The organism is Streptomyces cylindrosporus, assembly GCF_022698165.1.
GTDB classification, from domain to species: domain Bacteria; phylum Actinomycetota; class Actinomycetes; order Streptomycetales; family Streptomycetaceae; genus Streptomyces; species Streptomyces cylindrosporus.
Window position 1 is genome coordinate 113,567 of record NZ_JALDAY010000020.1, and the last position, 57,671, is coordinate 171,237.

General features: G+C 71.3%; 47 protein-coding genes and 1 tRNA gene (2 of these 48 running past the window's edge). 31 read left to right on the forward strand and 17 right to left on the reverse strand.

Annotated elements, in window-relative coordinates; genetic code table 11:
* A protein-coding gene (locus MQP27_RS47115) for a Pr6Pr family membrane protein (protein WP_242777508.1) crosses the window boundary here: on the reverse strand, positions 1–61 show its 5' end (the start). Its footprint begins 725 nt before the window's first position; 61 of the gene's 786 nt are visible here — the first part of the coding sequence; the start codon lies at positions 59–61; its stop codon lies off the left edge, out of view.
* 161 nt (positions 62–222) lie between these two features.
* The gene (locus MQP27_RS47120) at positions 223–1,149 is read right to left on the reverse strand and encodes a metallophosphoesterase (RefSeq protein ID WP_242777511.1); all 927 of its coding nucleotides are present in this window, start codon (positions 1,147–1,149) and stop codon (positions 223–225) included.
* A 134-nt stretch (positions 1,150–1,283) separates the two neighbouring features.
* Between MQP27_RS47120 and MQP27_RS47125 the strand changes: the two genes are divergently transcribed.
* On the forward strand, positions 1,284–1,751 hold the full coding sequence (locus tag MQP27_RS47125) for a GatB/YqeY domain-containing protein (protein ID WP_242777513.1): 468 nt from the start codon (positions 1,284–1,286) through the stop codon (positions 1,749–1,751).
* A gap of 105 nt (positions 1,752–1,856) precedes the next feature.
* Here the strand turns inward: MQP27_RS47125 and MQP27_RS47130 are convergent, their stop codons facing one another.
* Positions 1,857–4,118, reverse strand: coding sequence for a transglycosylase domain-containing protein (locus MQP27_RS47130; protein WP_242777515.1), 2,262 nt, complete (start codon positions 4,116–4,118; stop codon positions 1,857–1,859).
* 408 nt (positions 4,119–4,526) lie between these two features.
* On the opposite strand from MQP27_RS47130, the gene wblA reads away from it, so the two are divergent.
* Complete coding sequence (gene wblA / locus MQP27_RS47135; RefSeq protein WP_242777617.1) at positions 4,527–4,865, forward strand: transcriptional regulator WblA; 339 nt, start codon at positions 4,527–4,529, stop codon at positions 4,863–4,865.
* 23 nt (positions 4,866–4,888) lie between these two features.
* On the opposite strand, the gene bagB is transcribed toward wblA, so the two are convergent.
* Positions 4,889–6,226, reverse strand: a complete 1,338-nt coding sequence (gene bagB, locus MQP27_RS47140; RefSeq protein ID WP_242777517.1) for an ATPase BagB — start codon at positions 6,224–6,226, stop codon at positions 4,889–4,891.
* The gene (gene bagA, locus MQP27_RS47145; RefSeq protein ID WP_242777519.1) at positions 6,223–7,200 is read right to left on the reverse strand and encodes an ATPase BagA; all 978 of its coding nucleotides are present in this window, start codon (positions 7,198–7,200) and stop codon (positions 6,223–6,225) included. The genes bagB and bagA overlap by 4 nt, the downstream gene beginning before the upstream one ends.
* A gap of 95 nt (positions 7,201–7,295) precedes the next feature.
* Here bagA and sp36 point away from each other — a divergent pair, with 95 nt between their 5' ends.
* The 4 genes from sp36 to MQP27_RS47165 all read left to right on the forward strand — a co-directional run bounded on the left by sp36 (position 7,296) and on the right by MQP27_RS47165 (position 9,726).
* Complete coding sequence (sp36, locus tag MQP27_RS47150) at positions 7,296–7,454, forward strand: Sp36 family protein (RefSeq protein WP_003967454.1); 159 nt, start codon at positions 7,296–7,298, stop codon at positions 7,452–7,454.
* Positions 7,454–7,921 carry a RidA family protein gene (locus tag MQP27_RS47155; RefSeq protein WP_242777521.1) on the forward strand — a complete coding sequence of 156 codons (468 nt, stop codon included), beginning with the start codon at positions 7,454–7,456 and terminating at the stop codon, positions 7,919–7,921. The genes sp36 and MQP27_RS47155 overlap by 1 nt, the downstream gene beginning before the upstream one ends.
* Positions 7,922–8,017: 96 nt before the next feature.
* Positions 8,018–8,893: an NUDIX hydrolase gene (locus MQP27_RS47160; RefSeq protein WP_242777523.1), complete on the forward strand. Its 876-nt coding sequence runs from the start codon at positions 8,018–8,020 to the stop codon at positions 8,891–8,893.
* A 2-nt stretch (positions 8,894–8,895) separates the two neighbouring features.
* Positions 8,896–9,726, forward strand: coding sequence for an MBL fold metallo-hydrolase (locus MQP27_RS47165; protein ID WP_242777525.1), 831 nt, complete (start codon positions 8,896–8,898; stop codon positions 9,724–9,726).
* A 31-nt stretch (positions 9,727–9,757) separates the two neighbouring features.
* Here the strand turns inward: MQP27_RS47165 and MQP27_RS47170 are convergent, their stop codons facing one another.
* Positions 9,758–10,432 (reverse strand): Crp/Fnr family transcriptional regulator, encoded by a 675-nt coding sequence (locus MQP27_RS47170; protein WP_115906767.1) that lies wholly within the window; start codon positions 10,430–10,432, stop codon positions 9,758–9,760.
* A gap of 366 nt (positions 10,433–10,798) precedes the next feature.
* Between MQP27_RS47170 and nth the strand changes: the two genes are divergently transcribed.
* The 3 genes from nth to MQP27_RS47185 all read left to right on the forward strand — a co-directional run bounded on the left by nth (position 10,799) and on the right by MQP27_RS47185 (position 14,498).
* A complete protein-coding gene (nth, locus tag MQP27_RS47175; RefSeq protein ID WP_242777527.1) occupies positions 10,799–11,767 on the forward strand; it encodes an endonuclease III in 969 nt (322 codons plus the stop codon).
* Positions 11,768–12,589: 822 nt separating this feature from the next.
* Positions 12,590–13,285 (forward strand): NUDIX hydrolase, encoded by a 696-nt coding sequence (locus tag MQP27_RS47180; RefSeq protein WP_242777529.1) that lies wholly within the window; start codon positions 12,590–12,592, stop codon positions 13,283–13,285.
* Between the two features lie 13 nt (positions 13,286–13,298).
* Positions 13,299–14,498: a MarP family serine protease gene (locus tag MQP27_RS47185; RefSeq protein WP_242777531.1), complete on the forward strand. Its 1,200-nt coding sequence runs from the start codon at positions 13,299–13,301 to the stop codon at positions 14,496–14,498.
* Between the two features lie 4 nt (positions 14,499–14,502).
* Here the strand turns inward: MQP27_RS47185 and MQP27_RS47190 are convergent, their stop codons facing one another.
* From MQP27_RS47190 to MQP27_RS47215, 6 genes are all read right to left on the reverse strand, one after another.
* Positions 14,503–14,682, reverse strand: coding sequence for a hypothetical protein (locus MQP27_RS47190; RefSeq protein ID WP_242777533.1), 180 nt, complete (start codon positions 14,680–14,682; stop codon positions 14,503–14,505).
* A gap of 261 nt (positions 14,683–14,943) precedes the next feature.
* Positions 14,944–15,897 carry an alpha/beta fold hydrolase gene (locus MQP27_RS47195; RefSeq protein WP_242777535.1) on the reverse strand — a complete coding sequence of 318 codons (954 nt, stop codon included), beginning with the start codon at positions 15,895–15,897 and terminating at the stop codon, positions 14,944–14,946.
* Entirely contained in the window at positions 15,894–16,388 is a 495-nt protein-coding gene (locus MQP27_RS47200) for a phage holin family protein (RefSeq protein WP_242777537.1), read from the reverse strand. The genes MQP27_RS47195 and MQP27_RS47200 overlap by 4 nt, the downstream gene beginning before the upstream one ends.
* Before the next feature lie 64 nt (positions 16,389–16,452).
* A complete protein-coding gene (nhaA, locus tag MQP27_RS47205) occupies positions 16,453–17,877 on the reverse strand; it encodes a Na+/H+ antiporter NhaA (RefSeq protein WP_242777539.1) in 1,425 nt (474 codons plus the stop codon).
* 158 nt (positions 17,878–18,035) lie between these two features.
* Positions 18,036–19,994, reverse strand: a complete 1,959-nt coding sequence (gene acs, locus MQP27_RS47210; RefSeq protein ID WP_242777541.1) for an acetate--CoA ligase — start codon at positions 19,992–19,994, stop codon at positions 18,036–18,038.
* Positions 19,995–20,227: 233 nt separating this feature from the next.
* Positions 20,228–22,747 (reverse strand): bifunctional SulP family inorganic anion transporter/carbonic anhydrase, encoded by a 2,520-nt coding sequence (locus tag MQP27_RS47215; RefSeq protein WP_242777543.1) that lies wholly within the window; start codon positions 22,745–22,747, stop codon positions 20,228–20,230.
* A 299-nt stretch (positions 22,748–23,046) separates the two neighbouring features.
* Between MQP27_RS47215 and MQP27_RS47220 the strand changes: the two genes are divergently transcribed.
* Positions 23,047–24,318 carry a polysaccharide deacetylase family protein gene (locus MQP27_RS47220; protein ID WP_242777545.1) on the forward strand — a complete coding sequence of 424 codons (1,272 nt, stop codon included), beginning with the start codon at positions 23,047–23,049 and terminating at the stop codon, positions 24,316–24,318.
* Positions 24,319–24,324: 6 nt separating this feature from the next.
* Here the strand turns inward: MQP27_RS47220 and MQP27_RS47225 are convergent, their stop codons facing one another.
* A complete protein-coding gene (locus MQP27_RS47225; RefSeq protein WP_242777547.1) occupies positions 24,325–25,305 on the reverse strand; it encodes an ATP-binding protein in 981 nt (326 codons plus the stop codon).
* A 101-nt stretch (positions 25,306–25,406) separates the two neighbouring features.
* On the opposite strand from MQP27_RS47225, the gene MQP27_RS47230 reads away from it, so the two are divergent.
* Positions 25,407–26,231 (forward strand): Fic family protein, encoded by an 825-nt coding sequence (locus MQP27_RS47230; RefSeq protein ID WP_242777549.1) that lies wholly within the window; start codon positions 25,407–25,409, stop codon positions 26,229–26,231.
* Positions 26,232–26,552: 321 nt separating this feature from the next.
* On the opposite strand, the gene MQP27_RS47235 is transcribed toward MQP27_RS47230, so the two are convergent.
* The gene (locus MQP27_RS47235) at positions 26,553–27,398 is read right to left on the reverse strand and encodes an HAD family hydrolase (RefSeq protein WP_242777551.1); all 846 of its coding nucleotides are present in this window, start codon (positions 27,396–27,398) and stop codon (positions 26,553–26,555) included.
* Between the two features lie 570 nt (positions 27,399–27,968).
* Here MQP27_RS47235 and ssd point away from each other — a divergent pair.
* The 7 genes from ssd to MQP27_RS47270 all read left to right on the forward strand — a co-directional run bounded on the left by ssd (position 27,969) and on the right by MQP27_RS47270 (position 33,457).
* Positions 27,969–29,078, forward strand: a complete 1,110-nt coding sequence (ssd, locus tag MQP27_RS47240; protein WP_278197343.1) for a septum site-determining protein Ssd — start codon at positions 27,969–27,971, stop codon at positions 29,076–29,078.
* Positions 29,075–30,250, forward strand: a complete 1,176-nt coding sequence (locus MQP27_RS47245) for a TadA family conjugal transfer-associated ATPase (protein WP_242777555.1) — start codon at positions 29,075–29,077, stop codon at positions 30,248–30,250. Before ssd ends, MQP27_RS47245 begins: the two co-directional genes overlap by 4 nt.
* Positions 30,243–31,163 (forward strand): type II secretion system F family protein, encoded by a 921-nt coding sequence (locus tag MQP27_RS47250; protein WP_242777557.1) that lies wholly within the window; start codon positions 30,243–30,245, stop codon positions 31,161–31,163. Before MQP27_RS47245 ends, MQP27_RS47250 begins: the two co-directional genes overlap by 8 nt.
* 337 nt (positions 31,164–31,500) lie before the next feature.
* Positions 31,501–32,289, forward strand: coding sequence for a type II secretion system F family protein (locus MQP27_RS47255; protein WP_242777560.1), 789 nt, complete (start codon positions 31,501–31,503; stop codon positions 32,287–32,289).
* A 76-nt stretch (positions 32,290–32,365) separates the two neighbouring features.
* Positions 32,366–32,575: a DUF4244 domain-containing protein gene (locus tag MQP27_RS47260; protein ID WP_242777562.1), complete on the forward strand. Its 210-nt coding sequence runs from the start codon at positions 32,366–32,368 to the stop codon at positions 32,573–32,575.
* A complete protein-coding gene (locus MQP27_RS47265; protein WP_242777564.1) occupies positions 32,562–32,930 on the forward strand; it encodes a TadE family type IV pilus minor pilin in 369 nt (122 codons plus the stop codon). The genes MQP27_RS47260 and MQP27_RS47265 overlap by 14 nt, the downstream gene beginning before the upstream one ends.
* A gap of 53 nt (positions 32,931–32,983) precedes the next feature.
* The gene (locus MQP27_RS47270) at positions 32,984–33,457 is read left to right on the forward strand and encodes an Rv3654c family TadE-like protein (RefSeq protein ID WP_372511468.1); all 474 of its coding nucleotides are present in this window, start codon (positions 32,984–32,986) and stop codon (positions 33,455–33,457) included.
* On the opposite strand, the gene sftH is transcribed toward MQP27_RS47270, so the two are convergent.
* The gene (gene sftH / locus MQP27_RS47275; RefSeq protein ID WP_242777566.1) at positions 33,360–35,870 is read right to left on the reverse strand and encodes a DEAD/DEAH box helicase; all 2,511 of its coding nucleotides are present in this window, start codon (positions 35,868–35,870) and stop codon (positions 33,360–33,362) included. The genes MQP27_RS47270 and sftH overlap by 98 nt on opposite strands.
* Before the next feature lie 161 nt (positions 35,871–36,031).
* Between sftH and bldG the strand changes: the two genes are divergently transcribed.
* The 13 genes from bldG (at position 36,032) to MQP27_RS47340 (ending at position 56,603) form a co-directional block, all read left to right on the forward strand.
* On the forward strand, positions 36,032–36,373 hold the full coding sequence (gene bldG, locus MQP27_RS47280) for an anti-sigma factor antagonist BldG (RefSeq protein ID WP_003975386.1): 342 nt from the start codon (positions 36,032–36,034) through the stop codon (positions 36,371–36,373).
* A gap of 150 nt (positions 36,374–36,523) precedes the next feature.
* The gene (locus tag MQP27_RS47285) at positions 36,524–36,955 is read left to right on the forward strand and encodes an ATP-binding protein (RefSeq protein WP_242777568.1); all 432 of its coding nucleotides are present in this window, start codon (positions 36,524–36,526) and stop codon (positions 36,953–36,955) included.
* A gap of 326 nt (positions 36,956–37,281) precedes the next feature.
* Complete coding sequence (locus tag MQP27_RS47290; RefSeq protein ID WP_242777570.1) at positions 37,282–39,690, forward strand: sodium-translocating pyrophosphatase; 2,409 nt, start codon at positions 37,282–37,284, stop codon at positions 39,688–39,690.
* Between the two features lie 278 nt (positions 39,691–39,968).
* A complete protein-coding gene (locus tag MQP27_RS47295; protein ID WP_242777572.1) occupies positions 39,969–40,559 on the forward strand; it encodes a small secreted protein in 591 nt (196 codons plus the stop codon).
* A 138-nt stretch (positions 40,560–40,697) separates the two neighbouring features.
* Positions 40,698–42,224 (forward strand): DUF7059 domain-containing protein, encoded by a 1,527-nt coding sequence (locus tag MQP27_RS47300; protein WP_242777574.1) that lies wholly within the window; start codon positions 40,698–40,700, stop codon positions 42,222–42,224.
* 205 nt (positions 42,225–42,429) lie between these two features.
* Positions 42,430–45,420 carry a serine/threonine-protein kinase gene (locus tag MQP27_RS47305; protein ID WP_242777576.1) on the forward strand — a complete coding sequence of 997 codons (2,991 nt, stop codon included), beginning with the start codon at positions 42,430–42,432 and terminating at the stop codon, positions 45,418–45,420.
* 148 nt (positions 45,421–45,568) lie between these two features.
* Entirely contained in the window at positions 45,569–45,766 is a 198-nt protein-coding gene (locus tag MQP27_RS47310; protein WP_242777578.1) for a hypothetical protein, read from the forward strand.
* Between the two features lie 243 nt (positions 45,767–46,009).
* The gene (gene topA / locus MQP27_RS47315) at positions 46,010–48,838 is read left to right on the forward strand and encodes a type I DNA topoisomerase (RefSeq protein ID WP_242777580.1); all 2,829 of its coding nucleotides are present in this window, start codon (positions 46,010–46,012) and stop codon (positions 48,836–48,838) included.
* A 159-nt stretch (positions 48,839–48,997) separates the two neighbouring features.
* Entirely contained in the window at positions 48,998–52,309 is a 3,312-nt protein-coding gene (gene tmk, locus MQP27_RS47320) for a dTMP kinase (RefSeq protein WP_242777582.1), read from the forward strand.
* 304 nt (positions 52,310–52,613) lie between these two features.
* Complete coding sequence (locus tag MQP27_RS47325) at positions 52,614–53,819, forward strand: DNA polymerase III subunit delta' (RefSeq protein ID WP_242777583.1); 1,206 nt, start codon at positions 52,614–52,616, stop codon at positions 53,817–53,819.
* An 88-nt stretch (positions 53,820–53,907) separates the two neighbouring features.
* A complete protein-coding gene (locus MQP27_RS47330) occupies positions 53,908–55,491 on the forward strand; it encodes an alpha/beta hydrolase (protein WP_242777585.1) in 1,584 nt (527 codons plus the stop codon).
* Positions 55,492–55,600: 109 nt separating this feature from the next.
* Positions 55,601–55,677 (forward strand) — tRNA-Thr (locus tag MQP27_RS47335).
* A gap of 314 nt (positions 55,678–55,991) precedes the next feature.
* Positions 55,992–56,603 (forward strand): TetR family transcriptional regulator, encoded by a 612-nt coding sequence (locus MQP27_RS47340; protein ID WP_242777587.1) that lies wholly within the window; start codon positions 55,992–55,994, stop codon positions 56,601–56,603.
* Positions 56,604–56,736: 133 nt separating this feature from the next.
* Here MQP27_RS47340 and MQP27_RS47345 read toward each other — a convergent pair whose 3' ends face one another.
* Together MQP27_RS47345 and MQP27_RS47350 are read right to left on the reverse strand one after the other, a co-directional pair.
* Positions 56,737–57,447, reverse strand: a complete 711-nt coding sequence (locus MQP27_RS47345) for a ScbR family autoregulator-binding transcription factor (RefSeq protein ID WP_242777589.1) — start codon at positions 57,445–57,447, stop codon at positions 56,737–56,739.
* Positions 57,448–57,559: 112 nt separating this feature from the next.
* Positions 57,560–57,671: the final stretch of a response regulator transcription factor gene (locus MQP27_RS47350; protein ID WP_242777591.1), read on the reverse strand. Its footprint extends 641 nt past the window's final position; only the last 112 of its 753 coding nucleotides appear in the window; the start codon falls outside the window, past its right edge; its stop codon occupies positions 57,560–57,562.

The window sequence follows — 57,671 nt, forward strand, 5'->3', positions numbered from 1 at the left end:
GCGCAGGCACGCCCGGGACCGCGGGGAGGTCCGGGATGTCCCTGGGTATCGGGGCGGTCATGCCCTCAAGCTAGGCAATCCGGACATAGCTGGCGACGCGAGCGGTCCGTGCGGGTTACGTCACCGCGCCAGGCCCGGTGCCGCCCTCAAACACACCCCCGGTTCCGTCCCCAAACACGCCGCCGGTTCCGTCCCCAAACACGCCCCCGGCGCCGCCCCCACCTACTGCCGCTCCACCAACGTCATCAACGTAACCTCCGGCGGACAGGCAAACCGCACCGGCGTATACCGATTCGCCCCGCACCCCGCCGACACGTGCAGATACGACGTACGACCCTCCGCGTGATGACGGGACAGCCCCTTCACCCGGTCCGTGTCCAGGTCGCAGTTGGTGACCAGGGCGCCGTAGAAGGGGATGCAGATCTGGCCGCCGTGGGTGTGGCCGGCCAGGATCAGGGGGTACGAGTCCGCCGTGAACGCGTCCAGGACACGCAGGTACGGCGCGTGCACCACGCCCATCGAGAAGTCCGCGCCGGCCGAGGGGCCGCCCGCCACCTGCGCGTACCGGTCCCGCTTGATGTGCGGGTCGTCCAGTCCCGTCAGCTCCAGCGACATCCCGTCGATCTTCAGCGTGCCCCGCGTGTTCGTGAGGTTCAGCCAGCCGGCCGCGTCGAAGCCGTCCCGCAGGTCCTCCCACGGGTTGTGGACCACGCCGACGACCGGCGGGTTGCCGTTCAGACCGTGCCGGCCCTGCACCTTCTCCAGCAGATAGCGGGCGGGGTTACGGGGCTTGGGGCCGTAGTAGTCGTTCGAACCGAAGACGTACGCACCCGGGAACTCCATCAGCGGCCCCAGCGCGTCCAGGACCTCCGGCACGCCCTCCGGGTCGGACAGGTTGTCGCCTGTGTTGATCACGAAGTCGGGGCGCAGGCCCGCCAGCGAGCGCAGCCAGCGCTGCTTCTTGCGCTGACCGCCGACCATGTGGATGTCGGAGACCTGAAGGAGGCGCACGGGGCGCATCCCTCTGGGCAGGACGGGCACCGTGACCCGTCGGAGGCGGAAGGAACGGGTCTCGAAACCCGCCGCGTACACCACACCGGCGGCACCGGCCGCCGCGATCCCCAGAGGTACTCCGTATCGAGCGCGCATACGTCCATCGTGTCAGACCCGCAGGACCCGCCGAGTCCAGCATCCGAGCCCAGCATCCGAGCCCAGTACCCAAGCCCACACGGCCCTTTAAATGCGCGGGCGTCGGTCCCGTCGTACCTGCGACAATCAAACCCATGACCACCACGCTCAAGCAGAAGCTGCAGGAAGACCTCAACACGGCGATCAGGGGGCGCGACGAGCTGCGCTCCTCCACGCTCCGGCTGACGCTTGCCGCGATCACCAAGGAGGAGGTCGCCGGCAAGCAGAAGCGTGAGCTCTCCGACGACGAGGTGCTCAAGGTGATCACCAAGGAGGCGAAGAAGCGCCGCGAGGCGGCCGACGCCTTCGCGCAGGGTGGTCGCGCCGAGAGCGCCGAGCGGGAGAAGGCGGAGGGCGAGGTCCTCGCCGAGTACCTGCCCAAGCAGCTCGGCGACGAGGAGCTGGAGCGGATCGTCGCCCAGGCCGTCGAGGAGGCGAAGGCGGCGGGCGCCGAGGGCCCGCGCGCCATGGGCGCCGTCATGAAGATCGTGAACCCGAAGGTCGCCGGCCTGGCCGAGGGCGGCCGGGTGGCCGCGGCGGTCAAGAAGCACCTCGCCGGCTGACCGACCCGGGCTGAGCAAACCGACGGCCCCCTTCCCCTCGTACAAGAGCAGTCTCTACGAGGAGAAGGGGGCCGTCGGCCTGTTCAGCTCACGGCGTCAACCGCGTCAACCGCGCCCCCCACCGTTCCCGTTCCCGTTGCTGTTGCCCTGGAACAGGTTTTCCGGGATGGAGAACGAGGGCGTCGGGAAGGTGCCGCCGTCGGTGCCACCCGTGTCGGTGCCGCCGTCGGTCTGGCCCTGGTCGGTGGTGCCGCCGTTGTCGCCGTTGTTCCCGTCGTCGTTGCCGTTCCCCTTGCCCTTGTTGCCGTCGGGGATGTTGACGAGGTTGAAGCTCTCCACCGGCTTGCCGTCGAGCGCGCCGGTCATCATGTCGCGCCAGATCGGGCCGGGGACCTGGCCGCCGTAGACCTTCTCGTTCCAGACGCCGCCGATGGTGATGTTCTTCATCTGGCGCTCGTGGGCCGGGTCGCCGACCCAGACCGCGCCCGCCATGTTCGGCGTGAAGCCCACGAACCAGGCCGCGTAACGGTTGTCCGTCGTACCGGTCTTACCGGCGCTCGGACGGTCGCTCAGGCCGGCCTCCGTACCCGTACCGTCCTCGACCACGCCCTTCAGCAGCGTCGTCACCGTGTCGGCGGTCTTCTCCGACATCGCGCGCGAGCAGGTCGACTTCGGCACCTCGAAGGACTTCTTCTGGGTGCCGACGGTCTGGGTGATCGACTCGATGGCGATCGGCGTGCAGTACATGCCGCGCGAGGCGAAGGTCGCGTACGCGTTCGCCATCGTCAGCGGGGACATCTCCTGGGTGCCGAGCGCGATGGAGGGCGCCTGCTGGAGCTTCTTGCCGTCGGCCCGCTCGACGCCCATCTTCTGCGCCATCGTCGTCACCGGGCAGATGCCGATGTCGCTGATCAGCTGCACGTAGTACGTGTTGACCGACTTGGCGGTCGCTTCCTTCATCGAGTACGGGCCGTGCTCCGACTCGCTCTCGTTGGTGAGCTTGACGCCCTTCTCGTCCCAGGTCCTGCCGTCACAGGCGGAGACCGGCGCCGGGTAGTCCATCTCGTACGGCGAGGAGTACGTCTGCGTCGCCGGCGTGCCGCCCTCTATGGCGGCCGCGGCCACGATCGGCTTGAACGTCGAACCGGGCTGGTAGCCGGCGCCGCCGCCCATCGACGAGTTGACCGACAGGTTGATCTGCGTCTCGTGCTTGCCGAAGCCGTACGGCCGCGACTGGCCCATCGCCAGGATCTTGCCGGTGCCGGGCTCGACGATGGTGGCGGCGGTGGCGACCGGGTCGCTCTTGTAGACGTGCTCCTTGATGGACGCCTGGACCGACTCCTGCGCCTGCGGGTCGAGGGTCGTACGGATCGTCAGACCGCCCTGGTTCCAGATCTTCGCCCGGGCTTCCTTGGTCTTGCCGAAGACCGGGTCGGTGAGGAAGACCTCGCGCACGTAGTCGCAGAAGAAGCCGGCGCCCTTGACCGCGGTGATGCAGCCGTTCTTCGGCTGGCTCGGGTCCAGACCCAGCGGGGTCTTCTTGGCCGTGTCGGCCTCGGTCTGCGAGATGTCGCCCATGTCGGCCATGCGCTGAAGCACGACGTTACGGCGCTTGGTGGCCTCCGTTGCGTCGTTGACCGGGTCGTACCGGGTGGGCGACTGGACGATGCCCGCGAGCAGCGCCGCCTGCTGGACGTTGAGGTCCTTGGCGTGCTTGGAGAAGTAGCGCTGGGCGGCGGCCTCGACGCCGTACGCCTGCTCGCCGAAGAACGTGATGTTCAGGTAGTTCTCGAGGATCTTCTTCTTGCCGAGCTCTTCCTCGAGCTGGATCGCGTACTTCAGCTCCTTGATCTTGCGGCCGATCGTCTGCTGCGTGGCCTGCGCGACCTTCGTCGGGTCGTCGCCGGCCTCCTCGATGGCCACGTTCTTCACGAGCTGCTGGGTGAGCGTGGAGGCGCCCTGGGCGACCCCGCCGCTCTGCGCGTTCTTGTTGAGGGCGCGCAGGACGCCCTTCAGGTCGATCGCGCCGTGCTGGTAGAAGCGCGAGTCCTCGATCGCGACGATCGCCTTCTGCATGTACGGCGAGATGTCCTTGAGGGGGACCACCGTGCGGTCGCGCGAGTACACCGTGGCGATCTGGCCGCCGTCGGCGTCGAGGATCGTGGTGCGCTGACTCAGCGGCGGGGTCTTGAGGTTGGCCGGGAGCTCGTCGAAGCTCTCCACCGACCCCTTGGCCGCGAGTCCGAGCGCGCCGAAGGCGGGCAGCGCGATGCCGGCCATCACGGCACCGGCGAGCACACTGACACCGAGGAACTTGGCGGCCTGCTGCGTTGGCGACAGACCACCGCCCGAGCGCTTCTTTGGCATGAGGGCAGCCTACGTTCTCATTCGCCGGACACGCGTATATGCCTTGGCCTAAGCTGCTCTCAACTGTCACAGCAGTAGGGCCACGTATCAATACGTCCGGCGACCCCGAATCGTTCCGGAGGTTCCCCAACTTTTTTGTTGGGAGTGTGTCCGAATCCGCCTTGTGTGTCGGGCGGTGTCCGTTGTGACTCCATGGAACTGTCCCGGTTTGCCGGGAAGGTCACGCATGTCACCAGCTCACTCCCCCGGGTGATCTGCCGCTTACGCATAGTCCGTTCGGGCCATTCAAGATTGGGCCCGAAGGGGGTGTTGCGCTGTGCCCGCCTTCCGTAACGTCCTCAACTGGCGGCGGTGAATATGCCGCTGCCGCCGTGGGGGAGCCTCGATTCGGGAGAGGACGGCGCCGGTATGGGCTGGGTAACCGACTGGAGTGCGCAGGCCGCCTGCCGCACTACCGATCCGGATGAACTGTTCGTTCAGGGAGCAGCGCAGAACAGGGCCAAGGCGGTGTGCACCGGATGTCCGGTACGCACCGAATGCCTGGCCGATGCGCTCGACAACCGCGTCGAGTTCGGCGTGTGGGGAGGCATGACGGAGCGGGAGCGCCGCGCACTGCTGCGCAGGCGGCCCACCGTGACCTCCTGGCGCCGGCTCCTCGAGACGGCTCGTGTGGAGTACGAACGCGGTGTGGGCATCCTGCCGCTCGACGACGACCAGGTGTACGAGAACTACGCGGCGGTGAGCTGAGGGCACCCTCTGGGCAGGGTCCCTCAGACACGCGCCTCGGGCAGCTCCGGCCGGTTGGCCGCGAGCCGGTCGCCGATGTCCCTGAGGCCCGCCAGGTCGTGCACATCGCCGGGCAGCGCGGCCACTTCGGCCACCGCCACCTCGGGGTGGAGTGCCGTGAAACGGTCGCGCGTGCGCTGCTCGCGGGAGAGCAGCTGCATACGCTCGGCGTGCAGCCTCAGCAGGCCCGCGGTGAGCCGGTCGACGTCCCGATCCGCCCCGGGGGAGTGGGGCTCGGAGACGGGAGACCCGTCGGCCGCGGGCGCCGCGGCGGGCTCGGATGCGGGAGATTCTGAACTGCCGTACGTGTCGGGAGAGTTACGAAGTCCAGCTTTCCCGCCGTCCTGATCGACAATGCGGGGCTCCACAAGATTTTCCGCGGCGGCGAGCGCACGCTCGGCGGACAGCCGGTCGGCGCCGCTGCCGTGGACGCGGTTGAGCACCAGTCCGGCCAGCGGCATGTCCTCGGCCGCCAGCCGCTCCACGAAGTACGCGGCCTCGCGCAGCGCGTCCCGCTCCGGCGCCGCGACCACGAGGAACGCCGTCCCGGGCGCCTGCAGCAGCTTGTACGTGGCGTCCGCGCGCGTGCGGAAACCGCCGAAGGTCGTGTCCATCGCGGCCACGAACGTCTGGACGTCCTTGAGGAGTTGGCCGCCCAGCAGCTTGCCGAGGGTGCCGGTCATCATCGACATCCCGACGTTCAGGAACTTCATCCCCGCCCGGCCGCCGAGCTTGGCCGGCGCGGTCAGCAGCCGGATCAGCCGGCCGTCCAGGAACGAGCCCAGCCGCTTGGGCGCGTCCAGGAAGTCCAGCGCCGAGCGGGACGGCGGGGTGTCCACGACGATCAGGTCCCACTCGTCCCGGGCCCGCAGCTGGCCCAGCTTCTCCATCGCCATGTACTCCTGCGTGCCCGCGAAGCCCGCCGAGAGCGACTGGTAGAACGGGTTCGACAGGATCGCGGCCGCCCGCTCGCGGTCCGCGTGCGCCTCGACGATCTCGTCGAAGGTGCGCTTCATGTCGAGCATCATCGCGTGCAGTTCGCCGTCGCCGTCCACGCCCTTCACGCGGCGCGGGGTGTTGTCGAGCGAGTCGATGCCCATGGACTGGGCCAGGCGGCGGGCCGGGTCGATGGTCAGCACGACGACCTTCCGGCCGCGCTCCGCGGCGCGCAGGCCCAGGGCAGCGGCCGTGGTGGTCTTGCCGACCCCGCCGGAGCCGCAGCACACCACGATCCGGGTCTGCGGATCGTCGATCAGCGGGTCGACGTCGAGCACGCGCGTGGCGGAGATGCCGTGCTGGGTGGTGGCCGGGTCCGGACTCATGACATCCCCTGCTTCCGCAGCTCCGTGGCCAGCTCGTACAGCCCCGCCAGGTCCATTCCCTCGGCGAGCAGCGGCAGTTCGTGCAACGGCAGGCCCTGCTCGGCGAGGACCGCGCGCTGTTCGTGCTCCAGTGCGTACCGCTCGGCGTACTCGGCGGCCTGGGTCAGCAGGGGGTCCACCAGCTTCTCGGCGTTCCCTCCCCGCCGCGCCCCGCCCAGCCCCGCCGTCGACAGTGCCCTCGCGACAGAAGAACGCGGCACGCTCCGTACGAGTTCCAGATCCGCCGCGTCCAACACCTCGGGGCGCACCATGTTCACCACGATCCGGCCCACCGGGAGCTTCGCCGCGCGCAGTTCGGCGATGCCGTCCGCGGTCTCCTGGACCGGCATCTCCTCCAGGAGCGTGACCAGGTGCACGGCCGTCTCCTTGGACTTCAGCACCCGCATCACGGCCTGCGCCTGATTGTGTATCGGCCCTATCTTCGCGAGGCCCGCCACCTCGTCGTTCACGTTCAGGAAGCGGGTGATGCGGCCCGTCGGGGGCGCGTCCATGATCACGTAGTCGTACGCGAACCGCCCGGCCCTGTCCTTCCTGCGCACCGCCTCGCACGCCTTGCCGGTCAGGAGTACGTCCCTGAGGCCGGGCGCGATGGTGGTGGCGAAGTCGATTGCGCCGAGCTTCTTCAGGGCTCTGCCCGCGCCCCCGAGCTTGTAGAACATCTGGAGGTAGTCCAGAAGGGCCAGTTCGGGGTCGATGGCGAGGGCGTACACCTCCCCGCCCCCTGGAGCGACGGCGATCTTCCGCTCCTCGTAGGGCAGCGCTTCCGTCTCGAAGAGCTGCGCGATGCCCTGCCGGCCCTCGACCTCGACGAGAAGCGTCCGCTTCCCCTCCGTCGCGAGGGCCAACGCGAGGGCGGCGGCGACCGTGGTCTTTCCGGTCCCGCCCTTGCCGCTGACGACCTGGAGCCTGCTCACGTCTTCGAGCCTAACCAGTCCCTGTGCGGATCACGCGAAGGCCTGTGGACAACTCGACAGCGGACGGCCGCCGGGCAGCGGCTAAAGTCGGCCACATGACCAAGTGGGAATACGCAACCGTGCCTCTGCTCGTCCATGCCACGAAGCAGATTCTGGACACCTGGGGCGAGGACGGCTGGGAGCTCGTCCAGGTCGTGCCCGGGCCGAACAACCCGGAGCAGCTGGTGGCCTACCTGAAGCGGGAGAAGGCGTGATGGGCGCCGTCGACGCGCGCCTCGCCGAGCTGGGCCTGACGCTGCCGGAGGTCGTCCCGCCGCTGGCCGCCTACCAGCCGGCCGTGCAGTCGGGCGTCTACGTGTACACGGCCGGCCAGCTCCCCATGGTCGAGGGCAAGCTGCCCGTCACCGGCAAGGTCGGCGCGGAGGTCACGCCGGAGGAGGCCAAGGAACTGGCCCGAACCTGCGCCCTGAACGCCCTGGCCGCGGTCAAGTCGGTCACCGGCGACCTGGACCGCATCGCGCGCGTGGTGAAGGTCGTCGGCTTCGTCGCCTCGGCCTCCGACTTCACCGGCCAGCCCGGCGTGGTCAACGGCGCGAGCGAACTGCTCGGCGAGGTCCTCGGCGACAAGGGCGTGCACGCGCGCAGCGCGGTGGGCGTCGCGGTGCTGCCGCTGGACGCGCCGGTCGAGGTCGAGATCCAGGTCGAGCTCACTGAGGCGTAGGGCCTGTCGCGAAAGGCCCTGGCCGCCGACCCCTGGCCGACGCTCTGACCTCGGGGACCTCTCGAACATTCGCGCACCACGGGATAGCCTCCGCCCATGGCGAATGGGCAGTGGTTTCCGCAGGACTGGCCGGAACGCATCCGTGCGCTCGCCGAGGGCACGCTCACCCCGGTCGTCCCCAAGCGCGCGGCCACCGTCATGCTCCTGAAGGACACCGGCAGCGGCCCCGCCGTCCACATGCTGCGCAGACGCGCCTCCATGGCCTTCGCCGGAGGCGCGTACGCCTATCCGGGCGGCGGCGTCGACCCGCGCGACGACGAGCACCACATCCGCTGGGCGGGCCCCACGCGCGCGTGGTGGGCCGAACGCCTCGGCGTGGACGAGGCCGCCGCCCAGGCGATCGTCTGCGCGGCCGTGCGCGAGACGTACGAGGAGGCGGGCGTCCTGCTCGCCGGGCCCTCCGCCGACTCCGTGGTCGGCGACACCACGGGCGAGGACTGGGAGGCGAACCGCGCGGCGCTGGTCGCCCGTGAGTTCTCCTTCGCCGAGTTCCTGGACCGCCGCGGCCTGGTGCTCCGCTCCGACCTGCTGGGCGCCTGGACCCGCTGGATCACCCCCGAGTTCGAGTCCCGCCGCTACGACACCTTCTTCTTCGTCGCCGCCCTCCCGCACGGCCAGCGCACCCGCAACGCCTCCACGGAGGCCGACCGCACGGTGTGGACCCGGCCCGCGGAGGCCGCCGACGGCTACGACAAGGGCGAGCTGCTGATGATGCCGCCCACCATCGCGACCCTGCGCCAGCTGATCCCGTACGACACGGCCGCCGACGCGCTCGCCGCGGCTCCCGGCCGCGACATGACCGCCGTACTGGCGAAGGCCCGCCTGGAGGACGGCGAGATCGTGCTGACCTGGCCGGGCCACGACGAGTTCACCAAGCACATCCCGACCGACCTCCCGACGGGTGGAGCCTGAGCATGACCGACGCCGCAGCCCTCCCCGGCCAGCCGCGCGGCGGGGTCCTCACCGGCCCCGCCACCCCGCGGGCCGTCAACGTCCTGGCGCCCAACGCCTCGGTGATGACGCTCGACGGCACCAACACCTGGATCCTCGCCGAGCCGGACTCCGAGCTGGCCGTCGTGGTCGACCCCGGTCCGCTGGACGAAGGCCATCTGCGCAACGTCGTCGACACCGCCGAGAAGGCCGGCAAGCGCATCGCCCTGACCCTGCTCACGCACGGCCACCCGGACCACGCGGAGGGCGCCGCGCGCTTCGCCGGGCTGACCGGCACCAAGGTGCGGGCGCTGGACCCGGCGCTGCGGCTGGGCGACGAGGGGCTGGCCGCCGGGGACGTGGTCGAGGCCGGCGGCCTGGAGCTCAGAGTCGTACCGACCCCCGGCCACACCTCGGACTCCCTCTGCTTCCATCTCCCGGCCGACCAGGCCGTCCTCACCGGCGACACCGTGCTGGGCCGCGGCACGACGGTCGTGGCGCACCCCGACGGCCGCTTGGGCGACTACCTGGACTCGCTACGACGCCTGCGCTCGCTCACGGTCGACGACGGCGTCCACACGGTGCTCCCCGGCCACGGCCCGGTCCTGGAGGACGCCCAGGGCGCCGTCGAGTTCTACCTCGCCCACCGCGCCCACCGCCTCGCCCAGGTCGAGACGGCCGTGGAGGACGGCTACCGCACCCCGACCCAGGTCGTCGCCCATGTCTACGCGGACGTGGACCGCTCCCTGTGGCCGGCCGCGGAACTGTCGGTGCGCGCACACCTGGACTACCTGGAGGAGCACGGCCTGATCTAGGCCGCTACATCAGCCTGGGCCCGCAACGGCGTCAGCGCGAGCGCTTGGCCAGCCTTTCGACGTCCAGGAGGATGACCGCCCGTGCCTCCAGGCGGAGCCAGCCACGCTGGGCGAAGTCGGCCAGCGCCTTGTTGACCGTCTCGCGGGACGCGCCGACCAGCTGGGCCAGCTCCTCCTGCGTCAGGTCGTGCACGACGTGGATGCCCTCCTCGGACTGCACACCGAAACGGCGGGACAGGTCCAGCAGGGCGCGCGCCACACGGCCGGGCACGTCGGAGAAGACCAGGTCGGACATCGCGTCGTTGGTCTTGCGCAGGCGGCGCGCGACGGCGCGCAGCAGGGCGCCGGCGACCTCGGGGCGCGCGCTCAGCCAGGGCTGCAGGTCGCCGTGGCCGAGACCGAGCAGCTTGACCTCGGTCAGCGCGGTGGCCGTGGCCGTGCGCGGACCCGGGTCGAACAGCGACAGTTCGCCGATCAGTTCACTGGGGCCGACGACGGCGAGCATGTTCTCGCGGCCGTCGGGGGAGGTGCGGTGCAGCTTGACCTTGCCCTCGGTCACCACATAGAGGCGGTCACCGGGGTCGCCCTCGTGGAAGAGCGAGTCGCCGCGCGCGAGGGTCACCTCACTCATGGAGGCGCGGAGCTCCGCGGCCTGCTCGTCGTCGAGCGCCGCGAAGAGCGGGTTCCGCCGCAGAACGTCGTCCACGAGTTCTCTCCTTGTCGACCTGCTCAGGGGATCTTGCTCCCCCTTGGTACCAGGGGACCGTGCTCCCCATTTTGCCGGACGGTCCAAACAGTGTGATCTGTCACAAGGATGCCGCACAGGTGTCCCGAGGTAAGCGGCAGGGGTCCAATTGGGGGCTGATCTCCGGGGGCCGGGGCGGATGTCAGTGTCGGGCTCTAGGCTGGCCGGGTGTCCAAATCGCCGGTGAGAGCACAGGCCAAGGGGGCTGGGCGGGTGGTTGTACGTCGTGATTCCGCTGTGGGCGAACAAGACTCCGGTGGCGGAAAGAAACCGGCAAAAGCGACAAAGAAGGCTGCGGTCAAGAAGGCCTCCACGGCAGGTGGGGGCGTGAAAAAGTCGGCGGCTGTGAAGAAGGCGGCGCCGGCGAAGAAGACGGCGGCCGTGAAGAAGACAGCTGCCGTGAAGAAGTCCGCCGCCGTCAAGAAGTCCGCAGCCGTCAAGAAGGCGACCGTCGCTCCCAAGAAGGCCGCGGCTGCCGTCGAGGGCGTGCCGGCCGCGAAGACCGTCGCCAAGCCGCCCAAGGGGGAGTCGCAGACGGCTCTCGTCCGCCGTGCCCGCCGTATCAACCGCGAGCTGGCCGAGGTGTATCCGTACGCCCACCCGGAGCTGGACTTCGAGAACCCCTTCCAGCTCGTGGTCGCGACCGTGCTGTCCGCGCAGACCACCGACCTGAGGGTCAACCAGACGACACCGGCCCTCTTCGCGAAGTACCCCACGCCCGAGGATCTGGCCGCGGCCAACCCCGAGGAGGTCGAGGAGATCCTCCGTCCGACCGGCTTCTTCCGGGCGAAGACCAAGTCGGTGATAGGGCTGTCGAAGGCGCTGGTGGAGCAGTTCGGCGGCGAGGTGCCCGGCAGACTGGAGGACCTGGTCAAGCTGCCCGGCGTCGGCCGCAAGACGGCGTTCGTGGTGCTCGGGAACGCGTTCGGGCGACCCGGCATCACCGTGGACACGCACTTCCAGCGGCTGGTGAAGCGCTGGCAGTGGACCGACCAGACCGACCCGGACAAGATCGAGGCGGCGGTGGGAGCGCTCTTCCCCAGGAGCGACTGGACGGACCTCTCGCACCACGTGATCTGGCACGGCCGCCGCATCTGCCACGCCCGCAAGCCCGCGTGCGGCGTCTGCCCCATCGCCCCGCTCTGCCCGGCGTACGGCGAGGGGGAGACGGACCCCGAGAAGGCGAAGAAGCTCCTCAAGTACGAGAAGGGCGGCTTCCCGGGCCAGCGCCTGAAGCCCCCGCAGGCTTATCTGGACGCGGGCGGCAAGGCGGCACCGCCACTGGGGGCCGGGTGACGGGGCTGTCCACGGGGGGCGGCGATGGGGTGTCGGGCTGGGCGGGGGCGGGGGGAGTGCCGGTGCCCGCGCCGGTGCCGGTTCCGGCGTTGGTGTTGGTGTCGGTTCCGGTGACGGTCGGCGGGCTGCGGGCGGCCGGCTGTTCGGCGTCGCCCGGCCGGTCGCGGACGGCGGGTGGGTCGGCGCCGGACCGCCGACTGGCGGCACCTCGGCCGACGGGGTTGCTGTCCGGGGAGCTGCGGTTGAGGGAGCTCGGGTCGGCGGGGCTGCGGTCTGGGGAGCTGCGGTTGAGGGAGCTCGGGTCGGCGGGGCTGCGGTCCGGGGAGCCGCGGTTGAGAGGGCCCAAGTCGACGGAGCTGTGGGTCTCGGAGCGCCCTTCGATGAAATCCCTGCCGGCGGAGCCGCGGGTACCGGCGCTCGGCCTCAGGGAGTCCCTGCCGTCGAAGCTCCGGGTGTTTGGGGCTCAGGTATCGGGGCCTTGCCTGGCGGAGTCCCTGCGGACGGGGCTCCGGGTGTTTGAGCCCCGGGCGTCGGGGCCGCGCCTGACGGAGTCCCTGCCGTCGGAGTCCCGCGTGTTTGAGCCCCAGATGTCGGAGCCTCGCTCGACGGAACCCCCGCCGGCGAAGCCCCTGCTGGCGAAGTCCTTGCCGACGAAGCCCCCGCCGACGGGACCCCGCGCGCCGCAGTCCCAGGTGTCGAGGAGGCAGTCGCCGGGGACCCGGATGCCGGTCAGGGGGGATCTCGGGGTCGATCTCAGGGGTGTGGGCTGGAACGATCAAGGGACTGTTCGGCGTTGTATCGGGCAGGACGACGGGGGTGGGTATGACGCGGGCGAGTGAGACGCAGGGCGGGGCGGTGACGCTCAGCAAGGACGGGCTGCCGGGGTGGCTGGACCCGGTGGTGCGGGCCGTGGAGACCGTGGAGCCACGGCAGCTGAGCCGGTTCCTGCCGCCCGAGGACGGCGCGGGGCGGCAGTCCGCCGTGCTCGTGCTGTTCGGCGAGGGCGAGCGCGGCCCCGAGCTGCTGCTCATGGAGCGGGCCAGCTCGCTGCGCTCGCACGCGGGCCAGCCCTCGTTCCCCGGTGGCGCCCTCGACCCCGAGGACGGCGACCCGAAGGCCGACGGGCCGCTGCGGGCCGCTCTCCGCGAGGCCGAGGAGGAGACCGGGCTCGACCCGTCCGGCGTCCAGCTCTTCGGCGTGCTGCCCAAGCTGTACATCCCGGTCAGCGGCTTCGTGGTGACCTCGGTGCTGGGCTGGTGGCGCGAGCCGAGCCCGGTCGGCGTGGTCGACCCGAACGAGACGGCCAGGGTCTTCACCGTCCCCGTGGCGGATCTCACCAACCCGGACAACCGCGCCGTGACCGTCCACCCCAGCGGCCACCGAGGTCCGGCATTCCTGGTCGAATCGGCCCTGGTCTGGGGCTTCACGGCCGGAATCATCGACCGCCTGCTGCACTACTCGGGCTGGGAGCGCCCCTGGGACCGCGAGAAGCAGGTCCCGCTCGACTGGCGGTCATGACAGGGTGTCCACCGTGAACGTGCTGGACATCCTGTTGCTGGTCGCCGCCGTGTGGTTCGCGATCGTCGGCTACCGCCAGGGCTTCGTCGTCGGCATCCTGTCGGTGATCGGCTTTCTGGGCGGCGGCCTCGTCGCGGTCTACACGCTGCCCGTCATCTGGGACGCGCTGACCGACAACTCCGAAGTGAGCACGACCGCCGCCGTCGTCGCGGTCGTCGTCGTCATCGTCTGCGCCTCCGTCGGCCAGGCCCTGACCACCCACCTCGGCAACAAGCTGCGCCGGTACATCACCTGGTCCCCGGCCCGCGCCCTGGACGCGACCGGCGGCGCCCTCGTCAACGTCGTCGCTATGCTCCTCGTGGCGTGGCTGATCGGCTCCGCCCTCGCCGGCACCACCCTGCCGACCCTCGGCAAGGAGGTCCGCAGCTCCAAGGTGCTGCTCGGTGTCTCCCGCGCGCTGCCCGACCAGGCCGACACCTGGTTCGCGGACTTCTCCTCGGTCCTCGCTCAGAACGGCTTCCCGCAGGTCTTCAGCCCGTTCTCGAACGAGCCGATCACCGACGTCCAGCCCCCCGACCCGGCCCTCGCGAGCAGCCCGGTGGCCACGCGCGCGAAGAGCTCCATCGTCAAGGTCATGGGCACCGCCACCAGCTGCGGCAAGGTCCTGGAGGGCTCCGGCTTCGTCTTCGGCGACCGCCGCGTCATGACCAACGCGCACGTCGTGGGCGGCGTCGACGAACCCACCGTCCAGATAGGCGGCGAGGGCCGCAAGTACGACGCCAAGGTCGTCCTGTACGACTGGCACCGCGACATCGCCGTACTGGACGTGCCCGACCTCAGGGCACCCGCGCTCAAGTTCGCGGCCACGGACGCGAGGAGCGGCGACGGCGCGATCATCGCGGGCTTCCCGGAGAACGGCTCGTACGACGTCCGCGCCGCACGCGTGCGTGGCCGTATCCCGGCCAACGGCCCGGACATCTACCACCGCGGCACCGTCCGCCGCGACGTCTACTCGCTGTACGCGACCGTCCGCCAGGGCAACTCCGGCGGCCCGCTGCTCACCCCGGAGGGCAGGGTGTACGGCGTCGTCTTCGCGAAGTCGCTCGACGACGCCGACACCGGGTACGCGCTCACCGCCGACGAGATCCAGGAGGACATCGTCAAGGGACGTACCGCGAACGAGCAGGTCGACAGCGACAGCTGCGCTCTCTAGGGCGTCAGCCTCGCGGGTGACGCAGGCGTACCGAGACCCAGCGGGCCCGGCGGCGCAGAATGCGCGGAATGCCCACCCGGAGGTCCGTGCCCGGCATCTGCGGGGCGCCTCCCTGGTGAGGGCTCAGCGCGTTGGCCGAGCGGCGATTGCGTGCTGCGTCACTGTAGTCGTGCGTCCAGCCCATACCCCGACGTCTGCCCCTGCCCCATGGTCGATAACCACCCCCGTGGACCCCAATTGGCCTATGCGCCAGGCAATTGGCTGTTCGTAGGACAGATGTTCAGGTCCGGATACCGGGCGCACAGGCTCGGTCACCGATCGGCTTCGGGGTCTTTCAGCCAATTGACCAGTTCCGTGGAGAAACTGACCGGATCTTCCTCGTGCGGGCTGTGCTGTCCCGGGGGACAACCCCCGGACCCCCGGCCGGGCTCGGCCGACCTCTGCTTCACCGATCGGGCTCCGGATCCTTCAGCCAGTTGACGAGCTCTGTCGTGAAACTGACCGGATCTTCCTCGTGCGGGAAGTGTCCGAGCCCGTCGAACAGGCGCCAGCGGTACGGCGCTTCGACGTACTCGCCGGAGCCGGCCGCGCTCCGTGTCCGCATCACGGGGTCGAGCGCGCCGTGCAGATGGAGGGTCGGGACCCGGAGGGGGCGCTTCATGCGGCGGTTGAACTGGATGCCGTCCGGGCGGGCCATGGACCGCACCAGCCACCGGTACGGCTCGATCGAGCAGTGCGCCGTCGACGGGATGCACATCGCGCGGCGGTACGTCGTGAGCGTGTCGTCGTCGGGCGCGTCCAGCCCGGACCAGTCCCGGATCAGCTCGGCGACGAGCGCGCCGTCGTCGGCGGTGAGCTGCCGTTCGGGGATCCAGGGGCGCTGGAAGCCCCAGATGTAGGAGCCCGCGCGGGTCTGGCGGACGTCGGAGAGCATGGCGGAGCGCCAGCGCCGGGGGTGCGGCATCGAGGCGACCGCGAGCCGTCGTACCAGCTTCGGGCGCATCACCGCCGCCGTCCACGCCAGATAGCCGCCCAGGTCGTGGCCGACCAGCGCGGCGTCCGGCTCGCCGAGGGAGCGGATCACGCCGGTGACGTCGAGGGCGAGGTTGACGGGGTCGTAGCCGCGCGGGGTGCGGTCGCTGCCGCCGACGCCGCGCAGGTCCATGGCGACGGCCCGGAAGCCCGCGTCGGCCAGCGTGCTCAGCTGGTGCCGCCAGGCCCACCAGAACTGCGGGAAGCCGTGCAGCAGCAGCACCAGCGGGCCGTCACCGGCCTCGGCGATGTGGAAGCGCGCGCCGTTTGCCGCGACGTCGCGGTGCGTCAGCTTCGTACCGTCGGGAAGGGTGTCCGGTCGTACGAGCGAGGCCGGTTGCGCCGAAGGTGTGGCGGGATCCGTCATGAGGACGAGCGTCCCACAGCCTCGATGGCCGCGGGGGCGCGGTCCTCGAGCGCCGGCGTCTGAGGGCGCGGGTGCGGCTTGGCCTTCTGCAGCACGTTCGCCGTCTCCTTCATGGACGCGGCCACCTTCTGCGGGCCCTGGCCCTTCTTGGCCTTCTTCGCGAACACCACGCCGATCAGCGCGAGGACGACCGCGACCAGAACGTTCGCCGCGAAGGAGAGCAGGAAGCAGATCGCGAGGTTCCAGTCGCTCCAGGTGCGGATCCCGTACGCCAGCGCGAAGTTGAGCATCGGCAGGGAGAACACCAGGACCGCGCCGGCCACGGTGAACGCGCCGCCGCTCGTCGCGCCGCGCTTGACGTCCTGCTTGAGCTGAGCCTTGGCCAGCGCGATCTCGTCGTGCACCAGCGCGGACATCTCGGTCGTCGCCGAGGCGAACAGCTGGCCGATGCTGCGTTCGGCGCCGACCGGGCCGCCGTCGGGTGCGCTCATCGCGGTCTCCCTCTATCTCTTTATGTACGGCTCAGGTACGACGAATTTGTACCGTCCCGTCAGATCATGCCGGACGGCCGTCCTCGTCGCCTGCCCCGCCCGCCACTTCGGCAAGCGCGCGTCGTTCGGCTTCCTTGATCTCGGCGATCCGGCGGTGCTCGGCGGCCTTGCTCTCGTAGATCTCCGCCATCCTCAGGTGGTACGCCGGATCGTCCTGCTCGTAGATGTCCGGGATGCCGTCGCGGTCCTCGTCCCGCTCCTCGGCCTCGCACAGCCGGCGGTACTTGGCGTTCCGCATCTTCAGCAGCACCGTCGCCAGGGTCGCCGCGATGAGCGATCCCACGAGTACGGCGGCCTTGACCTCGTCGGTCAGCGTCGCGTCGCCGTCGAAGGCGAGTTCGCCGATCAGCAGCGACACCGTGAAGCCGATGCCGGCCAGGGTCGCCACCGCGAACACGTCCGCCCACTCCAGGTCCTCGCTGAGCGACGCCCTGGTGAAACGTGCCGTCAGCCAGGTCCCGCCGAAGATCCCGACCGCCTTGCCGACGACGAGCCCGAGGACCACGCCCAGCGTCTCCGGCTTGGTGAACACATCGCCGAGCGCCCCGCCCGAGACCACGACACCTGCGCTGAACAGCGCGAACAGCGGAACGGCGAGGCCCGCCGACAGGGGCCGTACAAGATGTTCGATCTGCTCGCCGGGGGAGTGCTCCTCACCCTCGTGGCGGTGGCAGCGCAGCATCAGGCCCATCGCGACGCCGGCGATGGTGGCGTGGACGCCGCTGTTGTACATCAGCGCCCAGATGACGAGCGCGAGCGGGACGTACACGTACCAGCCCCGCACCCCCTTGCGCAGCAGCAGCCAGAAGACGGCCAGGCCCACGACGGCGCCGCCGAGCGCGGCGAAGTCGATGCTGCCGGTGAAGAAGACCGCGATGATCAGGATCGCGAAGAGGTCGTCGACGACGGCGAGGGTGAGCAGGAAGGCGCGCAGGGCGCTCGGCAGGGACGTCCCGATGACCGCGAGCACGGCGAGCGCGAAGGCGATGTCGGTGGCGGTCGGCACGGCCCAGCCGCCGAGCGAGCCGCTGCCGGTGACGTTGGTGAGCGTGTAGACGAGGGCCGGTACGGCCATGCCGCACAGGGCCGCGACGACCGGCAGGGCGGCCGCCCTGGGGTCGCGCAGGTCGCCGGCGACGAGTTCGCGCTTGAGCTCGATGCCGGCGACGAAGAAGAAGACCGCGAGCAGGCCGTCGGCGGCCCAGTGCGCGACGGAGAGGTGCAGACCGAGGGCCTCGGGGCCCAGGTGGTAGTGGCTGACGCTCTCGTAGCTGTCGTGCAGTGCGGGTACGTTCGCCCAGATCAGCGCGGTGACGGCGGCGACGAGGAGCAGCACACCGCCGACGGTCTCGGTGCGCAGCGCGTCCGCGACGAAGGTCCGCTCGGGGAGGGACAGCCGTCCGAGAACCTTGCGAGGGGGCGCGGGCATGGGGGAGACCTCCGGGGGGTGGGCAGGGCGGAACTGTTCGCCGACCAGACTTCCCGGCACACCTTGAGGGTCACACTGTTTTGCTTAGTTTACCTAAAAGGGGCGCCCGGCGCTTTCCGCGCCGGACGCCCCTGTCAGGGAGTGTGGGTCCTCGCTGGTCAGTCCTCGCTCGGCGCCGCCGGCAGCTTCGCCTGGATGAGGTCCATCACCGTCGAGTCGGTCAGCGTCGTGACATCGCCGAGCTGGCGGTTCTCGGCCACGTCGCGCAGCAGCCGGCGCATGATCTTGCCGGAACGGGTCTTAGGCAGCTCGGCCACCGGCAGGATCCGCTTCGGCTTGGCGATCGGGCCGAGGGTGGCGCCGACGTGGTTGCGCAGGTCGGCGATGAGGTTCTCGTCCTCGGCGTTCGCCGTGCCGCGCAGGATGACGAAGGCGACGATGGCCTGCCCGGTGGTCTCGTCGGCGGCACCGACGACAGCCGCCTCGGCGACCGACGGGTGGGACACCAGCGCCGACTCCACCTCCGTCGTGGAGATGTTGTGGCCGGAGACGAGCATGACGTCGTCGACACGGCCGAGCAGCCAGATGTCGCCGTCGTCGTCCTTCTTCGCGCCGTCACCGGCGAAGTACTTGCCCTTGAAGCGGGACCAGTACGTGTCGAGGAAGCGCTGGTCGTCGCCCCAGATGGTGCGCAGCATGGACGGCCACGGCTCGGTCAGCACCAGGTAGCCGCCACCGCCGTTGGGCACCTCGTTGGCCTCGTCGTCCACGACCGTCGCCGAGATGCCGGGCAGCGGGGTCTGCGCCGAGCCGGGCTTGGTGGCGGTGACGCCGGGCAGCGGGGAGATCATCATGGCGCCGGTCTCGGTCTGCCACCAGGTGTCCACGATCGGCGTGGTGTCGGCGCCGATGTGCTTGCGGTACCAGATCCACGCCTCGGGGTTGATCGGCTCACCGACCGAGCCCAGCACCCGCAGGCTGCTGAGATCGAACTTGGCCGGGATGTCGTCGCCCCACTTCATGAACGTACGGATCGCGGTCGGCGCGGTGTAGAGGATCGTCACCCCGTACTTCTGCACGATCTCCCAGAACCGGCCCTGGTGCGGGGTGTCCGGCGTCCCCTCGTACATGACCTGGGTGGCGCCGTTGGCCAGAGGCCCGTAGACGATGTACGAGTGGCCGGTGACCCAGCCGACGTCCGCGGTGCACCAGTACACGTCCGTCTCGGGCTTGAGGTCGAAGACGGCGTGGTGGGTGTACGAGGTCTGGGTGAGGTAGCCGCCGGAGGTGTGCAGGATGCCCTTCGGCTTCCCCGTCGTACCGGACGTGTAGAGGATGAACAGCGGGTGCTCCGCCTCGAACGCCTCCGGGGTGTGCTCGGCGGACTGCCGCTCGACGATCTCGTCCCACCACACGTCCCGGCCCTCGGACCAGGCGACCTCCTGGCCGGTACGGCGCACCACGAGGACGTGCTCGACGTTGTCGACCTTGGCGATCGCCTCGTCCACGGCCGGCTTGAGCGCGGAGGGCTTGCCGCGCCGGTAGCCGCCGTCGGAGGTGATGACGACCTTGGCGTCGGCGTCCTGGATGCGGGTCGCGAGGGCGTCGGCCGAGAAGCCGCCGAAGACGACGGAGTGCGCGGCGCCGATACGGGCGCAGGCCAGCATCGCGATCGCCGTCTCCGGGATCATCGGCATGTATACGGCGACCCGGTCGCCCTTCGAAACGCCCAGCTCCAGCAGGGCGTTGGCGGCCTTGGACACCTCGTCCTTCAGCTCGGCGTAGGTGATCGCGCGGCTGTCGCCGGGCTCGCCCTCGAAGTGGATCGCGATCCGGTCGCCGTTGCCCGCCTCGACGTGCCGGTCCACGCAGTTGTACGCGACGTTGAGCGCGCCGTCCTTGAACCACTTGGCGAACGGCGGGTTCGACCAGTCCAGCGTCTCGGTGGGCTCGGTGGCCCAGGTCAGCCGGCGGGCCTGCTCGGCCCAGAAGCCGAGCCTGTCAGCCTTGGCCTGTTCATACGCCTCCGCGGTGACGTTGGCATGAGCGGCCAGGTCGGCGGGGGGTGCGAACCTGCGCTCTTCCTTGAGCAGGTTGGCCAGGCTCTCGTTGCTCACGGCATCTGCCTTTCCCAGGGTGTCCGTTGTGTCCCAGGCCACAGCTCATCAGAACCGAGGGGCCGATGACAAGGGTCGTCCGGTAAATGGTTTAGACCTGTCACCGGGGGCGCCCGACCGGCTCGGCCGATCGGGCGGCCTCGATCGCGGTGGCCCGGGTCATCCGTACCCACGAAGACGGGCCGGGCGGGGTTCAGCGGTGTAATCCCCTTCACACCCGCCCGGCACCCGGGTCAGGGAGACAGCTCCGCCGCCTCCACATGGCCGAACACCTGCTCCTCGTCCGCCTGGGTCAGCAGATACGCCTGTGCCTCGCCCACGTGGAAGTACATCCCGTGCAGCTCCAGCGCCCCCTTCCGCAGGGCCCGCGCCACCGACTCGTGGGAGCGCAGGTGCTCCAGCTGCTGGACCACGTTGGTCAGGCACAGCTGCTCGACCGCGTCGGCCGGTGCGCGGCCCGCGAGCCGGGCCCACGGGAGGCCGGTGTCGGCCATGCGCTCCAGGCTCGGCAGGCCGTGCCGCAGCCACCGCTTCAGCGGTGTCCTGGCGCCGCCGGGCTCGGAGTTGAGCAGCGCCTGCATCGCCCCGCACCCGGAGTGCCCGCACACCGTGATGGACCGCACCTGCAGCACGTCCACGGCGTACTCGATCGCGGCCGCCACCGAGTCGTCGCCGCTCTCCTCGCCGGGCAGCGGTACGAGGTTGCCCACGTTGCGCACCACGAAGAGGTCGCCGGGACCACTGGAGGTGATCATCGACGTGACGAGCCGCGAGTCCGCGCAGGTGAGGAAGAGCTGCGAGGGCTGCTGCCCCTCTCGGGCCAGCCGGGCCAGCTCACCCCGCACGAGCGGCGCGGTGTTGCGCTGGAAGGCGCTGATACCGCGGGCGAGTTGGCGGCTGCCAGGGCTGCCGGAGCTGCCTGGGCTGCCGGAGCTGCCGGAGCTGCCGCAGCTGTCAGGGCTGCCGGAGCTGTCAGGGTGTCCCGGGCTGTCAGGGTTGCGGGAGTCGTCGGGGCTGTCGGTCGTGCCGGAGCCGTCGACGCGATGGGGGCCGTCGGGGCTGTCGGTCGTGCTGGGGGCGCTCGGTGCCTTTGGCGTGGCGGGAGGGCTCGCGGTCGTGCCGGAGAGCGGGGACCCGCACTGGTGGTTGCGCCAGGGTGTCCAGGGGTGGCAGCGGCAGCCGACGGGGGACGGGGAGGCGGGCTCGGTGCTCACCCCCGCGCGGCGGCCGGTCAGTTCGGCGGAGCCGCCCCGCGCGGTGTGCGTCTTCTGCCAGTCCTGCAGTGACTCGTACGCCGCGTGGTCCATGAACGAACCGTCCAACTCCACCACGGCGTGGGCGCCCTGGGGTACGAGATGCAGGGCCCGGCTGAGCCGCGGCACCGCGAGGAACGTCAACTGGCCTCGGACGTGTACGTGATGGACTCCTTCCTTCTCGTCGTGCGTGATGCGGGTGCGGGCGAGGCGGTGCATGGCGACGGCGACGGCCACGGCGACCCCCAGCGTCACGCCCTCCAGGACGCCGAGGAACACCACGCCGAGTGTGGTGACGGCGTACACCAGCACTTCGCGGTGGCGGGTCACCGTGCGGATGTGGTGCAGGGACACCATCTGGATGCCGACGGCCATCACCAGGGCGGCGAGCGAGGCGAGCGGGATGAGCTCCAGGACCGGGACCATCAGCAGCGCGGCGACTACTACGAGAACGCCGTGCAGCATCGTGGAGTTCCGGCTCACCGCACCCGCGTTCACATTCGCCGAACTCCGCACCGCCACCCCGGCCACCGGCAGCCCGCCGAGCGCGCCGGAGACGATGTTGGCGGCGCCCTGGCCCAGCAGCTCGCGGTCGAGGTCGGAGCGGCCGACGCGGGCACTCAGGCCGGGGCGGGCGGCGATCAGCTTGTCGACGGCGACCGCGCCCAGCAGCGACTGCACACTGCACACCAGCGTGATGGTGAGGACGGCGGCGACGAGGCCGAGCACTGGGCCCTCGGGAAGCCCGGCCAGGGCGTGGCTGCTCCAGGACGGCAGGTCGACCTTGGGCACGGTCAGCCCGGCGAGCGAGGCGGCCGCGGTGGCACCGGCGACGGCGACGAGCGCGGCCGGGACCTTGCGCAGGAGGCGTCCGGCCCGGCCGGGGATCCGGGGCCAGAGCAGCAGCAGGGTCAGGGTCAGCGCGCTCACGGTCACGGCGGCCGGCTGCAGGTTCGCCAACTGGGCGGGCAGCGCGCGGAGGTTGGCGAGGACGGAGCTCTGCGGGGTGCCGCCGAGGACGATGTGCAGCTGGGCGACGGCGATGGTGACGCCGATGCCGGCGAGCATGCCGTGCACGATGGCGGGGCTGACGGCGAGCGCGGTGCGGGCCACGCGCAGGCAACCGAGGCCCAGTTGGGCGAGGCCGGCGAGGACCGTGATCGCGCAGGTCGTCCGCCAGCCGTAGCGGTGGATGAGGTCGGCGGTGACGACGGTGAGGCCGGCGGCGGGGCCGCTGACCTGGAGCGGGCAGCCGCCGAGCAGGCCGGCGACGAGCCCGCCGACGGCCGCGGCGACGAGGCCGGCCTGGAGCGGGGCGCCCGTGGCGAGGGCGATGCCGAGGGACAGGGGCAGGGCGATCAGGAAGACCGCGATGGAGGCCGACACGTCGGCGCCCGCGATGCGGAAGCGGCGGTGCGGGGCCGGTGGCGGACTGTGGGGCTGGTGCATGCGCTCGGTCCGAGTGGGGTCGGTGGCGCGGGTGGGTGCGCAGGCTGACATGTTTCCCGTCTCCTCCGGGGCGGCGCGGTCGCGGAACAGGTGGTCCCCGTCGATGGCGGGGCTTGGGTCGCGGCCGTGGGTCACGGCTTGCAGCGGCGGGATGAATCAACGCTCGGTAAATGGATCGTAATGCAGAGTAAAGGCCAGGCATAGACTTTCCGGGCAAATGGGTTAATGAATCACTCTCCAGGGTGAAGCAGATATTTCATCGGCTTGTCGTACTAATTCCTTCTCGGTCCCGTGCGAACTTGGCGGCGCTGTGGCCCCAGAGTCCTAGAGAAGGAAGAAGGTGGGCGGAAATGGCCGCCACCCAGAGGATCGCCGCCGGTGCCGTGGTAGTCGCGGCCTGTGCCGTCTCACTGGCCGGCTGCGGGATCGGTACCGACGGAGCCAAGACCGGGGCGGCCGGCCCCCAGAAGGCCAAGCCGGCCCAGGCGCCGAAGAGCGTGGTCCGCCTGATCGGCGACGGCTCCACCTCCTACACCGGAGCCCAGCCGCACCTGCCCAGACCGGAGCGGCTCAAGCCCGGCCAGAAGCCCCCGCAGTTCGTCGTCTTCTCGTGGGACGGCGCCGGTGAGGACAGCCAGAAGCTGTTCTCCCACTTCCGCGAGGTGTCCAAGGCCAACCACGCCACGATGACGTACTTCCTCAGCGGCGTGTACATGCTGCCGGAGGACAAGCGCGACCTCTACAAGCCGCCGCAGCACTCGCCGGGCCGCTCCGACATCGGCTTCAACGACGAGCAGGGCATCGCCGACACCGCGAAGCAGCTGCGCCTGGCGTGGCTGGAGGGCAACGAGATCGGCACCCACTTCAACGGCCACTTCTGCGGCAAGGGCGGCGGCGTCGGCGAGTGGTCGGTCGACGACTGGAAGGACGAGATCGCCCAGGCGAAGCAGTTCGTGAAGTCCTGGAAGACCAACGCCGGCATGAAGAAGGCCGCCCCGCTCCCCTTCGACTACGACAAGGAGCTCATCGGCGCCCGCACACCCTGTCTGGAGGGCCAGAAGAACTTCATGAAGGCCGCGAGCCAGATGGGCTTCCGCTACGACACCAGCGGGGTCAACGACCAGCTGTGGCCCAAGAAGAAGGAAGGCCTCTGGGACCTGTCCATGCAGCTCGTGCCCTTCCCCGGGCACTCCTACGAGCAGCTCACCATGGACTACAACTTCATGGTCAACCAGTCCGGCACCCAGACCCAGGGCGACCCCGACAAGTACGAGTACTGGGGCGACCAGATGCGTGACGGCCTGCTCGCGGGCTTCCGCCGGGCCTACGACGGCAACCGCGCGCCCCTGGTCATCGGCAACCACTTCGAGTCCTGGAACGGCGGCACCTACATGCGGGCCGTCGACCAGGTCGTCGAGAACGTCTGCAACAAGCCCGACGTGCGCTGTGTGTCCTTCCACCAGCTGGCCGACTGGCTGGACGCCCAGGACCCGCAGGTCCTGGCGAAGCTGCGCACCCTCAATGTCGGCGAGGCGCCGAAGCAGGGCTGGGCGTCCTTCCTGACGGGCCGCCCGGCCCCGGCGCCGAAGGGCGTGCCCGGAGCGCCGGCCGCCAAGCGGTAGTCCTCGTCACACAGGGGCGACGACACCCTCGCCCAGCACGAACCCGGGGTCGACCTGCGCCGCCAGGTCGGCCCCGGTGCGTTCGTTGCCCCAACTCTGGGCGTTCTTCAGGTGGAAGTGCACCATCTGCTGGGTGTAGCGCTCCCAGTCGCGCAGCTCGTACGTGGCGTCCGCGGCGACCCGAAGCGTGTGCAGGGCACGGTGGTTGGCGTCCTCCAGGAGCTCGAACCGGGGCGGACGGCCCTTCTCCATGGCGCGCACCCAGTCCGAGTGCCCGACGGTCACCAGCAGGTCGTCCCCAACCTCGGCGCGCAGGAAGTCGAGGTCGTCCTGACCCTGCACCTTGTTGCCGACGACTTTGAGCACGACGCCGAAGTCACGGGCGTACTCCTTGTACTGGCGGTAGACGGAGACCCCCTTCCGGGTCGGCTCGGCGACGAGGAACGTGATGTCGAAGCGGGTGAACATGCCGGAGGCGAAGGAGTCCGAGCCCGCCGTCATGTCCACCACGACGTACTCGCCCTGCCCGTCCACCAGGTGGTTCAGGCACAGCTCCACCGCTCCGGTCTTGGAGTGGTAGCAGGCGACCCCCAGGTCGGCGTCGGTGAAGGGGCCGGTGACCATCAAACGGACGGCGCCGCCGTCGAGTTCCACCGGCCGGGCGCAGGCGTCGTAGACCGGATTGGTCTCGCGCACCCGCAGCAGCCGCGAGCCCTCGCCGGGCGGGGTGGTCTTGATCATCGTCGCGGTGGACGGGATGCGCGGGTTGGAGCCGCGCAGGTAGTCCTTGATCAGCGGCAGCCGGTCGCCCATCGCGGGCAGTGCGGCCGCCTCCGCCTCGTCGAGGCCGAGGGCGGGGCCGAGGTGCTGGTTGATGTCCGCGTCGACCGCGACGACCGGTGCCCCGATGGCCGCGAGATGGCGGATGAACAGGGAGGACAGGGTCGTCTTGCCGCTGCCGCCCTTCCCGACGAAAGCAATTTTCATGTTCACGAAGGGTAGTGGGGTGATAGCTGTACGTGGCAGTCGTGCGTGAAGAAGACCACTCATTCGTGGGGCACGCGCGCGTAGTGCGTAATGTCGTACTCATGAGTACGACAGGTGCGACCGCCGATCCGCTCGCGGCGCTGGGTTCGCTGCCCGGGGTGGCCGAGTCCGTGGAGTCCGTGCGCAAGGCCGTGGACCGGGTCTACGGGCACCGGGTCATGCGGCGCCGCAGCAACGAGATCACCTCCGAGGCGGCGCTGCGGGGCGCCCGCGGGTCCGCGGCGCTGTCCGGCTCCGACTGGGCCCTGGAGGAGGTGCGCAGGCGTACCGACTTCAGTGGTGACGAGGACGCGCGCGTGGTGGGCGCGGCGCTGCGGCTGACCGCCGAGGCGGGTCAACTGCTGTCCATCTGGCGGCAGTCGCCGCTGCGGGTCCTGGCCCGGCTGCATCTGGTGGCCGCGGCGACCGACCGGGACGAGGTCGGGCGCCCGCGGCAGGCCGGCGAGCCGGTCGACGAGCCGCTGATCGAGCTGCCGCTGCCGGGCGCGGACGAGGCGCACGGCCGCCTGGAGGGCCTCGCCGAACTGGTCGTCGCGGGCAGCTCCGCGCCCGCCCTGGTGACGGCCGCCGTCGTCCACGGCGAGTTGCTCGCCCTGCGCCCCTTCTCGTCGCACAACGGCCTGGTCGCGCGCACCGCCGAGCGCATCGTCCTGGTCGGCAGCGGCCTGGACCCGAAGTCGGTCTGCCCGGCGGAGGTCGGCCACGCCGAACTCGGCCGCGCGGCCTATCTGGCGGCGCTCGACGGGTACGTGTCCGGCACTCCGGAGGGCATGGCCGCCTGGATCGCCCACTGTGGCCGGGCGGTCGAGCTGGGCGTGCGCGAGTCGACGGCCGTGTGCGAGGCGTTGCAGCGCGGCGCCGCATAGAGATGCGGCGGTACGAGAGTTCGTACCGCCGCTGGCATGCCCACCGGGTTACCAAGCGTCCTCGATATGTTGCCCATCAGGTCGGGAACTTCGCCCGTGACCTGGTGCGGCTGGCCCGTAATCGACGGGTCGACGTCGCGTGGGTGCCCGGCGTTCATGCGCGGTCCGTGGGGCCAAATGCGTTATTAAGGTGATCCTCTCGGATGTCCTTGGTCTCGCGGGCCGTTAACCCCTTTGTACTCCAGGTCCGAAGCAAGCGGAACCCCTGGCTGTACTTCTTTACTTTTAGTCTCAAATTGGTTTCAAACGGACACTGGTGTGTCAGATGGTCGCGGCGCGGCGCCGACTGGCGTACCAGACCAGGCCCGCGGTGGCCGCCGCGGCCCCTATGGCGGCCGCCGCGACAAGGGCCGGGCGGGGCGGTACGGAGAATCCCGGGATGCGCTGCTTGAGCCGTACCGGGCGGTGGAAATCGAGAATCGGCCACCCGCGCGCGAGTGCCTCGCGACGCAGTGCTCGGTCCGGATTCACGGCATGGGGATGTCCGACGGACCGGAGCATCGGCAGATCGGTCACCGAGTCGCTGTAGGCGTAGCAGCGGTCCAGGTCGTACCCCTCGGAGGCGGCCAGTTCCCTGATCGCCTCGGCCTTGGTGGGGCCGTACGCGTAGTACCCCACCTCTCCGGTGAAGCAGCCGTCCTCACCGACCACCATGCGGGTCGCCACCACCCGGTCCGCGCCCAGCAGTTCACCGATCGGCTCGACCACCTCGGCGCCCGAGGTGGACACGATGACGACGTCGCGGCCGGCTGTGTGGTGCTCCTCGATGAGGGAGGCGGCCTCGTCGTAGATGATCGGGTCGATCAGGTCGTGCAGCGTCTCGGCGACGATCTCCTTGACCTGCTGGACGTTCCAGCCGCGGACGAGCTGCGAGAGGTACTCGCGCGTGCGCTCCATCTGGTCGTGGTCCATGCCGCCGACGAGGAACACGAACTGCGTGTACGCGGACCGCAAGGCGGCCCTGCGGTTGATCAGCCCGCCTTGGTAGAACGACTTGCTGAACGTGAGCGTGCTCGACTTCGCAATGACCGTCTTGTCCAGGTCAAAGAAGGCCGCTGTGCGGGGCAAGGAGTGGTTTTCCACGCCCCGAGCATAGGCGCAGCCCATTCGGCGTAAGGTGGGGCGCGTGGGTTTGCCTGAGAGGGCTCTCGGGTACACCATGGAAGTCACGGATCGTTCGCGACCGTGCTAACCCGGTCCGGCTCCTCCCCCCCCGAGTCGGCCGTGGAGACGACCCCCACTCTCCCCCCCGGTGGGGGTCGTCGCATGTCCGGGTGGGTTTTCGCTTCTCCCCTCTCTCCTTGCGCGGTCGTACGACTGTCCCGAGGCGTCCGCGGCCGCCCCTTCTGCATGCACATGATCCGTCACTGTGCGTAGTGATGGCGCTGCTCTGCGGAAGTCGCACAGAGGTCGGTACAGGGCTCACCGGTATGGGTGACGGCGATATTCACAACCGCCGAGTTGTCCACAGTTATCGACCAAGATCCACACGATTTCCGACATCGCTGCACCGTGATTCCAACGCGTCCCGGCCGCGCCGAGTTCATGAGCGGATCCGGTTAGTCGGGTGGGTTTGGCCGGTTCCTATCGGCCGTTCATATGGAGGCCGGTTGCCGGTTCTTCACATGTTTGGGAATCGCGGGGCCGCAGGGGCCCGGCGAGTTGCAGCGAAGGGGGATGGACACCGTGGCCGGAGCCGTCACACAGGAACCACCGCCGGCCGCCTCGGGGCGGCAGGCCGGACCACTGATCGTCACGGAGGACGTCGAGCTGCTCGACGACCTGCTGCGGCTGTGCGCCGCGGCCGGGGCGACACCGGAGGTCCACCACTCGGTGCCGGAGCGCGCGGGCGGCTGGGAGGCCGCGCCGCTCGTCCTGGTCGGCGACGACGCGGCGCGGCGGGTGCGCGGGGCCGCGCGCAGACGGGGAGTGGTGTTGGTCGGCCGCGACCAGGACGACTCCGGGGTGTGGCGCCGGGCCGTCGAGATCGGCGCCGACCACGTCCTGATGCTGCCGGACGGCGAGCAGTGGCTGGTCGACCGGATCGCCGACGTGGCCGAGGGCGTCGGCCGGCCCGCCCTCACCGTCGGCGTCATGGGAGGACGTGGCGGGGCCGGAGCGTCCACGCTCGCGTGCGCCCTCGCCGTCACCTCCGCGCGTGAGGGGCTGCGCACCCTGCTCGTGGACGCCGATCCGCTGGGCGGCGGACTCGACGTACTCCTCGGCGGCGAGACCGCGGAGGGCCTGCGCTGGCCCGCCTTCGCGGCCTCCCGGGGCCGGGTCGGCGGCGGCGCGCTGGAGGAGTCCCTGCCCGAGCTGCACTCGCTGCGGGTGCTCAGCTGGGACCGCGGCGACCGCATCGCCGTACCCGCGCAGGCCGTGCGGGCGGTGCTCGCGGCGGCCAGACGGCGCGGCGGCACGGTCGTGGTCGACCTCCCGCGCCGTATCGATGACGGGGTCGCCGAGGCGCTCGCCCAGCTCGACCTCGGGGTCCTCGTGGTCCCCGGCGAGCTGCGCGCCGTCGCAGCAGCCGGGCGGGTGGCGTCCGCCGTGGGGATGGTGGTGCGGGACCTGCGGGTGGCGGTACGCGGGCCGTACGCCCCCGGGCTCGACGACCGCGAGGTGGCCCGGCTGCTCGGACTGCCGCTCGCCGGCGAGGTGCCCGTCGAGGCGGGGCTGGCGCGACCGGGGGAGGGCAAGGTGCCGCCCGGGGCCGGGCGGGGGCCGCTGGCGCGCTTCTGCAGGGAGTTCTGGGAGCGGGCGCTGCTGGAAGCGGGTGCGGCATGAGCGCGCCCGACGGGCTTCTCGACGGCGTACGGCAGTGGCTCGTCGAAAGCGGGGCGGAGCCCACCCCCGCGCGCGTGGCGCAGGCGCTGCGCGAACAGGGCCGGGTGCTCGGTGACGCGGAAGTGCTCGGAGCGGCGCGGCAGTTGCGCTCCGAGCTGGTCGGCAGCGGCCCCCTGGAGCCGCTCCTCGCCGACCCGTCGGTGACCGACGTACTGGTGTCGGCACCCGACCGGGTGTGGGTGGACCGGGGCGGCGGCCTGGAGCTGACCGCCGTCTCCTTCCCGGACGCGGCAGCGGTACGACGCCTCGCGCAGCGCCTGGCCGCCGTGGCCGGACGCCGCCTGGACGACGCCCGCCCCTGGGCCGACGCCCGGCTGCCCGACGGGACCCGGCTGCACGCGGTGCTGCCACCGGTGGCCGTGGGCTGCACCTGCCTGTCCCTGCGAGTGGTACGACCGCGGGCCTTCACGCTCGCCGAACTGGTCGCGGCGGGAACGGTGCCGCCGGGCGGGGACCGCGTCCTGCGAGCACTGCTCGACGCCCGCCTGTCCTTCCTGATCAGCGGCGGAACCGGCAGCGGCAAGACGACGCTGCTGAGCGCGCTGCTCGGGCTGGTCGGCCCGGGGGAGCGGATCGTGCTCGCCGAGGACTCGGCGGAGCTGCGGCCGGACCATCCACACGTCGTACGGCTGGAGTCGAGACCGGCAAACCAGGAGGGCGCGGGCCTGGTCACGCTGCAGGACCTGGTGCGGCAGGCGCTGCGGATGCGGCCGGACCGGCTGGTCGTGGGTGAGGTGCGCGGGCCCGAAGTGGTCCATCTGCTGGCCGCGTTGAACACCGGCCACGAAGGGGGCTGCGGCACGGTCCACGCCAACGCCGCCGCCGACGTACCGGCCCGCCTGGAGGCGCTCGGCACGGCGGCCGGCCTCGACCGGGCCGCGCTGCACAGCCAGTTGGCGGCAGCTCTGTCGGTGGTCCTGCATCTCGTACGGGACCGGTCCGGGCGTCGGCGGATCGCCGAGGTGCATGTGCTGGAACGGGACCCGGCGGGGCTGGTGCGGACGGTGCCGGCGCTGCGGTGGGGCGCGGAGGCCTTCGCCTACGAGCGGGGGTGGGAGCGGCTGCGGGGGCTGCTTCGGGGCGAGTTCTTCGAAGGGGGACGACATGGGTGAGACGGCGATGGGGGCGGCTGTGCTGTGCGTCGGGGCCGCGGTTCTGCTGCTCGGCGGGTGGCACTCGGGGGCCCGGCGGGCGGAGTTGATGCTCGCGGGCGGAGGGGAGGTCGGGAGCGGGCCCCCTTCCTGGCAGGAGACGGTCCGGAAACTGCGGCGGGTCCGGGGCAGGTTGAGGCCCGAATGGTGGGCGGTGGCCGCCGGGCTGGTGCTGGCGGTGCTGGGCGCGTCGGTGGTGCCGGTCGTCGCGGGGGCGGCCGGAGTGCCGGTGCTGCGACGGTTGCGGCTGGCCGGGGAGGCTCGGCGGGCCCGGGAGCGGCGCGCGGACGCGGTGATCGCGCTGTGCGGGGCGGTCGCCGGGGAGGTGCGGGCCGGCCGGCAGCCGGAGGAGGCGCTGCTGCGGGCCGCACGGGACTCCGACGGGCTCGGGGAGGCGCAGGCGGCGGTGCTGGCGGCGGCCCGGTTCGGCGGCGACGTCCCCGGCGCGCTCGCCGGGGCGGCACGGCAGCCGGGCGCCGAAGGACTCTCGGGCCTCGCGGCGTGCTGGCGGGTGGCGGTCGACCAGGGCGCGGGCCTCGCGGCCGGCCTCGACCGACTGGCGGCGGCACTGCGGGCGGAACGGGACCAACGGGCCGATCTGCGCGCGCAGTTGGCAGGCGCCCGATCGACGGCACTGATGCTCGCGGCCCTGCCGGCGGTGGGCCTGCTGCTCGGCGCGGCACTGGGGGCCGACCCGCTGCATGTCCTGCTGCATACGGGGGCGGGGATGGGGTGCCTGCTGGTCGGGGGGCTGCTGGAGGGGTTGGGGGTGTGGTGGGCGATGCGGATCGTGCGGGGGCGGAGGCGGTGTGAGGACGGGGGTGCGCGAGTGGGCCGGGGTGAGCGCGGCGGGACTTGGGTGGGCCGGGCCTAGGCGGGCGCGGCGGCGGGACTTCGGGGGGTCGAGGTGGGCGCGCGGCGGCGGGACTTGGGCGGGTCGAGGTGGGCTGGCCGGTCTGGGGCGACGGGCTGAGGTCGGCGACGCGGTGGGAGTTGGGCGGCGAGCTGGCGTGAGGTCGGCGAGGGCGGGAGGTACTGGGCGCGCGGGCGGCGCAAGGCCGATGGGCTGGGCATGCGGGCGGCGAAGGCCCGATGGGCTGGGCACGCGGCGGCGCGAGGCCGATGGGCTGGGCACGCGGCGGAGCGAGGCCGATGGGCTGCGGTCGGTGTGGTTGTGGTGAGGGTCGGACGGGTTGAGGAAAGGGGTCGTTGTGAGTGCGGAAGTTGTCCACAGGCTGGGGGTGGGCGTGGGGGTGTTGCTGGCCCTCGCCTGGCTGCTTCGGTGGGTGGAAGGGGTGCGGCGGGAGCGGAGGGTTCGGCGGCGGCTGGCCGAGTTGGTGGCGCTTGCCGAGGTGACGGCGGCCGGTCGGCGGGCCGAGGGGATTCAGGCCGCACGGCGGTGGGCGCCTCTCGCGGGCGTGGTGGGTGCCGGGTGGGTGTTGGTCGGTGGGATCGGTGGCGTGATCGTCGGACTGGCCTGCGCGGTCGGGCTCTGGCGGTGGCGGCGTAAGCAGGCTGACGCGGTCGTCGCGGGTGCGGTCGACTCCGGTGAGGCGGCTCGGCAACTTCCGCTTGCAGCCGATCTGCTGGCCGCCTGTATCGCCGCGGGGGCCGGTTTGGTGGTCGCCGCTCAGGCCGTGGGCGAGGCGCTCGGCGGTCCCGTCGGGGACGCGTTGGCGCGGGGCGCGGCCGAGGTGCGGCTGGGCGGTGAACCGGGCGAGGCCTGGCGGAGGTTGGCCGCGCTGCCGGGGGCCGGGGCCCTGGCCCGGCTACTGGAGCGGGCCGGTGTGTCGGGGCTCCCGGCCGCGGGACCGGTGGCCCGGCTGGCCGGCGAGGCCCGGGCCGACTGGGGGCGCGCGGCGACGGCACGGGCACGGCGGGCGGCCGTCACGGTCACCGTCCCGGTGGGGCTGTGCTTCCTGCCCGCCTTCATCGCGGTCGGCGTACTGCCCGTGGTGATCGGGCTCGCTGGCGGCGTGCTGGGAGGGGGTGCCGGATGACGACACGGGGCTGAACGGGCAGCGGACGACGACTCGACGACGAAATCCAACGGAACGGAACCTCACGGGGGTTGAGATGTACAAGGCGGTACGGGCGCGGCTGCGTGCCCTGGTGTGCAGGGTGCGGGCGGCACGGAGGGACGCGGGGATGGTCACCTCCGAGTACGCGATGGGGATCGTGGCGGCGGTGGCGTTCGCGGTGGTCCTCTACAAGGTGGTGACGAGCGGGGCCGTCAGCGCGGAGCTGGAGGACATCGTGAGGCGGGCGCTCGATGGGCCGGTGTGAGCGAGGCACGGACCGGGGGTTCGTGACGGCGGAGTCGGCGGTGGTGCTGCCCGTGCTGGTGATGTTCGCGACGGCGCTGGTGTGGGGGCTGCTGGTGGTGGCCGCGCAGATCCAGTGCGTGGACGCGGCGAGGACGGGGGCCCGGGCGGCGGCCCGTCAGGATCCGGCCGACGCGGTCGTGGAGGCGACCAGGCGGGCGGCACCGCGTGGCGCGAAGGTCACGGTCAGCAGGGAGGGCGACCAGGTCCGGGTGACGGTCACGGCGAGACCACCGGCCCTGCACGCGCTGCCCTTCGAGGTACGGGAGGAGGCCGTGGCGTCGGCGGAGGAGACGGTGGGGGTGAGGGTGCCGTGAGGGGCGCGGCTTCGGGACCCCGCTGGACGACCGCGCCTCGCGGAGGCCGACGTATCGCCTCCTCATGGCGGACCGACCGCGCCGCTTCCTCATGGCGTGCCGGTCGCGTCGACCGCGTCGCCTCCCGATGGCGTTCCGACCGAGGCTCCGCCACCGTCTGGAGCCTCGGTGCGATCGCCGTGCTGTGTGTGGTCTTCGGGATCGTGCTCGCGCTGGGGCAGGCCGTGGTGGTCCGGCACCGGGCCGCCGGCGGTGCGGATCTCGCGGCGCTCGCCGCGGCGGACCACTGGGCGGACGGGAGTACGGCGGCGTGCGCCCGGGCCGGCCGGGTGGCTCAGGCGCAGGGCGTGCGGCTGGTGCGGTGCGTGGTCGTGGGCGAGATCTCGGACGTGACGGCGGCGTCGGGCCGGGGCCCGTTCGCGGCGGAGGTCAGGGCACGGGCGGGACCCGCGGGGCCGGATCCGGCGTCGGCCCCACCTCCTCCGGGCCCCCTCCGGACGGCGCCACCTGCACCGACGGCTCCCTGACGCCCTCCCCGGGCTCGCCCGGAACCGACGGCCCCCCGTCCTTCTCCTCCGGCGCCCCCCGCAAGAGCACCGTCAGCAGCCGCACCGCCCCCCGCTTGTGCAGTGGGTCGTTGCCGTTGCCGCACTTGGGGGACTGGATGCAGGACGGGCAGCCGGCCTCGCACTCGCAGGAGGCGATGGCCTCGCGGGTGGCCGTCAGCCAGGTGCGGGCCGTGTGGAAGGCGCGCTCAGCGAAGCCCGCGCCGCCCGGGTGGCCGTCGTACACGAAGACCGTGGGGAGGAGGGTGTCGGGGTGGAGCGGGATCGAGACGCCTCCGATGTCCCAGCGGTCGCAGGTAGCGAAGAGCGGGAGGAGGCCGATCGAGGCGTGCTCGGCGGCGTGCAGGGCGCCGCCGAGGATCTCGGGGTTGACGCGGGCCTCGTCGAGCTGGTCCTCGGTGACCGTCCACCACACCGCGCGGGTGCGCAGCGTGCGGGCGGGGAGGTCGAGCTTCGTCTCGCCCAGTACCTCGCCGGTGATGAGCCGGCGGCGCAGGAAGGAGACCACCTGGTTGGTGACCTCGACGGAGCCGTAGCACAACCGGCCCTCGCCCCAGGGGACTTCGACGTCCGTCTCCAGGACGGAGATGGCGGTCGTGTCGCGGGCGACCGTTGAATAGGAGGGGTTCGCCTCCTCCACCAGGGCCACCGAGTCCTCCAGGTCCAGGGACCGGACGAGATACGTGCGGCCCTGGTGGAGGTGGACCGCGCCCTCGTGGACGGTCGTGTGCGCCGCGCCCGCGTCGACCGTGCCGAGCAGGCGGCCCGTGCCGGACTCGACGATCTGGACCGGACGCCCGCCCTCGCCGCGGATGTCGGTGAGGTCGGCGGCCCGTTCCCGGCGCGTCCAGTGCCAGGCCTTCGTACGGCGGCGCAGCAGCTTCGCGGCCTCCAGCTGGCCCAGCAGGTCCTCCGTGGCGGGGCCGAAGAGGTCCAGGTCCTCGTCCGTCAAGGGCAACTCCGCCGCCGCCGCGCACAGGTGCGGGGCGAGGACGTACGGGTTGTCGGGGTCGAGGACCGTGGACTCCACCGGCTGGTCGAAGAGGGCCTCGGGGTGGTGGACCAGGAAGGTGTCCAGGGGGTCGTCGCGGGCCACCAGGACGGCGAGGGCGCCCTGTCCGGCCCGGCCGGCGCGGCCCGCCTGCTGCCACAGGGACGCGCGCGTGCCCGGGTAGCCGGCGATCACCACCGCGTCCAGGCCGGAGACGTCGATGCCGAGTTCGAGGGCGGTGGTGGCGGCGAGGCCCAGCAACTCGCCGGAGTGGAGGGCCTGTTCGAGGGCGCGGCGCTCCTCGGGGAGGTAGCCGCCGCGGTATGCCGCCACGCGCCGGGCCAGGGAGCGGTCGACCTCGGCGAGGCGTTCCTGGGCGATCACCGAGATCAGCTCGGCGCCGCGCCGGGAGCGGACGAAGGCCACCGAGCGCACGCCCTGCACGGTCAGGTCGGTGAGGAGGTCGGCGGTCTCCGCCGTGGCCGTGCGGCGGACCGGCGCGCCCTTCTCGCCCTGCAGCTCGGTGAGCGGGGGCTCCCAGAGGGCGAACACCAGTTCACCGCGTGGAGAGGCGTCGTCGGCGACCTCCACCACCGGGAGGCCGGTGAGGCGGCGCGCGGCGACGGCCGGGTCGGCGGCGGTCGCGGAGGCCAGGAGGAAGACCGGGGAGGCCCCGTAGCGGGCGCAGAGGCGGCGCAGGCGGCGGAGCACCTGGGCGACGTGGGAGCCGAAGACGCCCCGGTAGGTGTGGCACTCGTCGATGACGACGTACTTCAGGGCCTTCAGGAAGGAGGACCAGCGGGAGTGGGACGGGAGTATGCCCCGGTGCAGCATGTCCGGGTTGGTCAGCACGTAGTTGGCGTACTGGCGGACCCACTCGCGTTCCTCGAACGGGGTGTCGCCGTCGTACACCGCGGGGCGTACCGCATTTCCCAGAGGTTGTGAAAGTTCCTTCACGGATCTGCGCTGGTCGGCCCCGAGCGCCTTGGTGGGGGCCAGGTAGAGAGCCGTGGCGCCGCGGCCGTTCGGGGCCTCGGAGCCGTCCAGGAGCGTGGAGAGGACGGGCACGAGATACGCGAGGGACTTGCCGGACGCGGTGCCGGTCGCGACGACCACCGAGTCGCCGTCCAGCGCGTGCTCGGCGGCGAGCGCCTGGTGGGCCCAGGGGTGCTCGATGCCGCACTCCTGGACGGCGGCGACGACCTCCGAACGAATCCGGTCAGGCCAGACGGCATGGCGGCCCGCGCGCGGGGGCAAGTGCTCCGTATGAGTGATGCGCGAAGCCCGGCTCGGCCCGGAGGCGAGCCGGCCCAGGACCGTGCCCGGCGCGAGCCGGGAGACGGGGTCCGTCGGGGATCGATCGGATCGGTGATTCTTGGCCATCGGCACCGAGTGTGTCACTGGCGTGACGGACAATGGGACCAAGGCGTCGTGCACGCCTGCCGTAAGTGATTGAATGCCATCGCGGCTGGCGAACCGTTCCGGGGGCTCTGCCGAGGTGTCCCGAGGGGCGACCGCTCGAGTAGCAAGGTGCTGGAGGATCCGTGGACCTGTCCCTGTCGACCCGTACCGTCGGCGATCGTACGGTCGTCGAGGTCGGTGGCGAAATCGACGTATATACCGCGCCCAAGCTGCGTGAGCAGCTGGTCGAGCTGGTGAACGACGGGAGTTTCCACCTCGTCGTCGACATGGAGGGCGTCGACTTCCTCGACTCCACCGGGCTCGGCGTGCTGGTCGGCGGCCTGAAGCGCGTGCGTGCCCACGAGGGCTCGCTGCGCCTGGTCTGCAACCAGGAGCGCATTCTGAAGATCTTCCGCATCACCGGCCTCACCAAGGTGTTCCCGATCCACACCTCGGTCGAGGAAGCGGTGGCGGCGACCGACTGACCGACTGATCGACCGGCCCACAGGGAGCGGGACAGGACCGCTCCGGGTCGGAAGACGGTTGGAAGAAGGACGGAAGCAGTACCAACAGGGGGTCCGGGCTTTCGGCGGCCCGGTCCCCCGACAGCACGCCCGTAGTTCCGAGGGGGATGCATGGCCACCGTTGAACTCCGCTTCAGCGCGCTGCCCGAGCACGTCAGGACCGCACGGCTGGTGGCGGCGGCGGTGGCGCGCAGGGCCGGAGTGGACGAGGCCGTCCTCGACGAAGTCAGACTCGCCGTCGGCGAGGCCTGCACGCGGGCCGTGGGACTGCACCAGAACGCCGGCATCACCGCGCCGGTCAAGGTGCAGCTGATCGAGGAGGAGAAGCAGTTCTCCATCGAGGTCGGCGACGAGGCGCCGCGTATCGCCCCGGGAGACCGGGCGCCGGGCGCGGCGGGCGACGACCTGGAGGCCGAGGAGGACGAGATGGGCCTCGCGGTCATCAGCGGCCTCGTCGACGACGTCGAGGTCACCGCCGGGGAGAACGGCGGGCAGATCCGGATGACCTGGCCCACCGCCCCGCCCAGCGCGGTGCTTCCCTGAGCCCCACCACTGAACGTCTGTACCCGAAGGGCCCTACCTCGTAGGGCCCTTCGGCATGTCGGCGCACTGGAGCGCGCACCTACATTGGTCAGGTGCGATGGATTTCGTGAATTCCTTCACGATCAATCACCGGATAATTCGATCAAGTAAATGTCGGCGTCAATGGCTTTGAGGCATTACCACTTTCGGGTTCTGTGGCGTGACGTCGATCATTTGCTGAAGAGCATGTGAAGGCCAATTCCGTTTACCGTGGACTGTTTTGATCAGCATGCGGTACCTAGAATCCGTCCACATCTTGAGCTCAGCACAGGCGTCAAGGAGGACGAATGGCGGGGCTTTCTACCCCTCATCAGTTTGACCACCCCACAACCTTCGCAGCCGCAGTCCTGACCGACGACAACCGGATCATCGTGATGGTCATCGGGCTCGTCGCGCTGGCTGCCCTCGTGGTCGCGGGTGTCCTGGTGCGCCAGGTACTCGCGGCGGGCGAGGGCACCGACAGCATGAAGCAGATCGCGGGAGCCGTGCAGGAAGGCGCCAACGCCTATCTGGCCCGGCAACTGCGCACGCTCGGCGTATTCGCCGTGGTCGTGTTCTTCCTGCTCATGCTGCTGCCCGCGGACGACTGGAATCAGCGGGCAGGCCGATCGATCTTCTTCCTGATCGGCGCGGCGTTCTCGGCGGCCACCGGTTATATCGGCATGTGGCTGGCAGTGCGCAGCAATGTGCGTGTCGCGGCGGCGGCACGGGAAGCGACCCCGGCGGAGGGTGAGCCGGAAAAGGATCTCACCGCCGTCTCGCACAAAGCAATGAAGATCGCTTTCCGTACGGGCGGCGTCGTCGGCATGTTCACGGTGGGGCTCGGTCTGCTGGGCGCCTCGTGCGTGGTGCTGGTGTACGCGGCCGACGCGCCGAAGGTGCTCGAAGGCTTCGGCCTCGGCGCCGCCCTCATCGCGATGTTCATGCGTGTCGGCGGCGGCATCTTCACCAAGGCCGCCGACGTCGGCGCCGACCTGGTCGGCAAGGTCGAGCAGGGCATTCCGGAGGACGACCCGCGCAATGCCGCGACCATCGCCGACAACGTGGGCGACAACGTCGGCGACTGCGCGGGCATGGCGGCCGACCTCTTCGAGTCGTACGCCGTGACCCTGGTCGCCGCGCTGATCCTCGGCAAGGCGGCCTTCGGCGACTCCGGACTCGCCTTCCCGCTGATCGTGCCCGCGATCGGCGTGATCACCGCCATGATCGGCATCTTCGCCGTGGCCCCGCGCCGTGCGGACCGCAGCGGGATGTCGGCCATCAACCGCGGTTTCTTCATCTCCGCGGTGATCTCGCTCGCGCTGGTGGCGGCGGCCGTCTTCATCTATCTCCCGTCCACGTACGCGGACCTCGACGGCGTCACCGATGCCGCCATCAAGGCCAAGGACGGCGACCCGCGGATCCTCGCGGTGGTCGCGGTGGGCATCGGCATCCTGCTGGCGGCGGTCATCCAGCAGCTGACCGGCTACTTCACCGAGACCAACCGCCGCCCTGTCATGGACATCGGCAAGACTTCGCTGACCGGCCCGGCCACCGTCGTCCTCGCCGGTATCTCGGTGGGTCTGGAATCGGCCGTCTACACCGCCCTGCTGATCGGCCTCAGCGTCTACGGCGCCTTCCTGCTCGGCGGTACGTCGATCATGCTGGCGCTGTTCGCGGTGGCCCTGGCCGGCACCGGCCTGCTCACCACGGTCGGCGTGATCGTCGCCATGGACACCTTCGGCCCGGTCTCCGACAACGCGCAGGGCATCGCCGAGATGTCCGGCGACGTCGAGGGCGCCGGCGCCCAGGTGCTCACCAACCTGGACGCGGTCGGCAACACGACCAAGGCCATCACCAAGGGCATCGCCATCGCCACCGCCGTCCTGGCGGCGTCGGCGCTCTTCGGGTCGTACCGTGACGCGATCACGACGAACGTGCACGACGTCGGCGAGAAACTCACCGGCGCGGGCGCGCCGCTGAGCCTCTCGATGGACATCTCGCAGCCCAACAACCTCGTCGGCCTCATCGCCGGCGCGGCGGTCGTCTTCCTCTTCTCGGGGCTGGCGATCAACGCGGTGTCGCGGTCGGCGGGTTCGGTGGTGTACGAGGTGCGCCGGCAGTTCCGCGAGAAGCCCGGGATCATGGACTTCACGGAGAAGCCGGAGTACGGCAAGGTCGTCGACATCTGCACCAAGGACGCCCTCAGGGAGCTCACCACGCCGGGTCTGCTGGCGGTCATGGCGCCCATCGCCATCGGGTTCACGCTCGGTGTCGGCGCCCTCGGCTCGTACCTGGCCGGCGCGATCGGCACGGGCACGCTGATGGCGGTGTTCCTCGCCAACTCCGGTGGCGCGTGGGACAACGCCAAGAAGCTCGTCGAGGACGGTCACCACGGCGGCAAGGGCAGCGAGGCCCACGCCGCGACGGTGATCGGCGACACGGTCGGCGACCCCTTCAAGGACACCGCCGGGCCCGCGATCAACCCGCTGCTGAAGGTCATGAACCTGGTCTCGCTGCTCATCGCGCCCGCGGTGATCAAGTTCTCCTACGGCGACGACAAGAACCTCGGCGTTCGGATCGCGATCGCGATCGTCGCGCTGATCGTCATCGTCGGGGCGGTCTACGTCTCCAAGCGGCGCGGAATCGCCGTCGGCGACGAGGAGGGCAAGAACGAGCGGGTGGCCAATTCGACGGACCCCGCGGTGGTTTCGTAGACGGTCTTACGACACCCGGTCCGGGCGTTCTTACGAGACCAGGTCCGGGCAGTTCTGCGAGACCAGGTCGGGGCGGTTCCGCGAGGCTCGGCCCAAAGGGCGGGCGGGAGGCGCGCGTTGGCGCGTCGCCCGCCCGTTTCCGTGTCCGCGCGCGGTATGTGTGCAGCCTCACGGTGAGCCTTCTCTCGCCTGGTGCAAATGGCTTCAAAAGGTTCCTTAGTGGATGCTCGGCATGCGGTTGACGGCGGTGCGCCGTGTATGTTCCGGGGCCGAGAGCCATGGAAGGGACCAAACCGGTGAACAAGAAGCTCGCGGCCGCACTGTCCGGCGGTGCGGTACTGGTACTGGCGCTGTCGGGATGCAGCAGCGACAACGGCAACGACAAGCTGGACGCCTGGGCCAAGCAGGTCTGCGACGGCGTACAGCCGCAGGCCAAGAAGATCGAGGCCGCCAATGCCGCGATCCAGCAGCAGACCTCGGACAACAGCACGCCGGAAGCGGTCCAGAAGACCGACGCGCAGGCCTTCCAGGACATGTCCGACGCCTACAAGGCGATCGGGTCCGCGGTCCAGAACGCCGGGGCGCCGAACGTCGACGACGGTGCGAAGAAGCAGCAGGACGCGGTCAAGGAGCTCAACGACATCTCCGCCGCGTACGCCTCGCTGAAGACGCAGGTCGACAAGTTGAACACCAAGGACCAGGCGAAGTTCGCCGACGGCCTCAAGGACATCGCCACCTCCCTGGACAAGCTGAGCCAGAGCGGGAACGACGCGCTGAAGACCCTGGAGGAGGGCGACGTCGGCAAGGCGATGGCAAAGCAGCCGAGCTGCAAGTCGGCATCCGCGTCGGCGTCGGCGACCGGCAGCTGAGCACCGCCCTTGTGAAGCGGGCGCCCGGCGCTGTCAGGCCGGCCGCGTGAAGCGGTACCCGGGGCTGTGGGGCGGCCTTGTTCGATGGTGCTCGGCGCTGCGGGCCGTGTGCGCAGTGGTTGGCGACACAATGGGGGCGTGAGCGACTCCACTCTGCCTGCCCTGCCCGCTGTCCCCGCTTCCGGCCGACCCGACGTCGCCGCCCGGCTGCGGGACGCCCTGCTCGGGGCGTCCTTCACCGCCGACGGGCTGCTCGAACTGCTCGGTGCCCCCGCGTACGCGGCGCTGGCCCGCAGCGAGACCGTGCCCGCGCTCCGGGCGACTCGCGGGGACACGCCGCTCGAGGTGCTCGTACGGCTGTTCCTGCTGCAGCAGCCCGTGCCGCCCGCGCGCGTGGCGGCCGTTCTGCCGGTCGACGCCTGTCTGGAGAGCGGGTGGCTGGTCCGGGTCGGTGCCGACGAGGTGGCCGCGACCGTGGACGTACGGCCGTACGGCGGGCCCGACGGCGAGGACTGGTTCATCGTGTCCGACCTGGGCTGTGCCGTCGGCGGGGCCGGCGGCATCGGCAGCCGCGCGGAGGGCGTCGTCCTGGGCGTCGGCGGCGCGTCCACGACCCTCGCCGGCATCACCGTCCGTACGCCCGTCCCGGCCGCCCTCGACCTCGGCACCGGTTCCGGCATCCAGGCGCTGCACGCCTCCCGGCACGCCACGCGCGTGACGGCGACCGACGTCAACGCGCGTGCCCTGCACATCACCGCCCTCACACTGGCCCTGTCCGGAGCACCGGCGGCCGACCTGCGCGAGGGCTCGCTCTTCGAGCCGCTGCGCGACGGGGAGACGTACGACCTGATCGTCTCGAACCCGCCCTTCGTGATCTCACCCCGTGCGCGGCTGACCTACCGCGACGGCGGAATGGGCGGGGACGATCTGTGCCGCTCGATCGTTCAAGGAGCGGGGGAACGGCTGAACGAGGGCGGGTTCGCGCAGTTCCTCGCCAACTGGCAGCACGTGGAGGGGGAGGACTGGCAGGACCGGCTCAGGTCGTGGGTGCCGCGTGGCTGCGACGCGTGGATCGTGCAGCGCGAGGTGCAGGACGTCACGCAGTACGCCGAGCTGTGGCTGCGGGACGCCGGTGACCACCGCGGGGATCCCGCGGAGTACCAGGCGCTGTACGACGCCTGGCTGGACGAGTTCGAGGCGCGCAAGGTGAAGGCGGTCGGCTTCGGCTGGATCACCCTGCGCCGTACGGGGGCGGCCGTGCCCTCGGTCACGGTCGAGGAGTGGCCGCACCCGGTCGAGCAGCCGCTCGGCGAGACGGTACGGGCGCACTTCGACCGCCTGGACTACCTGCGGGCGCACGACGACGCGGCCCTGCTGGAGGCGCACTTCAGGCTCGCCTCCGAGATCGTCCAGGAACAGGTCGGGCTGCCCGGAGCCGAGGACCCCGAGCACGTCGTGCTGCGCCAGAACCGCGGCATGCGCCGGGCCACCAAGGTGGACACGGTCGGCGCGGGCTTCGCGGGCGTGTGCGACGGCTCGCTGAGCGCGGGGCGCATCCTGGACGCCATCGCCCAACTGGTCGGCGAGGACCCGGTGTTGCTGCGCGACCGCACTCCGGCGCAGATCAGGCTGCTGGTGGAGCAGGGGTTCCTGGAGCCGGCGTGACGTCCGGGGTGCGCCGGAGGTGTCATGCCCTCGGCGGACGGGCCTGCGTCACGGCTGGGGCGCGCCCGCACCTCTGATGCCCATGTGTCCGGTCTGGTGGGATTGATGCCGAAAAGGCCTCCTGTCAGTGGTACGTGCGAAGCTACCTTCGAGAGACAGGTTCCACGCGTCCTCGGGGGAGGCGCGCTGTCTCGGGGGAGGCACGATGGCGGGGGAGACGCCGGAGCAGGGCGAAGGCAGGGTCATCAACGGCCGGTACCGGCTGCTGCGGACGCTCGGCGCGGGCGGCATGGGCCGCGTATGGCTGGCGCACGACGAGGAGTTGGCCTGCGAGGTCGCGCTGAAGGAGATCGCGCTCCCGGACATGCCGACGGACGCGGCGGAGCCCGCGCAGCGCATCGCCCGGGCCCGCAGCGAGGCCCGGCACGCGGCAAGGCTGCGCGGGCATCCGCACGTGGCGACGGTGCACGACGTGCTGGTGCACGAGGGGCTGCCCTGGATCGTCATGGAGTACGTGCCGGACGCGATCGACCTCCAGGCGGTGGTACGACGCTCCGGGCCGCTGCCGCCCGCCCAGGTGGCCCGGATCGGGCTCGCCGTGCTCGACGCGCTGACCGCCGGGCACCGGATCGGCATCCTCCACAGGGATGTGAAACCGGCCAACATCCTTCTGGCGTCGGACGCTTCGGGCGACCCGTACGCGCGCGTGCTGCTCACCGACTACGGCATCGCCCTCCAGCCCGAGTCCCGCGAGCCACGCCTCACCGCCACGGCCGGCATCCTCGGCACACCGGGCTATCTGGCTCCGGAACGCGCGCGTGGCGAACCGCCGACCCCGGCCGCCGACCTCTTCTCCCTGGGCGCCACGCTGTACGCCGCGGTCGAGGGCCGCGGCCCCTTCGACCGCCACGGCGACTACGCGACCCTCACGGCCCTGCTCGGCGAGGAACCCACCCCACCGCTGAGGGCGGGCGAACTGGCGCCGGTACTCCAGGGGTTGCTGGTGAAGGACCCCGTCCGGAGGTCTTCGCCGGAGACGGTGACGCGAGGGCTGGAGCGGGTGGTGCAGGGGGCGGCGGGGGGTACGGGGTTCGGTGCGCCGGGCGGGGGGCTTGGAGCGCAGCCTGGCTGGGGTGCGGGGCCGGGGGCGGCCGGGGCGGCGGGTGCGGCAGGCGCCGCGGGCGCTGCGGCTGCTGCTGCGGCGGCGGCAGCCGGCTATGGCGCCGCGCCGGGCGGGTTCGGGCCGCCGGGTGACGCCTTCGGAGCGGGGACGCCGGAAGGGCAGCGGGGAGCCGGTGGGAGCGCGGCGCCGGGCGGGCCGGGGACGCCTGCGGGAGCCGGGGCCGAAGGCGTGCCGCCCGGGTACGTCGGGAGCCCGCCTCCGGGGTACGTCGGGAGCTCGCCTCCGGGGAATGCGGGCAACCCGCTTCCGGGATACGGCAACAACCCGCCTCCGGGGAATGCGGGCAGCCCGTCTCCGGGATACGGCGACAACCCGCCTCCGGGGTACGTGGGCAGCCCGTCTCCGGGATACGGCGGCAGCCCGGCACCGGGTTACGGCGGCAGCCCACCGCCAGGTCACGGCGACAGCCCGCGACCGGAGTACGGCGACAGCCCGCGCGCGGGGCGCGGCGAGAGCCCACCGCCGGGGTACGTCGCGAGTTCTCCTCCCGGTGGCTGGAGCGGCGGGGCAGGCGCACCCGGCACTCCGCAGACGCCAGGAACTCCGCCGACGCCGAACACGCCGCACACCCCGGGCGGCGCTCCCGACACGCCGGCCGGGGCGCCCGGTTCGCCGGCGTACGACGTCTGGCGGCAGCCCGCGCCACGGGATCCCTTTGCTCCGGCCAATCCCTATGCCCAGGGCCCGGCGACTCCGGGCGGGGGAGGACCCGCCGGCGCCCAATCGCCGCCGTATGCGGGCGGAGCGGCCACACCGTCGCCGTACGGCACCGGCGCCGGCACCCCGGGCTCAGGGCCGCCGTCTCCGTACGCCACCGGCACCCCCGGCTCGGGGCCGAACTTGCCGTACGCCACCGGCGCCCCCGGCTCAGGGACCCCGTCTCCGTACGCCACCGGTTCGCCGGGATCCGGTGGCGGACCGTCGCCGTACGGCACCGGCGCCCAGGGCGCCAACTGGGCCGCCGCCCCCACCGCCCCCGGCATCGGCGGCCCGTCCTTCCCGTCTCCGAAGTCACCGCCCGGCCCGCCCGGCCCATCCGGCCCGCCCGGCCCATCCGGCCCGCCCGGCCCATCCGGCCCGCCCGGCCCATCCGGTCCGCCCGGTCCGCCGTCCGGGAGGAAGCAGTGGGCGATCGTGGCGCTGGTCGTCGCCGCCGTACTGCTGCTGGCCGGGGGAGCGTGGGGGTTCTACTCGCTGACCAGCGGCGGCGGTGGGGAGAACAGCGCGACCACCAAGAAATCGCCGTCGGCGAGCGCGTCGCGGAAGTCGCCGTCGCCGACCGGGCCCGTGCTGCCGTACGGCAGCGTGGTCGGGCTCAGCGAGCCGTTGCAGACCGGCGACTGTGTGAAGGCGGTCTGGACGGGGACGCCGTTCAAGTCGGCGCCGAACCTGGGCGTCGTGAGCTGTAGTCCCGACAAGTGGCCGGACGGCCAGGTCGTCGGCATCGACACGGCCACCGACTACGCCGACGCCCGCGCCCAGGGCGCCAAACGCTGCGACAACCAGAGCCGGGCCATCGCCGACGCGTTGCCCGACGCGGGCGGATACGCGGTCCTGCCGACCAAGGAGGGGTTCGCCGCGGCCAAGGGCGGTACGGCGTGTCTCGTACTGGGGCGGCATGCCGCGATAGGCGGCGAGGTGGGCCGTTTCCGGGACGAGGGCTCGGATCTATGGGTCGGCCAGATGAGCGTGGGTGACTGCTGGGTCTACAAGCAGGTCGGCGACCAGTACAAAGCACCGCTCACCGACTGCGCCAAACTCCACAACTACCAGGTCATAGGGGCGGTTCAGGCCCCAGACAAAATGAGCTACAAGAAGGGCATCGACAACGCGAACAAGCTGTGCAGCAACAAATTCGAGTCGACCTGGGCACCGGATCCCGGGCATGTCGTATACGGCTGGGTGGCCGACCAGCACGACTGGGACCTGGGCTTCGACAAGGCGGTCTGCACGGTGGGCCGGTCCGACGGCAAGCAGACGACCGGAAAGATACCTGCGCCGGGTTCGGTCTGAGCCGGACCCGGAAGCCGCCCGGCGGGCGGGGCGGTCCACAGCCGCGTCGGCTCCGCGTTCACCTCCGGTTCGCCCGGCTGTCTCCCGTGCGTGCCAGTCTCCCGGGGCGGGGCACTCGCGGACGGGTAGAAAAGGGGCACGCGCAGCCATGGAGAGCGGACCGGCGATCTTCGCGGGAGTGGTGTTCGCCCTGTTCGGCGGCGCGCTGCTGGTGTGGACCGCGACCCGGGTACGGCGTGGCGAACCCGTCGCCCACGGTGTGAACCCCGTCGCATCGGCGACCCTCGCGGGCCTCGCGTCGGTGATCGCGCTGACCCTCGGCGCATGGTGCTTCACCCGCATGTGAAAGCCGCCCCCGAGCTGCGGCCCGGATAATTGGGAGGCGCTCCTCCGGATGGGCGCGAAATAGCCGCTGACCACTCCGGGCGGCAGGAATGGCGCGACTCGGGTTACCGTTCGAGTGGCCGTTGCGGGCTTTTCCCGTTTGACACGGGGGCGGGATGTACCGTCACACTCCGCAGCGTCACCATGACATGACCCCGGGGCAAAACCCGGGCAGACCCAGTGTCGACCGGAGAGAAGAGCGAAGTTGTCCCCGACCAGCGAGACCGCACACGGCGGCCGCCGACTCGTCATCGTCGAGTCGCCTGCCAAGGCGAAGACGATCAAGGGCTACCTCGGCCCTGGTTACGTCGTCGAGGCGAGCGTCGGGCACATCCGCGACCTCCCCAACGGCGCCGCCGAGGTGCCGGAGAAGTACACCGGCGAGGTCCGCCGCCTCGGCGTGGACGTCGAGCACGACTTCGAGCCGATCTACGTGGTCAACGCCGACAAGCGAGCCCAGGTCAAGAAGCTCAAGGACCTGCTGAAGGACTCCGACGAGCTCTTCCTCGCCACCGATGAGGACCGCGAGGGCGAGGCCATCGCCTGGCACCTCCAGGAGGTGCTCAAGCCCAAGGTCCCGGTCAAGCGGATGGTCTTCCACGAGATCACCAAGGCCGCGATCCAGGCCGCCGTGGCCAACCCGCGCGAGCTGAACCAGAAGTTGGTCGACGCCCAGGAGACCCGCCGCATCCTCGACCGCCTCTACGGCTACGAGGTCTCGCCGGTCCTGTGGAAGAAGGTCATGCCCCGGCTGTCGGCCGGCCGCGTCCAGTCGGTCGCCACACGACTCGTCGTGGAGCGGGAACGCGAGCGGATCGCGTTTCGTTCTGCTGAGTACTGGGACCTGACGGGGACCTTCGCGACCGGCCGCGCGGGGGATCCGTCGGACCCGTCGTCGCTGGTCGCCCGCCTCCAGACCGTCGACGGCAGGCGGGTCGCGCAGGGCCGCGACTTCGACTCCCTGGGACAACTCAAGAGCGAGCAGGTCCTCCACCTCGACGAGGCGAACGCCCGCGCCCTGGCCGCCGCCCTGGAGCAGACGCGGTTCGCCGTCCGCTCGGTCGAGTCCAAGCCGTACCGCCGCTCGCCGTACGCCCCGTTCCGTACGACGACCCTCCAGCAGGAGGCCTCGCGCAAGCTCGGCTTCGGCGCGAAGGCGACCATGCAGGTGGCCCAGAAGCTGTACGAGAACGGCTTCATCACCTACATGCGTACGGACTCCACGACCCTGAGCGACACCGCGATCACCGCCGCCCGCGCCCAGGTCACCCAGCTCTACGGTGCCGACTACCTGCCGTCGAGCCCGCGGACGTACGCCGGGAAGGTCAAGAACGCGCAGGAGGCGCACGAGGCGATCCGCCCCTCGGGTGATCGTTTCCGCACGCCTGCCGAGACCGGCCTGACCGGCGATCAGTTCAAGCTCTACGAGCTGATCTGGAAGCGGACCGTCGCCTCCCAGATGAAGGACGCGACCGGCAACAGCGTGACCGTCAAGATCGGCGGCACGGCAGCCGACGGCCGGGACGTCGAGTTCAGCGCGTCCGGCAAGACGATCACCTTCCACGGCTTCCTGAAGGCCTACGTCGAGGGCGCCGACGACCCGAACGCCGAGTTGGACGACCGCGAGCGCCGGCTGCCGCAGGTCGCCGAGGGCGACCGGCTCACCGCCGAGGAGCTCACGGTCGACGGGCACGCCACCAAGCCCCCGGCCCGCTACACCGAGGCCAGCCTGGTCAAGGAGCTCGAAGAGCGCGAGATCGGCCGCCCGTCGACGTACGCCTCGATCATCGGCACGATCCTCGACCGCGGCTATGTCTTCAAGAAGGGCACGGCACTCGTCCCGTCCTTCCTGTCCTTCGCCGTGGTCAACCTCCTGGAGAAGCACTTCGGGCGGCTCGTCGACTACGACTTCACCGCCCGCATGGAGGACGACCTCGACCGCATCGCGGCCGGCCAGGCGCAGTCCGTGCCGTGGCTGCGGCGCTTCTACTTCGGTGAGGGCACGGCCACCGGCGGCGCGGCCGAGGCCGGCAACGGCGACGGGGACCACCTCGGTGGTCTCAAGGAGCTGGTGACCGACCTGGGCGCGATCGACGCGCGCGAGGTGTCGTCGTTCCCCGTGGGCAACGGCATCGTGCTCAGGGTCGGCCGCTACGGCCCGTACATCGAGCGCGGCGAGAAGGACTCCGAGAACCACCAGCGGGCCGACGTGCCCGAGGACCTGGCGCCGGACGAGCTGTCTGTCGAGCTCGCGGAGGAGCTGCTCGCCAAGCCGAGCGGCGACTTCGAGCTGGGCGCCGACCCGGAGACCGGCCACCAGATCATCGCCCGCGACGGCCGCTACGGCCCGTACGTCACCGAGGTGCTCCCCGAGGGCACCCCGAAGACCGGCAAGAACGCCGTCAAGCCGCGTACGGCCTCGCTGTTCAAGTCGATGTCGCTGGACACCGTGACCCTTGAGGACGCCCTCAAGCTGATGTCCCTGCCGCGTGTCGTCGGCACCGACGCCGAGGGCCAGGAGATCACCGCGCAGAACGGGCGCTACGGGCCGTACCTGAAGAAGGGCACGGACTCGCGTTCGCTCACCTCCGAGGAGCAACTCTTCACGATCACCCTCGAAGAGGCGCTGCAGATCTACTCGCAGCCCAAGCAGCGCGGTCGCGCGGCCGCCAAGCCGCCGCTGAAGGAACTGGGCACCGACCCGGTCAGCGAGAAGCCGGTGGTGGTCAAGGACGGCCGTTTCGGGCCGTACGTGACCGACGGGGAGACCAACGCGACCCTGCGCTCCGGCGACAGCGTCGAGACGATCACCCCGGAGCGCGGCTTCGAACTCCTCGCCGAGAAGCGGGCGAAGGGGCCCGCCAAGAAGACGGCGAAGAAGGCGCCCGCGAAGAAGGCCGCCCCGGCCAAGAAGACGGCCGCCAAGAAGACCGCGGCGAAGAAGACGACGACGGCCGCGAAGAAGACGACCGCCAAGAAGACCACCGCCGCGAAGAAGGCGACGGCTTCGAAGGCGGCGGCGTCGGACGACTGAGGCGCTTCCTCCACGGAGACGTCGCGAACTCCACGTGGAGGTCGCGAAACCCCACGGAGACTTCGCGAAACGAACGCCCCGATATCGCTTTGGTGTCGGGGCGTGCGCACGTTCGGACGCGTGCCGCGGGCTGTCAGTCCGTCCCGATAGGCTGAAAGCATGACGCGAGCCGAGCAGCCAACGGCCCACCACCCGGCCCCCGACGACGCACTTGTCGCGGACTCCCGCGAGCGCGCCGTCCGCGCCCTTCTGCGCCAGCCGCAGCTGAGGCGGCTGTGGAGCGCCCACCTCACGGGCTCGGTCGGGGACGCCCTCACCCTCTTCGTACTGGTGCTCCTCGCACTCCAGGCGGCGATCAGCGAAGGCTCCTTCGGCGGCGACTACCGCGGCGTGGCGTTCGCAGTGGCGACCGTTTTCGGAGTGCGCATCCTGGCGACGCTGCTCTTCGGAGCCGTACTCCTGGGGCCGCTGACTTCGCTCACTTCGCAGGACGGCCCCCTCGACCGCCGCTGGACCATGGTCGGCGCCGACGGCATCAGGGTGCTCGCGCTCATCGTCGCCCCGCTGTGGATCGACTGGACGCCGGACGACGCACTGGCGGTCCTCCTGGTCACCGCCTTCGTCACCGGAGTCGCCGAGCGCTTCTGGACGGTGGCCCGCGAGAGCGCCGCGCCCGCGCTGCTGCCGGCCCCGCCCCTGGAGGGCGCGACGGTACGGCCGTTGCCGGACCACATGGACGCCTTGCGCCGCCTGTCGCTGCGTACGTCCTTCGTGGCGATCCCCCTCGCGGCCGCCGCGCTCGTCGCCGCCGGGCTGCTCAACAACCTTCTGGGCACCGGGATCGACTGGTTCGAGCAGCACCAGGCGGCCCTCGCGTCGTACGTGGCGGCCGGCCTGTTCGCCGCCTCCCTCTCCGTCGTCACCTTCCTGGAACTGCCCGAGACGCGCACGCCACGCGCGCGTTCGCCGCTCGAAGGGCTGCGCCGCCCCAAGACGGGCGCGGGCGTCGACAAGGGCCGTACCGGCGCGATCCCGCTGCTCGTCCTCGCCTGCGCGGCCGTCGCGGGAGCGGTCTCGGCCGCGGTCGCCGTGGCCGTGCTGCACGCCACGGACCTGGGCGGCGGCCCGGTCCTGTACGGGCTCCTGGTGCTCGCGCTGACCGGCGCGGTCGTCGTCGGCATCCGTACGGCGCCCAAGGTGCTGGTGTCGCTGTCGCGGCGCCGCCTGCTCGCGCTCGCGATCGCCTTCACCGGACTCGCGCTGCTGGCCGCCGGCCTCGTCCCGGACGTCACCACCGTGCTGCTGATCGTCGCGCTGGCCGGCGTCGGCGCGGGCGTGGCCGCCAACACCGGGCACACACTGCTCGACCAGGAAGCCGAGGAGTACCGGCGCACACGCACCACGGAACACCTGCACGCGGTGGTACGGGTCTCCGTGGCGCTCGGCGCCGTGATCGCGCCGGTCGTCGCCGCGGGGATCGGCCCGCACCGCCTGGAGAACGGCAGGTTCGTCTTCGCGCACGGCGGCGCCGCCTTCACCCTGATGCTGGTCGGCGCGCTGCTGCTGCCGGTGGCCGCGCTCGTGCTGGCCAAGGTCGACGACCGCTCGGGGGTGCCGCTGCGGCACGACCTGCGGGACGCGCTGCTCGGCGGCGACGACCCGGTGACCGCGCCCGCCGCGAACGGTTTCTTCATCGCCCTGGAGGGCGGCGACGGCGCCGGCAAGTCCACCCAGGCCGAGGCGCTCGCCGAGTGGATCCGGGCCAAGGGCCACGAGGTCGTCGTCACGCGCGAGCCGGGCGCGACACCGGTCGGCAAGCGGCTGCGGTCGATCCTGCTGGACGTGTCGAGCGCCGGGCTGTCCCACCGGGCGGAGGCGCTGCTGTACGCGGCGGACCGCGCGGAGCACGTGGACACCGTGGTCCGGCCCGCGCTGGAGCGCGGCGCCGTGGTCATCTCCGACCGCTACATCGACTCCTCCGTGGCCTACCAGGGAGCGGGCCGCGACCTGTCCCCGACGGAGATCGCCCGCATCAACCGCTGGGCCACGAACGGCCTGGTCCCCCACCTGACCGTCCTGCTGGACGTCTCCCCGGAGATCGCCCGCGAGCGGTTCACCGAGGCGCCGGACCGGCTGGAGTCCGAGCCCGCCGAGTTCCACGCGCGCGTGCGCTCCGGTTTCCTCACGCTGGCCGCGGCCGACCCCGGGCGGTACCTGGTGGTGGACGCGGGCCAGGAGCCCGAGGCCGTCACCACCGTCGTACGCCACCGTCTCGACCAGCTGCTGCCGCTCTCCGAGGCCGAGATCAAGGCTCAGGAGGAGGCGCGGAAGAAGGCCGAGGAGGAGGCCCGCCGCAAGGCGGAGGAGGAGGCCGCGCGCAAGGCCGAGGAGGAGCGGCTGGAGCGCGAGCGCCAGGAGCAGCTCGCCAAGCTGCGCGCCGAGGAGGAGGAGCGCAAGCGGCGCGAGCTGGAGGAGGCGCAGCGGCGCGAGGCCGAGCGGCAGGCGGAGGAGGCCCGGCAGCGGGCCGAGGAAGCGCACCGGCGTGCCGAGGAGGAGCGGCAGCGGCTGCTCGCCGAGGAGCAGGCACGCGCCGAGGAGGAGGCCCGCCGCAAGGCCGAGGAGGAGCGGCGGCGCAGGCAGGCCGAGGAGGAGGCCCGGCTGCACGCCGAGGCCGAGGCGCGGCGGCTGGAGAAGCAGCGCAAGGCGGAGGAGGCCTTGCTGCGGGCGGAGGAGGCCCGACGCCTCGCCGAACAGGCGGCCGCCGCGGCGGAGGCGGGCCCGCAGCAGCCGACGGCACCGGCGGTTCCCCCGGAGGCGTCCACCGTGCCCACGCCGGTGGTGACACCGACGAACGCGTCGGGCGGGCCGATCGAGGAGACGGCTGTGCTGCGGCCGGTGCGGGACGGTGAGGCTCGCGATGCGGACGACGCACGTGGTGCGAATGACACTCGTGGTGCGGATGACACTCGTGGTGCGGGTGGCGCGCGGTCCGAAGGTGAGTCCGAGTCCGAGGTGACGGCGAAGCTGCCGCAGCCGCCGGCTCCTGCGGGGGCGGCGGACGAGACGGCGGTGTTGCCGCCGGTGCCGTCGGGGGCGGAGGACGAGACGTCGGTACTGCCTCCCGTGCCGGGTGCCGCTGACGAGACGGCCGTGCTGCCGCCGGTGGTGCCGGGTGCGGCGGACGAGACGGCGGTGTTGCCGCCGGTGCGAGGAGAGGGGCCCGCCGATCGGGTGCCGCCGGGGTACTTCCGGGACGAGCAGGGCGGTGCGCCGGCGGATCGGGGCGAGGACCGTACGCGGGAGATGCCCCAGGTCGACGCTGAGGGTGCGCCTCGGCGACGGGCGCGGTCGGACTGGGCCGAGGAGACGCCGCTGGACGATCTGCCGTCGCTGGCGGACGAGTTGCTCGGACCCCGGGACGAGTACGACGACGATGCGGGGCGGGGGCGGCGCAGGGGTCGGGGGCGCTGAGGCCGGCCGGGTGCTGGTCGGCGTGGAGCCGGCCGGGGGTGTTTCGCGCACCCGCGCTTGCGGGGTGCCGCCGCGCCCACCCGTGCCGCCCGAGCGGCACGGCTGCCCGCGGCTACGGCTACGGCTACGGCGACGGCGCATGCGGGTGCGGCTGTCTGCGGCTGCGGTGACCGGCGCATGCGGCGGAGGCTGCCTGCGGCTTCGGCGAGGGCGCATGCGCGGCAGCAGCCCGCGGTCCGTTGTCAGTGGCACCCCGCACAATGGATCCCGCAACGCGAATCATGACGAAGGGGCGGGATGACGTATGACCGTCTGGGACGATCTCGTCGGCCAGGAGAAGGTGGCCGGGCAGCTTGACGCGGCCGCTCGGGACGCCGACGCGCTCGTCACCGCGGCCGCCGCAGACGCGCCGCCGCCCGAGGCTTCGAAGATGACGCACGCCTGGCTGTTCACCGGCCCTCCCGGTTCCGGACGGACCCAGACGGCACGGGCCTTCGCCGCCGCCCTGCAGTGCGTGTCGCCGGACCGCGCCCTCGGCGGATCACCCGGCTGCGGCTTCTGCGACGGCTGTCACACGGCTCTCGTCGGCACGCACGCCGACGTCACCACCGTCGCCGCCGTCGGCACGCAGATCCTCGCCGACGACATGCGGGACACCGTACGGAAGTCCTTCACGTCACCGGCGAACGGCCGTTGGCAGATCATCCTCGTCGAGGACGCCGAGCGGCTGAACGAGAAGTCGGCCAACGCCGTCCTGAAGGCGGTGGAGGAGCCCGCGCCCCGCACGGTCTGGCTGCTGTGCGCGCCGTCCATCGAGGACGTGCTGCCCACGATCCGCTCCCGCTGCCGCCACCTGAACCTGCTGACCCCCTCCGTGGACGCCGTCGCCGACATGCTCGTACGGCGGGAAGGCATCGAGCCGGCCGTGGCCGCCGCGGCGGCCCGCGCCACGCAGGGGCACGTCGACCGCGCCCGCCGGCTGGCCACCGACCCGGCCGCGCGCGAGCGCCGCGCCGCCGTGCTGAAGCTGCCGCTGCGGGTCGAGGAGATCGGCGGTGCGCTGAAGGCCGCCCAGGAACTCGTCGACGCCGCCGCCGAGGACGCCAAGCAGCTCGCCGAGGAGATGGACGGCAAGGAGACCGAGGAGCTGAAGGCGGCACTGGGCGCGGTCCAGGGCGGCCGGATGCCGCGCGGCACGGCGGGCGTGATGAAGGACCTGGAGGACAAGCAGAAGCGGCGCCGCACGCGCACCCAGCGCGACAGCCTCGACCTCGCCCTGACCGACCTCACCGGCTTCTACCGCGACGTCCTCGCCCTCCAGCTCGGCTCCCGCATCGCCCTCGCCAACGCGGACGCGGAGGACACCCTGGAACGCCTCGCCCGGGGCAGCTCCCCCGAGTCCACCCTCCGCCGCATCGAGGCCATCGGCGCGTGCCGCGAGGCCCTCGACCGCAACGTGGCCCCGCTGCTCGCGGTGGAGGCGATGACGATGGCCCTCAGAGCGGGCTGACGATCAACGGAGGTTGACCATGTAACTCGTACGGGCAACGACATGCACGTACGGCATTCAATCCACTGCGCAGAGTTACGCTCGCCTGATGCACACCAGGCGCAGCTACCGTCCCGGCCGGTCCCGAACCGTCGCCACCCTCCTCGCCACCGCCGCCCTGCTCGTCTCGGCCTGCTCCTCCTCCGGCTCGGCGAGCGACGCGAGCGGTGCGGCCGAGGCGGCGCTGGCCGCGCTGCCGCAGTCGACGCCGTCCGCCCTGGCGCCGTACTACGGACAGAAGCTGAGCTGGCGCACCTGCGGTGTCCCCGGCTTCGAATGCGCCACGATGAAGGCGCCGCTCGACTACGCCAAGCCGGACGCCGGGGACGTACGACTGGCCGTCGCGCGGAAGAAGGCCACCGGCAAGGGCAGGCCGCTCGGGTCGCTGCTGGTGAACCCGGGCGGGCCGGGCGGCTCGGCGATCGGCTACCTGCAGCAGTACGCCGGTATCGGCTACCCGGCGGAGGTCCGCGCCCGGTACGACATGGTGGCGGTCGACCCGCGCGGGGTCGCCCGCAGTGAGCCGGTCGAGTGCCTCAGCGGGCGGCAGATGGACGCGTACACGCAGACGGACACGACACCCGACGACAAGAAGGAGACCGACGAACTCGTCGACGCCTACAAGAAGTTCGCGGAGGGCTGCGGGGCACGCTCGGCGGGTCTGCTGCGGCATGTGTCCACCGTCGAGGCGGCCCGGGACATGGACATCCTGCGGGCGGCGCTGGGGGACCGGAAGCTGACGTACGTGGGGGCGTCGTACGGGACGTTCCTCGGGGCGACGTACGCCGGACTGTTCCCGGAGCGGGTGGGCCGGCTGGTGCTGGACGGCGCGATGGACCCCTCCCTGCCCGCGCGCCGCCTGAACCTGGACCAGACGGCCGGCTTCGAAACCGCCTTCCAGTCCTTCGCGAAGGACTGCGTACGGCAGCCGGACTGCCCGCTCGGCCACAAGGGCACCACCCCCACTCAGGTCGGCAGGAACCTCAGCGCCTTCTTCAAGAAGCTCGACGCGCACCCCATCGCCACGGGCGACGCCGACGGCCGCAAGCTCGGCGAGGCTCTCGCCACCACCGGCGTGATCGCGGCGATGTACGACGAGGGCTCGTGGGCGCAGTTGCGCGAGGCACTGACCTCGGCGATGAAGGAGAACGACGGCGCGGGTCTGCTGGTCCTGTCCGACAGCTACTACGAGCGGGACGCCGACGGCCGTTACTCGAACCTCATGTTCGCCAACGCGGCGGTGAACTGCCTCGACCTGCCCACGGCCTTCTCCTCCGTCGACCAGGTGGAGAAGGCGCTCCCCTCCTTCGAGAAGGCGTCCCCGGTCTTCGGCGAGGGCCTCGCGTGGGCGTCCCTGAACTGCGCGTACTGGCCGGTGAAGCCGACGGGTGAACCGCACCGGATCGTGGCGAAGGGCGCGGCCCCGATCGTGGTCGTGGGCACGACCCGCGACCCGGCGACGCCGTACCACTGGGCCCAGTCCCTGTCCCGCCAGCTGTCCTCGGGGCGGCTGCTCACGTACGAGGGCGACGGGCACACGGCGTATGGCCGGGGCAGTGACTGCATCGACGCGACGATCGACACGTATCTGCTCCGCGGAACCCCGCCGGCTAAGGGAAAGCGCTGCTTGTAGCCCGTGCGACAGGCCCCGGAGTCCGCTCCTCCGGGGCTGGTTCGGAGCACCCCCGGAAACTGTGTAGACTTTCCGACGTCGCCGAACGCACCATGAGTGCCGACAGCGCGCCGCCTTAGCTCAGATGGCCAGAGCAACGCACTCGTAATGCGTAGGTCTCGGGTTCGAATCCCGAAGGCGGCTCCACGGGAAACCGCAGGTCAGGAATCTGATCTGCGGTTTCTTTGCGTTCGGGGGTCGGTCGTCAACATACAGATCGGTCTGGTTTATCTGGTCCGGGTCGCTGGGCGAGTGGGGAATCGTAGGGGCTCGTGGTGGCTCTTTGGAGGAGCTGTCGCGTGAGGGCTGCCTCTGAAACAGGCATGGTTGTATGATTTGTGTTCGCCGCTGGGTGTCGGCTTTCGACGCCCTTGGGGGTGTCCTTGGTTTGCCGTTTTGCCGGTGTGTCGTTTTTTCCTGATTTATTCGTTCTTTGAGGAAGAGTAGGCGGGTGCAGCCTGATGCAGACGCGGTCCGAGACCACCCGTCAGACTCTCGTCCGTGCCACGGCGGAGCTGATCGCGAACGGCCAGCTCTCCGACGCGGGCCTGGTCAACATCTGTCACCGGGCGGGCGTGAGCCGAGGCGCTCTCTACCATCACTTCCCCTCCACCGCGGCACTGGTCGCCGCCGTGTACAAGCAGGCGCGCAGCCGGGTCGTCGTACTGACGGAAGAGGCGTTCGAGGGCCCGGCGGCGGACGCTCCGGAGCGTTTCCTTGCGGCTCTGGGCGAGTCCCTGCGCACGGAGGAGGTCGTCCGGGCGGGGATGCGGCTCGCGGCCGACGGTTCGGCGGGGCCGCCGCGGCTGCGTGACGATCTGCTGAAGCTGGTTCGCCAGCGCATCTCCGACGCGCATCGAGACACCGTACGACCGGCGCAGAAGCTGGCCGATCTGGCCGATCTGGCCGTCGTGGTGGCCGCCGGGCTGGAGTCGCTGGGATACAGCAACGGCGTGTGGTGGGACGCCGAGACCGCACGGCGGCTGTGGGGGCTGCTGCGTCCGCTCTACAGCCCGGAGGGAGGAGAGCGGGAGTGGGAGCAGGGGCGGGAACAGGAGCGGGAGCGGGGCTGAGCGTCGCCGGCGGGTGAAGGAGGGGGAGGGGAGAGGAAGGGAGGGGGCGGGTTTTCGGCTCTGGTCGGCAGCTCGGGATGCCGACCTGCGATGTGGGCTCGGTCTTACGTGCCGAACGGGCTCCGGATGGATCTCAGCTTCCGGCGACGCCCGAACCTGCGGCTGCGACCGTGCCTCCCGCTGCGCCCGCGCCTCCCGCGGCGCCCGCGCCTCCCGCAGTGACCGCGCCTCCCGCGGCGACCGGCGGCGGCGTAGTGCGCAGGCGGCCGATCAGGCCGGGGATGGCCAGGCCCGGCAGCATGAAGCGCCAGAACGCGCTGAGCCGTTCCGGCAGGTCGACACGCTTGGTGTACGCCTGGGACATGATCTGGAGGCCGGTGAAGGCGCCGACGATGGTCGAGGCGGCCTCGCGCGCATCCACGCCCGGCAGGATCTCGCCCCGCTCCCCGGCCTCCTCCAGCAGGCCGAGAATGGCCAGGCTGGACTGCTCGTAGGCGGTCTCGGGAGGGGCGGAGAAGGACGTCTGCTCGACGGTGAGCCGCACGCTGGCGCGCAGGACCGGGTCCGTCTGGAGTCGCCTGGCGAACTCCATGGTCAGGTCGATGACGGCCTGGAGCTTCACGGGCTGGTCGGGGATCGTCAGCGCCTCGGCGTGCGCTGCCACCAGGGCGAGCGCGATGGCTTCCTTGGAGGGGAAGTGGTGGTACAGCGAACCGCGGGTGAGGCCGGTCCTGGCCAGGATGTCGTTGGTGCTCGCGGCGTCGTAGCCGAACTCGTCGAACACCTGGGCAGCAGCCTCGAGGATCGACTGCCGCGATCGCTTTCCGCGTTCCTGTTGTGCCATTGCCGGATCCTCACGATGAATTAACAGACCAGTCTGTATTGTATCGTGTTTTGGCGGCCGTGAGGGATGTTGTCAGCGACAAGATGACGATTTCGGTCGCGGGCTCGGGGGTCTACGGGCGGCCGAGCCGGAAGCCGATGCCCCGGACGGTGGTGATCCATCCGCTCGCGCCGAGCTTGCCGCGCAGGGTGCTGACGTGGGTGTCGACGGTGCGGCCGTGCGGG

Excerpts from the sequence above, each read along its gene's own strand:
- MQP27_RS47245 (WP_242777555.1), top strand. The coding sequence starts at position 29,075 with ATGAGCGCGCCCGACGGGCTTCTCGACGGCGTACGGCAGTGGCTCGTC.
- MQP27_RS47290 (WP_242777570.1), top strand. The coding sequence starts at position 37,282 with ATGGCGGGGCTTTCTACCCCTCATCAGTTTGACCACCCCACAACCTTC.
- MQP27_RS47305 (WP_242777576.1), top strand. The coding sequence starts at position 42,430 with ATGGCGGGGGAGACGCCGGAGCAGGGCGAAGGCAGGGTCATCAACGGC.
- MQP27_RS47195 (WP_242777535.1), bottom strand. The coding sequence starts at position 15,897 with ATGACGGATCCCGCCACACCTTCGGCGCAACCGGCCTCGCTCGTACGA.
- tmk (WP_242777582.1), top strand. The coding sequence starts at position 48,998 with ATGACGCGAGCCGAGCAGCCAACGGCCCACCACCCGGCCCCCGACGAC.
- nhaA (WP_242777539.1), bottom strand. The coding sequence starts at position 17,877 with ATGCCCGCGCCCCCTCGCAAGGTTCTCGGACGGCTGTCCCTCCCCGAG.
- MQP27_RS47260 (WP_242777562.1), top strand. The coding sequence starts at position 32,366 with ATGTACAAGGCGGTACGGGCGCGGCTGCGTGCCCTGGTGTGCAGGGTG.
- MQP27_RS47220 (WP_242777545.1), top strand. The coding sequence starts at position 23,047 with ATGGCCGCCACCCAGAGGATCGCCGCCGGTGCCGTGGTAGTCGCGGCC.
- MQP27_RS47250 (WP_242777557.1), top strand. The coding sequence starts at position 30,243 with ATGGGTGAGACGGCGATGGGGGCGGCTGTGCTGTGCGTCGGGGCCGCG.
- sftH (WP_242777566.1), bottom strand. The coding sequence starts at position 35,870 with ATGGCCAAGAATCACCGATCCGATCGATCCCCGACGGACCCCGTCTCC.
- MQP27_RS47330 (WP_242777585.1), top strand. The coding sequence starts at position 53,908 with ATGCACACCAGGCGCAGCTACCGTCCCGGCCGGTCCCGAACCGTCGCC.
- MQP27_RS47215 (WP_242777543.1), bottom strand. The coding sequence starts at position 22,747 with ATGTCAGCCTGCGCACCCACCCGCGCCACCGACCCCACTCGGACCGAG.
- MQP27_RS47225 (WP_242777547.1), bottom strand. The coding sequence starts at position 25,305 with ATGAAAATTGCTTTCGTCGGGAAGGGCGGCAGCGGCAAGACGACCCTG.
- MQP27_RS47125 (WP_242777513.1), top strand. The coding sequence starts at position 1,284 with ATGACCACCACGCTCAAGCAGAAGCTGCAGGAAGACCTCAACACGGCG.
- MQP27_RS47200 (WP_242777537.1), bottom strand. The coding sequence starts at position 16,388 with ATGAGCGCACCCGACGGCGGCCCGGTCGGCGCCGAACGCAGCATCGGC.
- MQP27_RS47180 (WP_242777529.1), top strand. The coding sequence starts at position 12,590 with ATGACGCGGGCGAGTGAGACGCAGGGCGGGGCGGTGACGCTCAGCAAG.
- ssd (WP_278197343.1), top strand. The coding sequence starts at position 27,969 with ATGGACACCGTGGCCGGAGCCGTCACACAGGAACCACCGCCGGCCGCC.
- MQP27_RS47190 (WP_242777533.1), bottom strand. The coding sequence starts at position 14,682 with ATGGGCTGGACGCACGACTACAGTGACGCAGCACGCAATCGCCGCTCG.
- MQP27_RS47310 (WP_242777578.1), top strand. The coding sequence starts at position 45,569 with ATGGAGAGCGGACCGGCGATCTTCGCGGGAGTGGTGTTCGCCCTGTTC.
- MQP27_RS47165 (WP_242777525.1), top strand. The coding sequence starts at position 8,896 with ATGACCGACGCCGCAGCCCTCCCCGGCCAGCCGCGCGGCGGGGTCCTC.
- sp36 (WP_003967454.1), top strand. The coding sequence starts at position 7,296 with ATGACCAAGTGGGAATACGCAACCGTGCCTCTGCTCGTCCATGCCACG.
- wblA (WP_242777617.1), top strand. The coding sequence starts at position 4,527 with ATGGGCTGGGTAACCGACTGGAGTGCGCAGGCCGCCTGCCGCACTACC.
- MQP27_RS47120 (WP_242777511.1), bottom strand. The coding sequence starts at position 1,149 with ATGCGCGCTCGATACGGAGTACCTCTGGGGATCGCGGCGGCCGGTGCC.
- MQP27_RS47285 (WP_242777568.1), top strand. The coding sequence starts at position 36,524 with ATGGCCACCGTTGAACTCCGCTTCAGCGCGCTGCCCGAGCACGTCAGG.
- MQP27_RS47295 (WP_242777572.1), top strand. The coding sequence starts at position 39,969 with ATGGAAGGGACCAAACCGGTGAACAAGAAGCTCGCGGCCGCACTGTCC.
- MQP27_RS47235 (WP_242777551.1), bottom strand. The coding sequence starts at position 27,398 with ATGGGCTGCGCCTATGCTCGGGGCGTGGAAAACCACTCCTTGCCCCGC.
- MQP27_RS47265 (WP_242777564.1), top strand. The coding sequence starts at position 32,562 with ATGGGCCGGTGTGAGCGAGGCACGGACCGGGGGTTCGTGACGGCGGAG.
- MQP27_RS47155 (WP_242777521.1), top strand. The coding sequence starts at position 7,454 with ATGGGCGCCGTCGACGCGCGCCTCGCCGAGCTGGGCCTGACGCTGCCG.
- MQP27_RS47340 (WP_242777587.1), top strand. The coding sequence starts at position 55,992 with ATGCAGACGCGGTCCGAGACCACCCGTCAGACTCTCGTCCGTGCCACG.
- MQP27_RS47130 (WP_242777515.1), bottom strand. The coding sequence starts at position 4,118 with ATGCCAAAGAAGCGCTCGGGCGGTGGTCTGTCGCCAACGCAGCAGGCC.
- MQP27_RS47345 (WP_242777589.1), bottom strand. The coding sequence starts at position 57,447 with ATGGCACAACAGGAACGCGGAAAGCGATCGCGGCAGTCGATCCTCGAG.
- bagB (WP_242777517.1), bottom strand. The coding sequence starts at position 6,226 with ATGAGTCCGGACCCGGCCACCACCCAGCACGGCATCTCCGCCACGCGC.
- MQP27_RS47230 (WP_242777549.1), top strand. The coding sequence starts at position 25,407 with ATGAGTACGACAGGTGCGACCGCCGATCCGCTCGCGGCGCTGGGTTCG.
- MQP27_RS47160 (WP_242777523.1), top strand. The coding sequence starts at position 8,018 with ATGGCGAATGGGCAGTGGTTTCCGCAGGACTGGCCGGAACGCATCCGT.
- MQP27_RS47325 (WP_242777583.1), top strand. The coding sequence starts at position 52,614 with ATGACCGTCTGGGACGATCTCGTCGGCCAGGAGAAGGTGGCCGGGCAG.